This is a genomic window from Pseudoalteromonas sp. (assembly GCF_036960685.1).
GTDB lineage: Bacteria > Pseudomonadota > Gammaproteobacteria > Enterobacterales > Alteromonadaceae > Pseudoalteromonas.
The window spans coordinates 173,015-230,685 of sequence record NZ_JBALXK010000004.1 but is presented as its reverse complement, the minus strand read 5'-3'; the positions used below and the strand labels follow the sequence as shown (position 1 = coordinate 230,685).

General features: G+C 41.5%; 51 protein-coding genes (2 of these 51 running past the window's edge). 25 read left to right on the top strand and 26 right to left on the bottom strand.

The genetic code is table 11. The features are described 5' to 3' along the window. Positions 1-5 carry the end of an ethanolamine permease gene (gene eat, locus V7783_RS06035; protein ID WP_335677946.1) on the top strand. 1,393 nt of this gene lie to the left of the window's left edge, so 5 of the gene's 1,398 nt are visible here — the last part of the coding sequence; the start codon falls outside the window, past its left edge; the stop codon is at positions 3-5. A 298-nt stretch (positions 6-303) separates the two neighbouring features. Here eat and V7783_RS06030 read toward each other — a convergent pair whose 3' ends face one another. Next, positions 304-1,809 (bottom strand): DUF2235 domain-containing protein, encoded by a 1,506-nt coding sequence (locus V7783_RS06030; RefSeq protein WP_335677945.1) that lies wholly within the window; start codon positions 1,807-1,809, stop codon positions 304-306. A 218-nt stretch (positions 1,810-2,027) separates the two neighbouring features. On the opposite strand from V7783_RS06030, the gene V7783_RS06025 reads away from it, so the two are divergent. Next, positions 2,028-3,002 (top strand): transposase, encoded by a 975-nt coding sequence (locus tag V7783_RS06025; RefSeq protein WP_335677944.1) that lies wholly within the window; start codon positions 2,028-2,030, stop codon positions 3,000-3,002. Positions 3,003-3,282: 280 nt separating this feature from the next. Here the strand turns inward: V7783_RS06025 and V7783_RS06020 are convergent, their stop codons facing one another. After that, positions 3,283-4,587: an NAD(P)/FAD-dependent oxidoreductase gene (locus V7783_RS06020; RefSeq protein ID WP_335677943.1), complete on the bottom strand. Its 1,305-nt coding sequence runs from the start codon at positions 4,585-4,587 to the stop codon at positions 3,283-3,285. A gap of 255 nt (positions 4,588-4,842) precedes the next feature. Here V7783_RS06020 and V7783_RS06015 point away from each other — a divergent pair, with 255 nt between their 5' ends. From V7783_RS06015 to V7783_RS05995, 5 genes are all read left to right on the top strand, one after another. Then, positions 4,843-6,780, top strand: a complete 1,938-nt coding sequence (locus V7783_RS06015) for a RecQ family ATP-dependent DNA helicase (RefSeq protein WP_335677942.1) — start codon at positions 4,843-4,845, stop codon at positions 6,778-6,780. 45 nt (positions 6,781-6,825) lie between these two features. Next, positions 6,826-7,152 (top strand): YkgJ family cysteine cluster protein, encoded by a 327-nt coding sequence (locus V7783_RS06010; RefSeq protein ID WP_301562808.1) that lies wholly within the window; start codon positions 6,826-6,828, stop codon positions 7,150-7,152. 142 nt (positions 7,153-7,294) lie between these two features. Then, complete coding sequence (locus V7783_RS06005; protein ID WP_335677941.1) at positions 7,295-7,675, top strand: VanZ family protein; 381 nt, start codon at positions 7,295-7,297, stop codon at positions 7,673-7,675. A 266-nt stretch (positions 7,676-7,941) separates the two neighbouring features. After that, positions 7,942-8,466 (top strand): polymorphic toxin type 44 domain-containing protein, encoded by a 525-nt coding sequence (locus V7783_RS06000; protein ID WP_335677940.1) that lies wholly within the window; start codon positions 7,942-7,944, stop codon positions 8,464-8,466. A 192-nt stretch (positions 8,467-8,658) separates the two neighbouring features. Continuing rightward, a complete protein-coding gene (locus V7783_RS05995; RefSeq protein WP_335677939.1) occupies positions 8,659-8,943 on the top strand; it encodes a hypothetical protein in 285 nt (94 codons plus the stop codon). A 957-nt stretch (positions 8,944-9,900) separates the two neighbouring features. Here the strand turns inward: V7783_RS05995 and V7783_RS05990 are convergent. The 5 genes from V7783_RS05990 to V7783_RS05970 all read right to left on the bottom strand — a co-directional run bounded on the left by V7783_RS05990 (position 9,901) and on the right by V7783_RS05970 (position 14,374). Continuing rightward, complete coding sequence (locus V7783_RS05990; protein WP_335677938.1) at positions 9,901-10,329, bottom strand: transposase; 429 nt, start codon at positions 10,327-10,329, stop codon at positions 9,901-9,903. 2 nt (positions 10,330-10,331) lie between these two features. Next, the gene (locus V7783_RS05985) at positions 10,332-10,547 is read right to left on the bottom strand and encodes a hypothetical protein (protein WP_335677937.1); all 216 of its coding nucleotides are present in this window, start codon (positions 10,545-10,547) and stop codon (positions 10,332-10,334) included. Between the two features lie 338 nt (positions 10,548-10,885). After that, on the bottom strand, positions 10,886-12,250 hold the full coding sequence (locus V7783_RS05980; protein ID WP_335677936.1) for a TrkH family potassium uptake protein: 1,365 nt from the start codon (positions 12,248-12,250) through the stop codon (positions 10,886-10,888). Positions 12,251-12,253: 3 nt separating this feature from the next. Beyond that, positions 12,254-12,907: a potassium channel family protein gene (locus tag V7783_RS05975; protein ID WP_064664681.1), complete on the bottom strand. Its 654-nt coding sequence runs from the start codon at positions 12,905-12,907 to the stop codon at positions 12,254-12,256. 12 nt (positions 12,908-12,919) lie between these two features. Continuing rightward, positions 12,920-14,374, bottom strand: coding sequence for a TrkH family potassium uptake protein (locus V7783_RS05970; RefSeq protein ID WP_335677935.1), 1,455 nt, complete (start codon positions 14,372-14,374; stop codon positions 12,920-12,922). A 192-nt stretch (positions 14,375-14,566) separates the two neighbouring features. Between V7783_RS05970 and V7783_RS05965 the strand changes: the two genes are divergently transcribed. Both V7783_RS05965 and V7783_RS05960 read left to right on the top strand, forming a co-directional pair. Then, positions 14,567-15,904, top strand: coding sequence for a DUF4118 domain-containing protein (locus tag V7783_RS05965; RefSeq protein ID WP_335677934.1), 1,338 nt, complete (start codon positions 14,567-14,569; stop codon positions 15,902-15,904). Then, on the top strand, positions 15,897-16,565 hold the full coding sequence (locus tag V7783_RS05960; protein WP_335677933.1) for a response regulator transcription factor: 669 nt from the start codon (positions 15,897-15,899) through the stop codon (positions 16,563-16,565). The genes V7783_RS05965 and V7783_RS05960 overlap by 8 nt, the downstream gene beginning before the upstream one ends. A gap of 65 nt (positions 16,566-16,630) precedes the next feature. Here V7783_RS05960 and V7783_RS05955 read toward each other — a convergent pair whose 3' ends face one another. The 3 genes from V7783_RS05955 to V7783_RS05945 form a co-directional block, all read right to left on the bottom strand. Next, a complete protein-coding gene (locus V7783_RS05955; RefSeq protein ID WP_335677932.1) occupies positions 16,631-17,248 on the bottom strand; it encodes a glutathione S-transferase family protein in 618 nt (205 codons plus the stop codon). Between the two features lie 41 nt (positions 17,249-17,289). Then, positions 17,290-18,321 carry an NADP-dependent oxidoreductase gene (locus V7783_RS05950; protein WP_335677931.1) on the bottom strand — a complete coding sequence of 344 codons (1,032 nt, stop codon included), beginning with the start codon at positions 18,319-18,321 and terminating at the stop codon, positions 17,290-17,292. A gap of 301 nt (positions 18,322-18,622) precedes the next feature. Continuing rightward, on the bottom strand, positions 18,623-19,750 hold the full coding sequence (locus tag V7783_RS05945; RefSeq protein ID WP_335677930.1) for a zinc-binding dehydrogenase: 1,128 nt from the start codon (positions 19,748-19,750) through the stop codon (positions 18,623-18,625). Between the two features lie 241 nt (positions 19,751-19,991). Here V7783_RS05945 and V7783_RS05940 point away from each other — a divergent pair, with 241 nt between their 5' ends. The 6 genes from V7783_RS05940 to V7783_RS05915 all read left to right on the top strand — a co-directional run bounded on the left by V7783_RS05940 (position 19,992) and on the right by V7783_RS05915 (position 27,538). Continuing rightward, on the top strand, positions 19,992-20,900 hold the full coding sequence (locus V7783_RS05940) for a LysR family transcriptional regulator (RefSeq protein ID WP_335677929.1): 909 nt from the start codon (positions 19,992-19,994) through the stop codon (positions 20,898-20,900). Between the two features lie 145 nt (positions 20,901-21,045). Further along, positions 21,046-21,471, top strand: a complete 426-nt coding sequence (locus V7783_RS05935) for a hypothetical protein (protein WP_335677928.1) — start codon at positions 21,046-21,048, stop codon at positions 21,469-21,471. A gap of 13 nt (positions 21,472-21,484) precedes the next feature. Then, a complete protein-coding gene (locus tag V7783_RS05930) occupies positions 21,485-22,357 on the top strand; it encodes an SMP-30/gluconolactonase/LRE family protein (RefSeq protein WP_335677927.1) in 873 nt (290 codons plus the stop codon). 2 nt (positions 22,358-22,359) lie between these two features. Beyond that, on the top strand, positions 22,360-22,938 hold the full coding sequence (locus V7783_RS05925) for a YdeI/OmpD-associated family protein (RefSeq protein ID WP_335677926.1): 579 nt from the start codon (positions 22,360-22,362) through the stop codon (positions 22,936-22,938). A gap of 369 nt (positions 22,939-23,307) precedes the next feature. Continuing rightward, positions 23,308-25,947 (top strand): TonB-dependent receptor, encoded by a 2,640-nt coding sequence (locus V7783_RS05920; RefSeq protein ID WP_335677925.1) that lies wholly within the window; start codon positions 23,308-23,310, stop codon positions 25,945-25,947. 73 nt (positions 25,948-26,020) lie between these two features. After that, on the top strand, positions 26,021-27,538 hold the full coding sequence (locus tag V7783_RS05915; RefSeq protein ID WP_335677924.1) for a glycoside hydrolase family 10 protein: 1,518 nt from the start codon (positions 26,021-26,023) through the stop codon (positions 27,536-27,538). A 154-nt stretch (positions 27,539-27,692) separates the two neighbouring features. Here the strand turns inward: V7783_RS05915 and V7783_RS05910 are convergent, their stop codons facing one another. Beyond that, positions 27,693-30,434, bottom strand: coding sequence for a TonB-dependent receptor domain-containing protein (locus V7783_RS05910; RefSeq protein ID WP_335677923.1), 2,742 nt, complete (start codon positions 30,432-30,434; stop codon positions 27,693-27,695). A gap of 196 nt (positions 30,435-30,630) precedes the next feature. Between V7783_RS05910 and V7783_RS05905 the strand changes: the two genes are divergently transcribed. Further along, positions 30,631-31,836, top strand: a complete 1,206-nt coding sequence (locus V7783_RS05905) for an anhydro-N-acetylmuramic acid kinase (RefSeq protein WP_335677922.1) — start codon at positions 30,631-30,633, stop codon at positions 31,834-31,836. Here V7783_RS05905 and V7783_RS05900 read toward each other — a convergent pair. Continuing rightward, the gene (locus tag V7783_RS05900) at positions 31,833-32,327 is read right to left on the bottom strand and encodes a hypothetical protein (RefSeq protein ID WP_335677921.1); all 495 of its coding nucleotides are present in this window, start codon (positions 32,325-32,327) and stop codon (positions 31,833-31,835) included. The genes V7783_RS05905 and V7783_RS05900 overlap by 4 nt on opposite strands. A 298-nt stretch (positions 32,328-32,625) precedes the next feature. Here V7783_RS05900 and V7783_RS05895 point away from each other — a divergent pair, with 298 nt between their 5' ends. Continuing rightward, positions 32,626-33,090: a TlpA family protein disulfide reductase gene (locus V7783_RS05895; RefSeq protein ID WP_335677920.1), complete on the top strand. Its 465-nt coding sequence runs from the start codon at positions 32,626-32,628 to the stop codon at positions 33,088-33,090. 69 nt (positions 33,091-33,159) lie between these two features. Then, positions 33,160-33,753 carry a DUF4202 domain-containing protein gene (locus tag V7783_RS05890; protein WP_335677919.1) on the top strand — a complete coding sequence of 198 codons (594 nt, stop codon included), beginning with the start codon at positions 33,160-33,162 and terminating at the stop codon, positions 33,751-33,753. Between the two features lie 34 nt (positions 33,754-33,787). On the opposite strand, the gene V7783_RS05885 is transcribed toward V7783_RS05890, so the two are convergent. From V7783_RS05885 to ndk, 11 genes are all read right to left on the bottom strand, one after another. Further along, positions 33,788-34,024, bottom strand: coding sequence for a hypothetical protein (locus tag V7783_RS05885; RefSeq protein WP_335677918.1), 237 nt, complete (start codon positions 34,022-34,024; stop codon positions 33,788-33,790). 106 nt (positions 34,025-34,130) lie between these two features. After that, positions 34,131-34,511 (bottom strand): VOC family protein, encoded by a 381-nt coding sequence (locus V7783_RS05880; protein ID WP_335677917.1) that lies wholly within the window; start codon positions 34,509-34,511, stop codon positions 34,131-34,133. A 173-nt stretch (positions 34,512-34,684) separates the two neighbouring features. After that, entirely contained in the window at positions 34,685-36,151 is a 1,467-nt protein-coding gene (der, locus tag V7783_RS05875; protein ID WP_064664664.1) for a ribosome biogenesis GTPase Der, read from the bottom strand. 94 nt (positions 36,152-36,245) lie between these two features. After that, positions 36,246-37,421 carry an outer membrane protein assembly factor BamB gene (gene bamB, locus V7783_RS05870; protein ID WP_192541995.1) on the bottom strand — a complete coding sequence of 392 codons (1,176 nt, stop codon included), beginning with the start codon at positions 37,419-37,421 and terminating at the stop codon, positions 36,246-36,248. Positions 37,422-37,430: 9 nt separating this feature from the next. Next, the gene (locus V7783_RS05865) at positions 37,431-38,051 is read right to left on the bottom strand and encodes a YfgM family protein (RefSeq protein WP_192541994.1); all 621 of its coding nucleotides are present in this window, start codon (positions 38,049-38,051) and stop codon (positions 37,431-37,433) included. 16 nt (positions 38,052-38,067) lie between these two features. After that, positions 38,068-39,348 carry a histidine--tRNA ligase gene (gene hisS, locus V7783_RS05860; RefSeq protein ID WP_064664661.1) on the bottom strand — a complete coding sequence of 427 codons (1,281 nt, stop codon included), beginning with the start codon at positions 39,346-39,348 and terminating at the stop codon, positions 38,068-38,070. 125 nt (positions 39,349-39,473) lie between these two features. Beyond that, the gene (gene ispG / locus V7783_RS05855) at positions 39,474-40,592 is read right to left on the bottom strand and encodes a flavodoxin-dependent (E)-4-hydroxy-3-methylbut-2-enyl-diphosphate synthase (RefSeq protein WP_064664660.1); all 1,119 of its coding nucleotides are present in this window, start codon (positions 40,590-40,592) and stop codon (positions 39,474-39,476) included. Between the two features lie 5 nt (positions 40,593-40,597). Further along, positions 40,598-41,488: a RodZ domain-containing protein gene (locus V7783_RS05850; protein ID WP_192541992.1), complete on the bottom strand. Its 891-nt coding sequence runs from the start codon at positions 41,486-41,488 to the stop codon at positions 40,598-40,600. Further along, positions 41,485-43,419, bottom strand: coding sequence for a type IV pilus biogenesis/stability protein PilW (pilW, locus tag V7783_RS05845; protein WP_335677916.1), 1,935 nt, complete (start codon positions 43,417-43,419; stop codon positions 41,485-41,487). The genes V7783_RS05850 and pilW overlap by 4 nt, the downstream gene beginning before the upstream one ends. Positions 43,420-43,530: 111 nt before the next feature. After that, a complete protein-coding gene (locus tag V7783_RS05840; RefSeq protein ID WP_064664657.1) occupies positions 43,531-44,664 on the bottom strand; it encodes a bifunctional tRNA (adenosine(37)-C2)-methyltransferase TrmG/ribosomal RNA large subunit methyltransferase RlmN in 1,134 nt (377 codons plus the stop codon). A 174-nt stretch (positions 44,665-44,838) separates the two neighbouring features. Beyond that, entirely contained in the window at positions 44,839-45,270 is a 432-nt protein-coding gene (gene ndk / locus V7783_RS05835; RefSeq protein WP_008111339.1) for a nucleoside-diphosphate kinase, read from the bottom strand. Positions 45,271-45,698: 428 nt separating this feature from the next. Here ndk and V7783_RS05830 point away from each other — a divergent pair, with 428 nt between their 5' ends. The 3 genes from V7783_RS05830 (at position 45,699) to V7783_RS05820 (ending at position 48,799) form a co-directional block, all read left to right on the top strand. Beyond that, the gene (locus V7783_RS05830; RefSeq protein WP_283708907.1) at positions 45,699-47,015 is read left to right on the top strand and encodes a methyl-accepting chemotaxis protein; all 1,317 of its coding nucleotides are present in this window, start codon (positions 45,699-45,701) and stop codon (positions 47,013-47,015) included. 103 nt (positions 47,016-47,118) lie between these two features. Next, on the top strand, positions 47,119-48,498 hold the full coding sequence (gene trhP / locus V7783_RS05825) for a prephenate-dependent tRNA uridine(34) hydroxylase TrhP (protein WP_335677915.1): 1,380 nt from the start codon (positions 47,119-47,121) through the stop codon (positions 48,496-48,498). Positions 48,499-48,508: 10 nt separating this feature from the next. Next, the gene (locus tag V7783_RS05820; protein ID WP_335677914.1) at positions 48,509-48,799 is read left to right on the top strand and encodes a YfhL family 4Fe-4S dicluster ferredoxin; all 291 of its coding nucleotides are present in this window, start codon (positions 48,509-48,511) and stop codon (positions 48,797-48,799) included. 104 nt (positions 48,800-48,903) lie between these two features. Here V7783_RS05820 and V7783_RS05815 read toward each other — a convergent pair whose 3' ends face one another. Beyond that, on the bottom strand, positions 48,904-49,791 hold the full coding sequence (locus V7783_RS05815) for a LysR family transcriptional regulator (RefSeq protein WP_335677913.1): 888 nt from the start codon (positions 49,789-49,791) through the stop codon (positions 48,904-48,906). A gap of 103 nt (positions 49,792-49,894) precedes the next feature. On the opposite strand from V7783_RS05815, the gene V7783_RS05810 reads away from it, so the two are divergent. Together V7783_RS05810 and V7783_RS05805 are read left to right on the top strand one after the other, a co-directional pair. Continuing rightward, the gene (locus tag V7783_RS05810; protein ID WP_335677912.1) at positions 49,895-51,010 is read left to right on the top strand and encodes an FAD-dependent monooxygenase; all 1,116 of its coding nucleotides are present in this window, start codon (positions 49,895-49,897) and stop codon (positions 51,008-51,010) included. Between the two features lie 161 nt (positions 51,011-51,171). After that, on the top strand, positions 51,172-54,093 hold the full coding sequence (locus V7783_RS05805; RefSeq protein ID WP_335677911.1) for a TonB-dependent receptor: 2,922 nt from the start codon (positions 51,172-51,174) through the stop codon (positions 54,091-54,093). A gap of 29 nt (positions 54,094-54,122) precedes the next feature. Here the strand turns inward: V7783_RS05805 and V7783_RS05800 are convergent, their stop codons facing one another. Both V7783_RS05800 and V7783_RS05795 read right to left on the bottom strand, forming a co-directional pair. Beyond that, a complete protein-coding gene (locus V7783_RS05800) occupies positions 54,123-54,521 on the bottom strand; it encodes a ribbon-helix-helix domain-containing protein (protein WP_335677910.1) in 399 nt (132 codons plus the stop codon). A gap of 30 nt (positions 54,522-54,551) precedes the next feature. Further along, positions 54,552-55,109, bottom strand: coding sequence for a DJ-1/PfpI family protein (locus tag V7783_RS05795; RefSeq protein ID WP_335677909.1), 558 nt, complete (start codon positions 55,107-55,109; stop codon positions 54,552-54,554). Positions 55,110-55,651: 542 nt separating this feature from the next. Between V7783_RS05795 and V7783_RS05790 the strand changes: the two genes are divergently transcribed. Together V7783_RS05790 and V7783_RS05785 are read left to right on the top strand one after the other, a co-directional pair. Continuing rightward, entirely contained in the window at positions 55,652-57,136 is a 1,485-nt protein-coding gene (locus V7783_RS05790) for a SulP family inorganic anion transporter (RefSeq protein WP_335677907.1), read from the top strand. Positions 57,137-57,146: 10 nt separating this feature from the next. Next, positions 57,147-57,671: the 5' portion of a universal stress protein gene (locus V7783_RS05785; RefSeq protein WP_335677906.1), read on the top strand. Its footprint extends 327 nt past the window's final position; 525 of the gene's 852 nt are visible here — the first part of the coding sequence; its start codon is at positions 57,147-57,149; its stop codon lies beyond the right edge, outside the window.

Here is a 57,671-nt window from a genome sequence, read left to right as displayed (position 1 = left end):
AATAGTCCGCTTATATACCCAAACCACCTCAAGGTGCAAGTTTCAGTTGGAATTAAAAGCGATTTAGGCAAGGCATTGATTGCAAATAATAGTGGTTCTATTGTTAAAATCAATAACGCAGTATAAATCGCTTTTAAACCAACCCATTGGGCGTTTCACAGGCACTTACTCTCATCGTTGTTACTTCTTAAAAGGGACTGCCATTGTTGCAAAGTAACGCCTTGATATTAAGCCCCTGTGAAACGCTGAATTCTGCATCTTGAGGTAGCTTGGGTATAATAGGCCGTTTACACGGCCTATTAATTACCCAAGGCGAGTTACATTAACTTTTATCCGCCCTGCGTTAGCGCCGTAAAAACGCATTAAATCATTGGCAAATGGTGTGAACTCACCTGAATGAGCCATTTTAAAGTCGCCGCCATCAGCAATTTCAAATGCATCATTATCACTATGAGCGATGGCACCAATTAATGCGAACCAGTTGGCATGAGGTAGGCGCCTAAACGGTTCAAGTAAAGCCATGGGGATCTCTTTAACCCCTAGTTGCAGGTTGTCTCGGTGCCAGCCTTGCGGCCCACATTTTACACCATCGTCATACCAAAGTTGCTCGGGATAAGGGCTAAACCTATAAGTTGCGCCTTGCTCAAGCATTAGCCCCGTTGCATTGTATTGCTCTGAGGCATAGACCAATACGTCTTGGCTTTGGCCAATTTGCAGCACCGACATATTTTGGTTCTGCAGCGCAATATGCGCAGATAAACCATTAAAATTTAGCGTGCTTTGATCGGCATACAACAGTTTATAGGTGAGATTCTTTATAGATTCTGGGCGATAACTGGTCAACATATTTATACGATTAGCAACGCTGTGATGAATAGTCGGTAGTAACTCACTTTGCTCATCATCGACTAATACCGTGCATTCGCGATCAATTAATTTAAACAAAGGATTAAACCAAAAGTAATTTTGTTGATGACTTAATGCTAATGGATCTGGGGTGATGGTCATATCATCTTGCGCAATTACGCTGTTGTGACCTGCAGGAAATAGCGATGAATAATCAATTGCTTGGCTTGTTAAAAAAGCAAGAGAGAGGGGCTGTTCCAGTAACCATTCCATTGCAAAACGTAAGCAGATATCGGCTAAGCCATCTCGATAATAACCACCGCCGATATCAGAGTGAGCCCCTGCAAACCACACTTCTTGTGCATTGGTTTGGTGGTTGATAAGTGTAGGTTCAAAGGCCCGACGTTTCTCATCAAGCGCGACACAATGCAAGGCTTGGTCGATATTAGTGGCTAAAGTATGGTTTTCAAAAATAACATGCTCAGCGCCACGAGTGGCTTTGGTAACCTTGGATAAACCAATGGATGCAACGGTATCAAATACACACAAATAGATACTATTGCTTATTAGTGGCTCTAAGCACTTTGCAAAACGCCTCGCAAGTGCTGCTCCGCGGCTAAAACCAGTAAGTAATACCGTATCGCCTACTTGGTAGTGTTGCTTAAAATCGTTGATCGCATGCTTTAAAATACTGGCTACGTCATCATCACGTGGTGCTAAGGTTTGATTAAGTAACCGCTTTAAACGACTTCCTTTAGTACCAATCCCTTGATAATAAAAGCTAAGTTGAGAACTAAACACGGTTGTGGGTGCTAAATTTAAGCTACCGCCAAATAGTAAGTGTAGCTTGAGAATATTAGAGATACTGGCGTCTTCTTTAAAATGTGCAGAACTGAACTGCTCAGCATCACGGGGCTCACTGCCGGTACCATCAAAGTTGAAAATCAGCGTTTTAGCCGTCATAGCATCATTCCTTTCAGTTGGTTTATCCTAATTTACAGAGGAAATATTAAAATTTGAAGACAATATTTAGTTTAAAAGACACCCACTAATATAAACTTGCTTTAAGCTTCAAAAAAGTATAAAAGACATCCATGCTACTCCAGCAAAGCAATAACTGAATTTGCATCATTAGCGCAATGGTCTAGTATTGATAAGGGAACATGGTTTTTGAGGTCTTTATGGCAACTGCACGACATAGGCAGATAAGTTTAGTAGACACCCGTTATTATCATTGCGTATCACGCTGCGTGAGAAGAGCGTATTTGTGTGGCGTTGATAAATATACTGGTCAATCCTACGAGCATAGAAGACAATGGGTTGAAGATAAATTAATGCGTTTAGCTTCCATCTTTTTTATTGATATTTGTGCTTATGCAGTAATGAGTAATCATACACACTTAGTGTTGCATGTTGATAGCAAAAAGGCTGAACGTATAAATGATAGAGCCATTGCTATACGGTGGCATAAAGCGTTTAAAGGTTCTGATCTCACAAGACGTTTTGCTAAGGGAGATACGTTGTCTTCTACCGAGGCAGCGACTGTTTCAGATAATATTAAGCAATATCGTAAAAGGTTGATGGATATCAGCTGGTTTATGCGTTCACTAAACGAATATATTGCGCGTCGGGCAAATAAAGGAGATAACTGTAAAGGGCGGTTTTGGGAGGGGCGATTCAAGTCACAAGCTTTGCTTGATGAATCTGCGTTACTTGCATGCATGGCATATGTAGATTTGAATCCAGTTCGCGCGGGTATTGCTGGTACTCCAGAAGGCTCAGATTTCACAGGTGTTCAAAAACGGATTGCTGCTGCCACTGTAGGTAAGCAACCTCAATATTTATTACGCTTTTCAGGAATGACTACTGAACATATAGCAAAAGGCCTACCTTTTGAGCTGACTTCTTATTTAACTTTGATTGATGCAACTGGGCGTTGTATACGTGCAGATAAAACGGGCCATATATCTAATGATTTAGCCCCTTTACTCGAAAGAGTGAATATATCCACTGAAAATTGGCTAAAACTAACAAGTAAATTTACGACTGTTTTTCATGGTGCAGTTGGAAGGCCTGAGTCACTAAAATTATTTTGCCACCATCAGCATTTTAAACGGCGTGCAAACCTTACTAACTGTGAAAAGCTATTAGCGTGACTTTTAGCCTGATGTACAACTAAACTTGCTTCAATTAATATTGTGATGATTAATGCTGTCAGACAGTCACTATCTCTTTTGTTAATGCTATTTAGGTCGTTATTTCTATTAAATTATAGAGTTCACTTACCTTAAATTCTTTAGTGTGGATTAGTTACTAGCATTTTTATTTTAAATGGGTGTCATTGTAATGCTAGCAATGGGGGTTGTTAACTTAAGTGGGTGTCTAGTAATGGAGTTAGTGGCGGTATATTTATCCGCCACCAATCTTTTTGAGCGTTTAATGCAGTTTCATTTTCGGTCTTACCACCCGTAGCACTTTCTCGCTGATCCACAACGCAAAGGTTTTTGCGCTGCCATGAATAGCGCGTTGGTGCATTCTATACAGTGAAATATACATAAACCGAGCGATCCGTCCTTCGATGAAAAAACTATTGCTGGTGAGGTTACCCATTAAACTGCCTACGGTACTGTAGCGCGATAAGTTAACTAATGAGCCATGGTCGTTATATTCAAATCCGCGCAGTGGCTGTTGGCGTAACGTCGCGATTAGGTTTTTTTCAACACATTGTGCCATTTGGTGAGCTGATTGCGCGCGCGGTGGCACGAGCTTGCCGTCTTGTTGGGTAAAGGCGCAGCAATCACCGAGAACATAAATTCGCTCGTCACAGTTACTTTGTAAGTAATCATTGACCATTATTTGGTTATTACGAGTGAGTTCAAAAATTCCTAGCTCCTTAACAAAGTCGGGGGCTTTAACACCCGCGGCCCAGACCATGATATCGGCATTAATGTGTTCATCATCTTTGGTGATAAAACCTTGTTCAGTGGCTTGTTTAACTTGGGTATTTTCACGCACGGTTACACCTAACTTTAATAGCTCGCGCTTTGCTGAATTAGCAATTCTATCTGGTAGGGCGGGCAGTATTCGTGGGCCTGCTTCAATTAAGTGAATATGTAAGCGTTTAGCCGACATATTGGTAAGGCCGTATAGTTTTAATAGGTCAGAAACATGGTAAAGCTCAGCCGAAAGCTCGACTCCCGTTGCACCACCGCCAACAATGGCAATATTTAATGCATGCTGTGGGTCGTCGTCTTGATGTAGACGAGTAAAGTTATCGAGTAGCGCGTGTTGAAAACGTTCGGCCTGTTGGTTTGAATCAAGGTAAAAGCAATGCTCTTTAATACCAGGAGTGTTGAAGTCGTTACTTACGCTACCAATGGCAATGACTAGGTAGTCATAGTGAACGGTACGTTCTGGCAAAATTTGATGACCAAGCTCGTCATTTAATGCACTTAACGTAATGGTTTTATTAATGTTATCGAGGTTACAAAAAGTACCAAGTTGAAAGTGGTAATGGTGTTTTGCAGCATGGGCTGAGTAAACTACACCGTCTAAATCGGCATCAATAGATCCCGTAGCTACTTCATGAAGTAACGGTTTCCAAATATGTGTGCGGTTTTTATCTATGAGTAGAATATCAGCTTGTTTTTTCTTTCCTAGTTTATGTCCTAATTGCGTTGCTAGCTCCAACCCGCCAGCCCCACCACCGATGATCACGATTTTAGGATGTGTAGTTATCATTACGTTGCCCTCAAAAGAATTATACTTAAATGCTCTTGTGATGGCTAAAAGGCTGAGAACACTTAGGTATTAAGCAGAAAAAAACATTAAAATACCTTTTCAAGCAACGCTTTAATAGTGCGCCTTTTTAATTGATTTGTCAGTAAAATTAATGGGAACAGCCAAGAAACTAAACTAAAAAAAAGTTACCATGGCGAATATTGAATTTTCAAACTATGATTTCCTTTATTAGGGAATTTTAATAAAGGGAATATTATGAGCGCAACGCTACTTTCCTCGCTTGAGCAGCACTTTGGTTTTAAACAATTTCGTCAAGGCCAACAACAGACCATTGAGCAGCTGTTAAATAACCAATCATCACTCGCTATCTTTCCTACTGGCTCTGGTAAGTCGTTATGTTATCAGCTGACTGCCTTACATTTACCTAATTTAACTTTAGTCGTTTCGCCATTATTGGCTTTGATGAAAGATCAAATCAGCTTTTTAAATGACAAAGGGATTTATGCGGCAAGTTTAGATTCAAGTCAAACAGCAGAGCAAAGTCATACAGTGATGGGCGATGTGCGTACTGGTAAAGTGAAAATTCTAATGGTGTCGGTTGAGCGCTTTAAAAACGAACGGTTTCGTGAATTTATTAATCAAATTGCTATTTCTATGTTGGTGATTGATGAAGCGCACTGTATTTCTGAATGGGGTCATAACTTTAGGCCTGATTATTTAAAGCTGCCCCGCTACCGAGAAGAACTTAATATTCCATTAGTGTTGCTGTTAACTGCAACCGCGACTAAAAAAGTTAAACGCGATATGAGCGAACGTTTTGCAATTGCCCCAGAGTGTATTGTGCAAACTGGGTTTTATCGGGCTAACTTAGATTTATCGGTATTGAGTTTAAAAACAACGGATAAGAGCAATACCTTAGCTAATATTGTACGCGAGCAACAAGGGCCTGGTATTGTTTATGTGACCTTACAGCATACAGCTGAGCAAGTTGCTGAAGCTCTTAGCCGCCAAGGCTTACACGCTGTTGCTTATCATGCTGGGCTTGAAGACACCTTGCGTTATGGTATTCAAGATGACTTTATGGCGGGTAAAATTAATGTAGTTGTTGCCACTATTGCGTTTGGAATGGGGATTGATAAATCAGATATTCGCTTTGTTATTCACTATGATTTACCAAAATCGATTGAAAACTACAGCCAAGAAATTGGCCGTGCAGGGCGAGACGGGCAACCTTCACAATGTTTTACCTTAGCTAATTTAGATGGCTTAAACACGGTTGAAAACTTTGTTTACGGCGATACTCCAGAACTTAGCGGTATTGAGCATGTTATAAATGACATTCGCCAACATCAAGATCAGCAGCAGCGCTGGGAGATGCAAGAATACAGTCTCTCGAGCGACAGTAATATCCGCCAATTAGCGCTTAAAACCTTACTCGTACAATTGGAAATGCAAGGTGCAATAACGCCGCTATATGCTTATTACGCTGATTTTAAATATAAATTTTTAGAAGATAAAGCCACGCTGCTAAATCACTTTGATGCTGCTCGCCAAGAGTTTTTAAACTTAATCTTCAGCCATACGCAATTTAAAAAAGTATGGGGTACATTAAATTTTGATAGTCTAACGCAAGGTGCTCAAGTGGATCGCAAACGGGTTGTTGCAGCCCTTGATTATTTAGCTGAGAAAAACCTGATAGCCCTTGAAACCAAACGTATTACTCAAGTTTATCAAGTCCATAGCGATGTAATTAATAATCCTGAATTAGCACCGCAATTACACGATTACTTTGTTGATAAAGAGCAAGCTGAAATTAAGCGTATTGCGGCACTAATTCGCTTTTTCGAGCTTAAAACATGTTTGAGCTATAACCTTGCTCGTTATTTTGATGACAACCAAGCACCGCAGCAATGCGGCCATTGCTCGGTATGTAGAGGCCAAGCCGTAACACTTGAGTATTCGTTGGAGCATCGCTTTGTTGACGATGCTGTAATTTATCAAAAGGTTGATGAGTTACTTACTCACCTAGCCAGTAAAGGCATAAGTAATGTAGGTATTGAAACCCAATGTCGCTTTTTAGCGGGTATGAGCGTACCGTTATTTGCACGTAACAAAGTGCGTCAACTCAGTGGCTTTGGCTTATGTGAGCAGCAGCGTTACAGCGAAATAAAAACGAAATTACTGGCGCGTTAAATTCACTCAGGTATGCTAGAGGCTTATTCTTAAAAGTAAGCCTTTATGCCCCAGATTGTTCACCCCGATGAAACCATCATTGCAATAAAAAATGTTACATCAGCCCCTGAGCCTGTTACTTGCGCTAATTGCCAAGCATGCTGTTGTCAGTTAGAAGTGCGTATTGTGACCGACACTGGTGTGCCATTTCATTATATTGAGTATGATAAATGGGGCAGTGAAGTGATGAAACGCGCAGATGATGGCTGGTGCCAAGCACTCGACCGCAATACCTTAATGTGTTCAATCTACGAAAACCGCCCGTTGGTATGCCGCGAATTTGAAATGGCATCGGATGAGTGCATCACCGAGCGTGACCTTGCAGGGATCTGAGTTGCCATTTAATTGGTAGTTTCACGTTACACAATTATAAGTGGGTGTCTACGTTATTGCTTTCAACAGCATATCACTAAGTTATTGAATCATAATCGCTATTCGGCTATGGTTGGTAACTCAATAAAAACATTAAAAAATCATGCATAAATTAATCACTATTATGTCAGTTACTTTTCTTGGCTTTATTATATGGGTCATATATCAAGCTAATACGGGGCAACATAGTATTTTCTTTGAGCTTGTTAGAAGTATCCCTTATGGCGATAAAGTAGGGCACTTTTGTTTATTTGGTTTGCTTGCTTTAGGTGCTAATTTTGCGTTTAAGCTAAAATCATATTCAGTATTGTCATACAATTTGTATATTGGTTCGAGCGTCGTGTTTCTATTCGTTTTATTGGAAGAACTAAGCCAATACTTCATACCTAGCAGAACGTTAGACATCGCTGATCTACTTGCTGATGCTTTAGGTATCCTCACTTTTAGTTTGATAACCAAGCTGATAAATAAAGCTTCGCGATGACGAGTTTTGTTAGCTTACATTGGTTGATTACTGCAAATGAACAGCTTTTCCCTCCGTAGCAAGCGCTTAAACTATCATGGTTAATTTTTGGCTGTGTGCCGTAAGTTAATAGTGGGTGTCTGTGTAAGTAGTTTCAACATAAATACTCACCTCCAAAGAATAGAAAAGATGAAACAAGCAGCTCAACTTGCTGGACTTTCAAGAGGGGCGCCTTCGGGTACTTAACTACTATGCTGATGTCAGTAGAGATTAGTAAAGCGTTTCTTATGAGTGATATGTTTGCACCTGGGCAACCATATGATTTAAAGCATAATAATGCGATGAAAGGGTCGGCTGAATTTGGAAATTGGTTTTATGGAGCGGCAGCAAATGTATTCGGTTACTCAGAATCCGAGACTCTGAAGGCCGCTGCAATTGTCCAGCAGTATCAAAACTTCGGAGACAGTAATCAGGAACTAGTTGACGTTGGTGAGATGATAGCCAAAATGATGTGGGCAGCAATGACGGGCCAAGGAGATAACCCCGATGATCCAGCGCCGATTAGTGGAGGTCACGCTTATAATGATGTCCGTAAGAATGATCCTGATGCGGCAAAGAAAAATAACTCTTGTGAAGATACCGAACATAGCGATAATAATAAAAGTTCACCAAGCCCTAGTTTTGGTGGTGCTGGTATATCAGGAGATATTGATGGTGGTTGGGGTCAAGGTGGATATCAATATATAGGTCCGGGTACATGTTATGCATGTTTATCTACACATATTGTTGATTTGCCAAGACGTATGAACTAATTAATAAAATAGAGACTATATAATGTTCAGTATATAGTCTTTTTGCATGAGGTTTTTATTTTGATAAAAAAAATTTATCACATAACGTCCATTTTATTATGGATATTTTTTGTTGTATGGATTGGTACATGGCTTATTTTAAAATTTACATCTGATGGATGCAATGAAGACATATATAATAAGAGTGATTCTATGGATGGATCATTAACAGCAGAAATTATAGTTAAAGATTGCGGTGGCGCTACTACAGATTTTTTTAGTTTCGTTCGAGTGCTTGATAATACAAATAATGATGTCATTGATAGAGTTTTTAACCTAAGAGGTAAGATAAGTGAGTCAGATATCGAATTAAAGTGGATAGAAAATAAGAAATTAGAAATTTCTATTAATGACTTAAACTCGATCGCTTCTTATGAACCAAAGAAGCTAAAAAGTAAGGGTTTAGAAGTTCAGCTTACATACTTAAAATCTATGTAGTGTTATAGCTTTCTAATAATTGTTCGTATTTTAATATGAATAAGCAGTTCTTAAGTCACTTTTCTACTTAATTTTATCTAGCTTAGAGGTTTGTATGTCTAGTGGTAAGCGCTAATCATAAATTTGTAAAGATGCTCAGCAATGGAGAAGTAAGTTTCAACTTAAACCCTTTAGATGAAGTTGAATGCCTGATACCACTTAATATCTTGGTTGTCTCAGCTAAGCAAAATACCCGATGCATTTCAAAAAGTTTAGGTACCCTTTATATCTAAATCTTTGAAAGTCGGGTATACAAATTGATCACCATAAATATTTAATTTAAGTTTAAGGTCAATATTTAAACTTGGTTTGTTAATCACGAAAGATCCTCATGCTCATTAATAACCGAAACCATAACCAGATCTAAAAAGCAAACAGCATGTATCGATGCCTTGCTTCGGTTTATAAAGTTCAGGTATCGCCAAGTTGTTTTCTCATCTTTATGTCCCATCCAGCCTATTATTAATGACATAGCACCGAATGGTGACAATCCAACTTTTTCGTCTAAAAGGGACGCAAGGCGAAATGTATCGTAAGTTGCACGTAAATCGTGAGTTCTATGCTGATTAGCCTAAGGGATCCCCAAAAATAATTATTAAATTTCAATTGCATCGCTCACATCCATATTTTTCCAATTGAGTTTCACTACCACCTGTACGAAGTAGGCGAGTCCTTCTAAATAATCTCGTCGCCGCAGTTTAAAGGACTGTTTTTTGAAGTATCTCAGCCCAACAAATGCCCATGACACGACTCGTCTGTTTTTGGTTGAGTTAGCTTGGAAAGCGCCAGTCTTTCCTGCTTTGTCTATCACTGCCCCCAGTATCATTGAGAACCAATGGGCCAGTGTGGCAAGCAGTAAAAGTATGTCTAATCGATTGAGTTTGTTCGTTCTGTGCAGATCTGAGCCTAAGCCGAACCTTACACTTTTTGGTCTCGAAACCCTGCCTCTATCTGCATTTTCATACCATATAGCTTGAGCACTTTGTCGAGAAATTGGTGCCTTTTTGGAAGTGAAAAAACGAGTAGCCAAGGCTCCTTATAACCACGTTCTTTATCTCTTTTTAATAACTTATGCCCCTTGCCAACTAACACTGCATGAGTTTGATATTTTGCACTTTTGGTCAGCTCGGTCACGCCAAGGTGCTGACTTTTAAGGTGATTATTTTTGAATAGCGATTGGCAGGATATGAACGTATTACTTTGCTCTGTTTTCAAGTGTACAGTGCCACGAACCCGGCTGATATAGTGCCAGCCATTGTTCCGCACGGCTTTGAGCCAGGGGACTTTAAAGCCCGCATCCGTCACAATTACGGGGCGGCAATCACTCGGCAAGATCAGTTTGTGCATCTTTAAGAACCGCTTTTAACTTTAGGGCAATGATATTGAAAGCGGAATGTACTTTCCTGATATAAGGTCAAAGAGCGACCTTCACAGGCAATGCTGGCACGCAGAATACAGTATTTGGTTTGTGTATCTGCATGACTCCAATCACCCAAAATGACGGGATGCTTTTCACTGACCACAAAACGGCTTAAGCGAACATAAACCGATGTCGATTCACGCAAAAGCTCGTGGTTACTGAGTAGTCGATCAATACGTTTAATATCATGTTTTCAGTTGTTTTTGAATCCAAATTGCGGCCGATAGAAGTCAAGGTGCATTGCTGACAGCGCAAAAGAGATTTAACGGCAGCAACTAAAGTATTAAATCTGGCTTTATGAATAGAGTTAGGGGTGACGGCGCGGAGCATATTGTGCAAAATAGTAGAAGCATTCATGGTGTTTAGTTCTGTTGTTTTTGGCGATTCATAAGATCACAAAACACCATAAATGTTCCCTCACTACCCACATTTTTTAATACTATTAGTTCATTGATATATAAAGGGTAATTACCCGAGTTTTAGTTAACCAATAGACAGTTTGGTGCTTGGATAGCGAAGTTTTTTGCTTCTTGGACTTGCTAAAAAGTAAGCAATAGTGAGCGGGCCAATGCGGCCTATAAACATTAAAAACATAATAATGAATTCACCTATCGGCGATAACGAACCGGTAAGCCCACGCGATAAACCTACCGTGCCGATTGCCGATACCGCTTCAAACGCAATATCAACAAATGGTGCATCTTCTACCAAGAGTAAAGTAAATATAGCTAACCAAGTGACTCCCGCTGAAATAATAGTTAATGCCAATGCTTTGTAAATGGTTTCTTTATCAATTTCTCTGCGCAGCACTGTCACGCCTTTATCGCGGCGTAAGTAGCTGTAGGTAGCTAAAATTAATACCACAAAGGTTACCACTTTGATACCACTGGCGGTGCTGAGCGAGCCACCACCAATAAACATTAACATCATAGTCAGTGCAGTGCTGGCATTGCGTAGCTCTTCGATTGCGAGGGTATTAAAACCAGCGGTACGGGGGGTTACTGCCTGAAACCATGCCGCTAACCATTTTCCAAGCTCACTTAGCGGTTGTAAGGTATTGGGATTGTTGTATTCAATGGTATAAATAAGCAACAGCGCCACCACGTTAATAACCACGGTGCTGATGATCATTAACTTACTGTAAGTACACAGCCCTGCCCAGCGCTTTGATTTGTATAAATCCATCCACACCGTGAAACCAAGGCCACCGACAATAAATAAGCCAGTAATGGTGAGGTTGACGACTGGATCTGCAACATAGTCCATCAGGCTGTTAGGGCTGAGGGCAAAACCAGCATTATTAAAGGCACTGATAGTATAAAATATCGCATGTAACAAGGCTTTTAACCAGCCCAATTCTTGACCCCAATACAAGGTTAGAATAAGAATACCTAAGGTTTCGACTAATAATGAAAACAGCAATACGGACTTGGCGGTGCTGACTAAGGTTGATGTATCTGTTTGATTAAAAGCGGCTTTAGTCACGGTTCTTTGAATAAACCCAACTTTGTTACCTAACGCAATTAAGGTCACTACAGCAAAGGTCATTAATCCTAGCCCGCCAAGTTGTATAAGTAGGGCAATAATTGCTTGCCCAAATACCGTAAAAGCTGAACCAGTATCAACAACGACGAGTCCAGTTACAGTAACCGCAGAAGTTGCTGTAAATAAGCTTTGCTGCCAACTGATCGGAATATGTGCTGCAAAGGGGAGTTTGAGCAGTATTGCACCGAGTATTATTAAAATAATAAAACCAGCGCTTAAAATAACCGGCGGTGCGGCATTTAGTTTTCTATTGCCCCGTGGTTTTCGCTCAATTGGGGCTGTTAAGGGGTGCCATTGGACCATATTTTATACCAGCCTTGGAGCAATGTATTTTAACTCCGCCCGATTACCAGCTAATAGTAAACTATCGTGCTCCTGCAATCTAAAGTCGTGCTCGAGTTTAATGAATGTTTGTTTACCCCGTTTTACCAGCACCGGATCGATTTCGCCTTTAGTATCTTTTAGTAATTGCCCTAACGTTACATCCTGTAAGTTCGATTTTATATGAACTTCGACTACATATAAGCCATTACCCAGAGCAATATAATCGTTTACCATTGGATAGTTTAGCGCTTGCGCAACACGGACCCCCATTTCTTCCTCTGGATGAATAATGCGGCTAACCCCTAATTTTGAAATAATTGTGTGATGTGCTTTAGTGCCTGCTTTTACCCATATTTGTGCAACGGCTAAGTTCTTTAATGCTAAAGTACACAAAATACTTGATTGCATGTCTTCGCCAATCGCTACCAGTACTGCTTCACTATTTGCTAAATCTAGCTCCTTTAACGCCGCTTCATCCGTTGAGTCACACACCACTGTTTCAGATAAGTGCTCAACATATTTTTCGGCGAGTTTTGGGTTGCTATCAACGCCAGTCACCGTGTGTCCTAAATGGATCAACTCCAAGCTTGCTGCAATGCCAAAACGGCCTAAACCGATAACTGTAAAATGTGCCATAGTATTCCTTCGTTACTTTTTCCAAAAGCTGTGAGTAAAAAGTGCAAAAACAGTAAAATATTCTAACCGACCCACGATCATAGCGACCGAGAGTATCCAAATACCTGTATCTGAAACAGGTTGAAAGTTAGCGCCAACTTCACCAAATCCAGGGCCAAGCACATTGACGCATGCTGCTACCGCAGTAAATGCACTCCAAAAATCAAGGCCAGTTGCCATAAGCATTAATGTAAATAATAAGCTTGAACCAGCGGCAAAGGTCATAAATGCCATAATTGCATGACGTACATCTTCTTTAACGGGCGAGCCTTGATATTTAAGTGTAAATATTGCTCTTGGGTGAAGTAACTGCTTAATATTGTTATTAATCATTTTGCCAACAATAATGTTGCGGATTATTTTATTTCCGCCAGCGGTTGAACCTGCACAACCCCCAAGGTAGCCTGCAATAACCAGTAAAAAACCGGCCTCAGTTGGCCAGTTAGTAAAGCTTGCTGCGCCATAACCTGTGCTGGTAATAAAAGAAATAATATGAAAAGTAGAAAAACTAAATGCTTCAAGCACATTTGAGTAGCTGTCTTTAAGCAGTAGCATAGCGGCTAAAATAACCGCTAAAAGCACCACTATATAAATAAAATAACGTGTTTCTTCATCATGATAATAACTAGCAATGGCTCTTTTATGCGCCACTTTGAAGTGCAAGGCAAAGTTAATAGCTCCTGCAAGCATAAACAAATTAGCTATCCACAACAGTAAATGGCTTTGGTAATACCACATACTGGCATCGTGGGTTGAAAACCCCCCAGTTGAAACCGTGGTAAAGGCATGTGCAATTGCATCGTAAAAACTCATTCCGCCAGCATAATAAGCTAAACTACAAAGTACGGTGATAGCTAAATAAACACCCCATAAGTAATGAGCGGTACTGGCAACACGCGGAGTTAGTTTTTCGTTTTTAATTGGTCCGGGGGTTTCTGCTTTTAATAATTTCATGCCACCAATATTCAACATAGGTAAAATAGCCACTACAAAAATTACAATGCCTAACCCGCCCATCCATTGTAGAAATTGTCTATACAATAAAAAGCTTGGAGGCATGTTGTCTAGCCCCGATAACACAGTTGCGCCAGTCGTCGTTAAAGCGCTGATCGATTCAAATAACGCATCACTAAAGTTAACGCCAGTGACGACTAAAATAGGAATGGCGCCCAGCAAACCTACTATAATCCAGGTTACTGTGGCGTATATGAGTGCATCTCTGAATGTTGCTGTGGTTAAATCCGTTTTTCGTAAATTGATCAGTAGCACTAAAGCAACGCAGATCATTGTTGCAGCAGGAATAAGAAAAGCCCCAATAACCCGATCTTTAAAAATAAACAATGAAAGGGCGGCAAATACCAATTGTACAACCCCCATCCAAATAATTGGAAAGGCGAGTAGTCTTAAGGTGATTTTCCAATTTATCATCAATACGCCTTATCAAATACCTACACTAGGTAAGCAGCAATTACTACTAAAGTGGCGCTAAATATACGGTAGGAAATAGTAAAGTCAGCGTTGCAAAGCAAAGCTTTATAAAGATTTAATATCTAGAGCAAAAAACTTTATAAAAACTTTATAGTCCCTGCCTAGTAATCACAGTAAGCTAAGAGGAAGTCTATGAAGAGCGATAAAATGAAGATAAAACAATACCTCAGTGCAATTGCTGCGAGTGTACTAATGCCAATACTGATTGTGTTGGCTATTTTTCCGGTGCGAGATTGGTTTACCACCACAGATATTGTGATGCTGCAATTATTGTGGGTTACTTTGGTGGCGCTGCGCAGTAATCGTCGTGTAGCGGCAATTACCACTTTAGTCAGTGTGGCCTGCACAGACTGGTTTTTTGTTACCCCGTATTTCACTTTTCATATTGAAAATATTGAGTATATGGTGACCTTTGCGGTCATGCTGATCGTGGGATTGGTGATAAGCCAATTAGCAGGTCAACTTACAAGTAAAATTAGTGATATTAAACGCCATGCCAGTAACACCAGTTGTTTGTATGAGCTTGCCAAAGGTTTAAATGGCCTCGATGAAGTAGACAGTCAGCGCGACTATTTCCAAGCGGTAGTTGAGCAACACTTACAGATAGAACTTGATTGGCAACAAGCTAGAATGACTCAAAATGCACAATCAACACATTACTTTGCGATCGGTGAAGTTGATAGTCGTTGGGGCGGTTTTACTGCATCGCAGCAACTTGATGAGGAACAAAGTGCATTTTTAAACACTGCAATCTCAGTGTTATATCAGGCTCATGAGAACACTCAGCTACGCCAGCAATCGGCTGCTATTTCTGTGCAAGCAGAACTCGAGAGAGCTAAAAACGCTTTATTGCGCAGTTTGTCGCATGATTTACGAACCCCACTTGCAACGATCATGGGCGCATCGAGCATGCTCGCGGATGAAAACATTGTACTCACAGAGGCAATGGCCGCAGAGCAAGCGCGTAATATTTATGAGCAAAGTAAAATTCTTAACGAACATTTTGATAAAGTGATGGAGCTTAGTCGGGTCAATAAAATGGGCGAAGACTTAAAGTGGCAAGCCATTAGCTTGCAAACCTTGATCAGCGAAGCGCAAGCGCGTCGTCAGCAGCTGTTATTTGATTTTCAGCTCGTCACTCAAGTAAGTGAACAAGACAGCTGCGAAGGGGATATCACCTTGCTTGAAATTGCTTTAGCGAATATGTTTGAGAATGCCAGCCGCTATGGTGATGGTCACGCGGATCTCAGCTTTCATTATCGGCAACATGCGCAGCAAGTTGACTATCAACTGTGCATTACTAATCGCTTAGCAAGCTCACTGCAATCAAGCACTGACCAAGGTGTTGGCTTAGGCAGTGTCATTTGTGATGTGGTGGCTAAATTTCACCACGGAAGTTTTACTTTAGATATTAATGAGCAGCAACAAAGTGCTACTGCCTGTTTAGTATGGAGTAAGTTAAATGATTAATATTTTAGCTTTAGAAGATTCACCACCACTGCAGAGCTTTTTAAAAACGTTATTAGCAGCCAGTGGTTATCAAGTGAGTGTGAGTGCTAAAGGGCTTGATGGTTTTGCGCTTTTAAGCGAACAAAGTTTTGATTTAGTGTTACTTGACTTAGGCTTACAAGATATGGACGGGCAAGATTGGCTAGTGGAACTTAGGCAGTGGAGCCAGTTGCCAGTGCTGGTACTCTCAGCACGCGATGGTGAAGTTGAAAAAGTCACCGCCCTTGATAATGGCGCTAATGATTATCTCACCAAGCCTTTTAGTGCTAATGAATTACTGGCGCGAATTCGCGTGTTATTACGCACTAATACGCAAACGAGTTTAGCTTTAACCTGCGGCAATATTACCATTGATCCACATAAACACACTGTTACACTCGCGCAGCAAGAAGTTAAACTTACCAAAAAAGAATATGCAATTTTACTGTTAATGCTGCAAAACAAAGACAAAGTGCTTACTCACAATGCGATATTAAGTCATGTATGGGGGGAGCAGTATATTAACCGCCCTGAATATGTCCGTGTGCATATGGCTCAACTAAGGCAAAAGCTTGAAGCGAATCCCGCAACTCCAAAGCATTTACTTACAGAGCCGGCGGTAGGCTACAGGTTAGTTGATTGAGGAGGTTTGGGTATATAAAGCGTAAAGGGGCTTTACACCCCTTTTAAGCTAGCGCTGGTAAGGGCTTAACCGTATTTTGCTTCTAGCTCATCTGCTGTATGGTACTTTTCATGGCTTTTTAATTGCTCTAAGTAGCGGGCAATTTCAGGGAAGTGGCTAATAGCGCCAGTTTCGGCTACTTTTTCAACCACAAAAGACAGCATAAAGTCGGCGCCAGTTAACTGCTCGCCTACTAGATAGTTTTTGCCAGTTAGTTTTAGGTTGATATAACTTAAAATTTTGCCAATTTCGTGATCAGCGTAGTCGGCAATAAAATTAGTTTTACAGCCATCTTTGGTAATAAATAACTTCAACAAAAATGGCACCATGGCAGAGCTTTCTGCAAAATGTAGCCACTGCTGATAATCAATATAGTCTTTGCTATCACGGCTTGGCGCAAACTTGCCGTTACCATATTGCGTAATTAAATAGTCAGTGATAGCACCTGACTCAGTAATAATTTGGCCATTGTCCTCAATCACTGGGGATTTGCCTAGTGGATGAATCGCTTTGAGCTCATCAGGAGCTAAAAATGTTTCGCTATTGCGTTGATAGGCAACAATTTCGTAGTCAACTTCTAGCTCTTCAAGAAGCCAAATAATACGTTTAGAGCGTGATTTATTTAAATGATGTAATTTGATCATGGTTGTCCTTAAAAGCGCAGCCGTAGCTGCGCAGGGTAAATTTAAAGTGATTTATTTACTTGTACTACCGTTTTGCCAAAGTTTTTGCCGTCAATCATATCGTTAAATGCAGAAACGGTATTTTCAAAGCCTGTTACTAAGTGTTCACGATAATGAATCTTACCTTCACTAAGCCATTTTTGCATATCTGCGGCGAATTCATCATAACGATGGCCGTAATCATCAAAAATTATAAAACCTTGCATTTTTATACGTTTAGAGAGAATCTGTCCCATTAAAGCACCCATGCGATCTGGGCCTTGTGGTTGTTCAGTGGCATTATATTGCGATACTAAGCCACACAATGGCACGCGTGCAGCGGTATTAAGTAAAGGTAATACGGCATCAAACACTTTTCCGCCCACATTTTCATAATAAACATCAATACCTGCATCACAGGCTGCTGCTAGTTGCTCTGCAAAATCATCAGCTCGGTGATCAATACAGGCATCAAAACCAAGCTTTTCAACGGCGTATTGGCACTTTTCACTACCGCCTGCCACACCGACAACTTTACAACCTTTGAGTTTTGCAATTTGCCCAACAGTTGCGCCTACTGGGCCCGTTGCTGCGGCTACCACCACGGTTTCACCTGCTTTTGGTGCGCCGATATCTAGTAGACCCATATAAGCAGTAAAGCCAGGCATACCCATAATACCTAATGCATACGATGGGTTACTTGGCTCTTTACCTAATGGCATTAAGCCTTCACCATTTGAAATCGCATATTTCTGCCAGCCTGTATACGCTAATACCCAATCGCCTTTTGCAAACTTGTCGTTATTTGATTGTTCAATTTGGCACACGGTTGCACCCACCATTACATCGCCAATCTCAACAGGGTCAGCATATGATTTTGCATCACTCATACGGCCACGCATGTAAGGGTCGAGTGATAAATAAATAGTCCGCAGTAATACTTCACCTTGCTGTAGTTCCGGCAGTTGTTCGCTTTTAAGTTCAAAGTTATCAATTGTTGGCGCGCCATGCGGGCGAGATTTAAGAGTAAATTGTTTGTTTGAGATAGCTTGCATAATTGTTTTCCGTATCGAGTTAAGAAAATGCTGCATAACGACTGTAAATCTAAATGCTCAGCCGTCATGGTATTTGCAGCGAGTTAAATGCTTAAGTAATGAACTTAGGGCTGTGCTTAGTAAATTCAACACTTAGCATAGATTAGTTTATCGCTATACGGAGAATCACTTTTGCAGCAATGCAACGCCAAATTTGTTAGCGGCCAAACATTTTTTATTACGAGAATATAAAAAGCAGACACCACAATCAGTGTCTACTCTTGTATTTTAAATCCCTGCAATAAAAAAAGGGGATGCTTAATTACGCGTGCGGTTTAATTAAGTATTTTTCACCTGTGGCTTGTTTTGAATAAGCCTCAATAGAGTGTAACTGTAATACTTCAGCAAGCGACACTTCATGGGTGTAATTACTGGCAAAAGTGGTCGTGATTTCATCTGCTATACGTTTGCGCATTGCTTTTACTGTACTAGGGTTCAGTTTGCCTAGTGCATTAAATAGTAAGAACCCGTTAACACCCCATGCAAAACCAAAGTTGCGATTTAGCGTAATTGGGCCGCGGTTTAAGGCACCATAAATATAAACTTGTTTGAAAGTGTCTGAGCCATAAACACTGTATTCAGTGATATCACGTGTTGCAGCAACTTCCATACAGTTAAGAATATCACTGGTGAGTTGGCCGCCACCAATTGGATCAAACGCAATCGTGGCACCGGTTTCGATAATAGCGGCTGTTAAATCAGCAAGGAACGTATCATTACTTGAGTTAACAACGTATTTTGCACCCATATCATGTAGTAACTTTTCTTGCTCCGGCTTACGTACAATATTGATTAAATCAACACCATCGGCAATACAAATTCGGTTTAAAATTTGACCAAGGTTAGAGGCAGCTGCGGCATGAATAATTGCTTTATGGCCTTCTGCACGCATTGTTTCAACCATAGCTAATGCGGTAAGAGGGTTAACAAAAGAAGAGGCACCTTCTTTTGCTGTTGTTCCTTCTTTTAATTCTAAGCAGCTTTGCACATTTGCGCATATAAATTGACGATACGTACCACCACCAATTACAGCTACGGTCTTACCTATTAATGCTTGTGCAGCGGGCGATGATCCTGCAGCAACAACAGTACCGGCTCCTTCATTACCAACCGGGGTCGCCTTACCAACACGTGTTTTAAGCGATGACATAAATTGCGCCGGAACATCAGCAGTAATAACGGGGTTTTGCTCAGTACCGGTTTGTTTTGCACTGGACATATCAGCGGCACTGAATAACACACCTAAGTCAGATGGATTTAATGGCGCAGCTTCAATTCGAATAACGACTTCATCAGCACCGGGTTGTGGCATATCAATGTTTTTTAAGGCAAGCGTTAGTTTGTTATCTTCACTGATAGTTGAAGTAAGTTGGATATTTTTATCTGTCATAATGTTCGCTCCTGATAATGTGTATTAATTAGTGCAATAGCTAAGTGTTATTTAGCATGTGTTATCTGAATATGAGCTTGCGTAAGCTGGCTCGACTCAACAACACATAAAAATGTAATGTAAACGCATGCGTTTAGGTTAAGTACATTATTACTTGTTTAAATTTGCTTATATATAGGGGAAAATGCGAATAACTTTTGTCTTTAAGACAATAATGTTATTTATTGAAAGGAGAGCTTAGATGGATCAACTACGGGCAATACGCTACTTCATTAAAGTTGTTGAAACGGGTAGCTTTACCAAAGCGGCAAGCACGTTTAATGTGCCGCCGTCCTCTTTGTCTAGACGCGTCGTTGATTTAGAAAAAAGCTTAGGGGCAACACTTTTAAAACGCTCAACCCGTCTTGTGAAACTGACAGAAGTTGGACAAATTTACTATAACGACGTTCAGCAAATAGTAAATCAGCTAGAGCAAAGTCACGAAACTGTGCGTAGTTACCAAACAACTCCAATGGGGCGTTTATCAATAAGTTCGATGGTGAGTTTTGGTGACAAAATATTACTGCCATTATTAGAGGAATTTAACGTCTTATACCCTGAAATTATACTTGATGTTAGTTTAAGTGATGAGCTATCGACACTGGGGCGTGACGATGTTGATATTGCTATTCGTGGCGGTTATGCACCTAATGAGCGTGTGTTAGCTATAAATTTGATGAATAATGAGTTTATTCCCGTAGCATCGCCAGGTTATTTAAAAAAGCACGGTGTGCCTAAAAATGCCATGGAGTTAAAGCATCACAATGGCCTTTATTTTAAAACGCCACTTGGGCCAACACCATGGTTATGTAAAGTAGATGAGCAATGGCATGATGTGTCAGGACCGGCTGTAGTTATTTCGAATAACGGAGCATGGTTGAGTAAAAAAGCCTGTAATGGGGAAGGCATTTTAATGTCAACTCGCTGGGCACTTGCTTCATACCTCGAATCCGGCGAACTGCAAGAACTTAAGTTTGAACATCAGCTGGCAGTAACGCAAAATTCTAATATGGCTATTTATTTACTGTATCAAAAGCAGCGATATTTAGTGCCAAAAGTGAAAGCCGCCGTCGATTTTTTGGTACAAAAAATAAAAGTAAAAGCCGATTGAGCACAAAGTTTTAAAGCAAACTGTAAGTTTCACTAAAGCATCACTGATATCTTTAGTTCTCAAAGCAATTGCAAAATTACATGATTAAACGCATTAGTTGTGTTAAAAACAACCTGTAAATTGATTTTATTGACGAGGGAATGACATGAAAATACAACCATTTATATTAGTAGCCTTGATGAGTAGTGGCTTAAGTTGTTTTGCCACGCAAGCTAATGACGAAGTATTGTCAGTTGACCAGGTTGCGTTGCAAGGAATGCCGTTCAGTTTTGAAAATGATGCCAAAGTAAGGCCGAAAAACAGTGACTTTAGTGTGGTTAACTCGGTACTGATGAGCAGTGAGCAAGGCCGCCGAGTTGCCGTGGTAACAATTCGTAATGACGCGTCAGGTTCACGCATTTTACAGGCTGAGCACATTATGGCGTTATTTGCCGATGGCAGACGGGTTTCACCCTTGGCATTGGCCGATAATATTAAATTAGAAGATGGCGAGCAGCGCTCATTAACGCTGTCATTCGGCGAAGATAATTACCCGATCTTAACTATCTTCACCAGTAATAATTTAAATTAGGAATAATAATAAAATGAAAGCGATGATCTGTGGATTAAGCTGTGCGGCAGTTTTGCTAAGTACCGCCTGTTTAGCAACGAATACAGTAACTAATACAACTGCTAATAGCAGTCGTGACTTTGTTGCTGATAATACCTTTACGCAAGGTGTAGAAGGGCCGGTATTTTATAAGCAGCATTTATATGCGGTTAACTTTGCTGAACAAGGCACGATTGGCAAGGTCGATAGTAATGGTAAAGCTGAGCTATTTATTAAACTGCCAAATGACAGCGTTGGTAATGGTTTGCAATTTGATAGCCAAGGCAATTTATACATAGCTGATTATGTTAATCATAATATTTTAAAAGTGCCTACTAATAGTCAAAGCGTTGAGGTTTTTGCTCATAATAAAACCATGAACCAACCGAACGATATTGCTATAACTAAACGCGGCGCGTTGTTTGCCAGCGACCCAAGTTGGGCAAACAGTACCGGTAAATTGTGGCTTATAAATGCTGATGGTAGCACGCAATTACTTGAAGACAATATGGGCACTACCAATGGCGTGGCGGTCAATAACGATAATAGTAAGCTCTACGTGAACGAGAGTGTGCAGCGGGTTATTTGGCAATACGATCTTGATAGTGATTTAAACATCAGTAATAAACAGCCGTTAATTAAGTTTGCTGATCATGGTATGGACGGCATGCGTGTAGATAACCAAGGCAACTTGTTTGTGGCACGTTATGGCGCAGGTGTAATATTAAAAATTAGTCCCGCAGGTACAATATTGCAAACTTTTATCTTAAAAGGGCAGCACCCAACTAATGTGGCGTTTAATGACGAGCAAACAAAGCTGTTTGTCACTATGCAAAAACGTGGTGCGATAGAGGTGATTGAGCTGTAAAAATGGCAAACATTAAACCCTCTAATATTAAGTGCTTTGTAACCCCAGAGAGCTTTTATAGTTGGCTTGAAGAAAATCACCTTCATTGCAGCGAATTATGGATGCGAATTTATAAAAAAGGTTCAGGCCATCAGTCTATAAACTGGCAAGAGTCGGTAAAGGTAGCGCTTTGTTGGGGCTGGATCGATGGCTTAAAAAAATCGTTAGATGATGACTCATACCTACAGCGTTTTACTCCTCGTAAAGCAAAAAGTGTTTGGTCAAAACGTAATACTGAATATGTAGCGCAGCTGATTGAAAGTGGTTTAATGCAAGAAGCCGGAATGATCCCAGTCCGTTTGGCAAAAGCCGATGGTCGCTGGGATGCAGCTTATGCAATATCAGCAGACATGCAATTCCCTGATGATTTTTTACAGGCATTAGTTGCCAAGCCAGACACACAAGCGTTTTTTGACTCATTAAGCAAATCAAACAAACATATTATCTACCATGCGTTGAGTTCAGCTAAAAAAGCAGATACCCGCGAGCGCAGGCTTGCCAAGTATTTACTGATGCTCGACAACCAGCAAAAACCATCGTAGCAAAAGCAGCTGAGACTGCCTTATTCTTTTCAATACAAACTTAGTTCGTTAAGTCCTGCAACGCTATTGCGCGCCAGTGGTGGAGTAATGCGCTGCTATTGCTAACCGCAGGTGATTGTTTTGCCTATTTTAAATGATTTTATACTTTATTTTTACTTCACGTACGTGCAAAAAAACAGCAGTTTTAGGGAATTATAAATTTCAAAAATAAAGTGTATTTGGAATAATTTATATTGACTTGATATGTTTTTATGACTAAGTTAACACTCTGTAAAGATAAACGATAACTTAGGTCTTAGTTTAACAACTTTAAATCAGTCGTCGCTGTACAAGTAATTTGAAATATAAAAAAGGTTAAATGCTTATACTATGAATAATAAATTCCACACAATTACAACTCAATTCAAAAAATCATTACTCGCCACTTTAGTTATTTCAGCTTCTAGTACGGCTTTTGCTAATGATGCCGAGCAGCTAGATCAAGAGAAATTAACGAAAGAAGATATCGAACGCATTGAAGTAAAAGGCTACGCAGCGTCTGTTGAAAAGAGTCTTAATATGAAACGATTTGCAAACAGTGTTGTTGATGCTGTATCTGCAGAAGATATCGGTAAATTTCCGGATCAAACCGTAGCCGACGCATTGCAGCGCATTCCGGGTGTACAAGTTGAAAAAGATTTAGGCGGAGAGAGTGACCGAGTAAGTATTCGTGGTACAGCGCCTCATTTAAACATTACCTTATTAAATGGCCAAAGTGTTGCTTCAGCGACAGCATCGGCATCTATTACTCGTCCATCACGTGGTTTTAACTATTCACTTTTGCCTGCAGAATTAGTTGATACTTTAGAAGTGTTTAAGTCAGCTGAGGCTGATGTTGATGAAGGTTCTATTGGTGGCACTGTCGTGGTCAGAACACGTAAGCCGTTAGACAGTGAATCTAACTATGCCGCATTGTCAGTGAAAGCATTTCATTTTAAAAATGCCGATGAAACTAAACCCTATATTTCAGGTTTATATTCTTGGAAAAATGAAGCAGAAGACTTTGGTTTTAATGTGGGCTTTGTGCGCAAAGAACTCGCAACCCAAAGAGACAGTAAAGAGGTAAGATTTGGTTACCGTAGTACAGATGCCAATGGTGATGGCAATAATGAGTATTATCCTGGGGCTGTCGGTTATAACCGCTATGCCAGTGATTCGGATTTAAATACCCTTACGGCTACCTTGCAATACGCGCCTTCAGCAAACTTAGATATCGTATTTAATAACTTGTATTCAAAATCTGAGCATGAGTCATACGGTACTTATTCCAGTGGCTTTATATTACAAAATATTGGCAATATTGAGCAAGCCGATATTGTCGATGGTACTGTGGTTGCTGGGACTTTACCTGCCCATAATAATTTAGGCTATTACGGAAATGCCGGATACCAAGGTGAATTTAAAACTCAAGCTCACGATATTAAAGTTACCTATGCAAAAGATAACTACACTCTGACAACACAGTTTGGCTATAGTAAAGCTGAAGGTGCTGTAAGTGATGTATATTCAGAGTACTACGCAAACACTGACGCTTCGTACAGCATCGAAAATGGTATGCCTGAAGTTGTATTATCAGATTCTCTTACGCCTGCCGATTATCGCTTAGACTACAATCATAAAAATGATATAGCGAATGATTCCGATGAGAAATATGTGCAATTTGATTTTGAGTACCAACTCGATAATGATTACTTTACGGCGATAAAAACCGGGGTTAAATACCGTGAACACAGTAAAGCCGCAAACTTAATTAAAGCAAATTATCCTAAAAAGGGAGCTGACGGCAGTACCAATAATTTAGGGCAGTTTGCAACTACCACCGTTAATGATTTTATGGGCGGTGAGAATGCCATTCTATGGCAATTTGATAATGCTGCTTATAGTAATTGGATTGCTTCTACCGAGCCATCAACAGCGCCGTATGAGCACCTAGATTACACCTACGACCTACAAGAAAGCATTACTGCAGGTTACGTTAAAGCATTGTTTTCATTTAGTGATTTTCGCGGTAACTTAGGTGTTCGAGCTGTCAAAACCGATGTTGATTCGCAGTCTATGCAATACACTGGACGTAGTTTTGATCCGCAAAATATCGAAGAAGTTGACTTTTCTACTAGTTATAACGACTTCTTACCGAGTTTAAATATCGCTTATGATTACAGTGATGAAATCATCTTGCGTTTTGCAGCAGCAAAAGTGATGTCACGTCCAGATTATGACTTTTTATCAGCGCGTAAAAGTGGTTACTGTACCGAGGCAACGGGTTGTAAGGGCAATGAAGGAAATCCTGATTTAAAACCATATCGCGCTTCGCAATATGATTTATCAGCGGAATGGTATTTTAATGAATCATCTATTTTATCGTTAGCTTATTTTTATAAAGATATCGATTCATACATTACAAATAGCACCGTTGATAAAGAGTGGCTGTGGACAGATCCAGATACCGGCGTTGAAGAGCTAAGGACTTTCTTAATCACTCAGCCATTAAATGGTTTAGGCGGCGAAAACTCAGGCTTTGAAGTTAATTATACGCAAAAGCTAGGTTATGGTTTTGGCATTCAAACTAATTATACTTACTCTGATGCAGAGCTTGAGCAAACTGCAGAGCAAGTTGCTGCTGGCGAAGAAGCCGTTCTGCCTAATAATTCAGAAGATACCTTCAATGCCACAGTGTATTACGAGAATATGGGCTTTAGTGCAAGGGTTTCATATACTTATCGTTCTGAATACTTTTATACAACTTATTTAGGACTCAACCAGTACATTGATGACTTTGGTCAATATGATTTGAACCTTAGCTACAATGTTACTGATAATCTGAATGTGGTATTTCAAGCCATTAATTTAACCGATGAAGACCAGCGTTCAATGTCAAGTAACAGCACTGGCATGTCAGATAGCAATCGTCCACTTGCTATTCATAATTATGGTCGTAGATTCTTACTCGGCGCCCAGTATAAATTTTAATTCCCTCCATATACGATATAAATAGCCGATAGTTCTCACTATCGGCTATATTTTTTCACTTGTTAGGAAATCAATGATGATCCGAGTAATTTTCTCTGTGCTCATATCTGTTACTTTAATCGCTTGTCAGTCCGCTCCTTTAACACCTACTACTAAACAACAACCTAACCCGCTGCTTGCAACTATTCATACCGAAGATGTTGTTCGTGAATTTCGCGCCGCATGGGTTGCGACTGTTGCGAATATTAACTGGCCGCAGCAACCAGGCTTGCCTGTTGAAGAGCAAAAACGTCAAGCAATAAAAATATTAGATACGCTGCAAACGAATAATTTTAATACAGTTATCTTTCAAGTTCGGCCACAAGCAGATGCACTTTACCAAAGCTCTACTGAGCCATGGTCTTACTACTTAACGGGTAAGCAAGGGCAAGCGCCGGAACCTTTTTATGATCCGTTGCAATTTTGGATTGAACAAGCGCACAAACGGGGTTTAAAGCTGCATGCGTGGTTCAACCCTTATCGCGTTCATCACCCATCGGGTGGAAGTGTCAGTGAGCAGTCAATGAGTGTGCAAATGGCTGAAGATGTCGTACAGCTTAAAAATGGTATGCACTGGTTTATTCCAACTAATCAGTCTGTTATTGATTATAGTATTGCGACGTTATTAGAATTGGTAGAAAACTATGACATTGACGGCCTTCATTATGATGATTATTTTTATCCGTATCCGTCGTACAACGAAGGTGAAGACTTTCCTGATCAAAGCCAATACTTAGATTACCAAAAGCAAGGTGGCAAATTAAGTAAAGGTGATTGGCGCCGAGCAGCGGTAAATCAATTTACTAAAACGCTCTACGAGCAGGTAAAACAACTCAAGGCACATGTACAAGTGGGTATTAGCCCTTTTGGTATCTATCGTCCTAAACAACCGGCCACTATCCGTGGTTTAGATCAGTATGAAAAGCTCTATGCCGATGCCAAGCTGTGGCTAAATGAAGGCTGGCTTGATTATTTTACCCCGCAATTATATTGGTCAATTAATCAATATTCACAGAGCTACCCTGTGTTACTTGCATGGTGGCAATCACAAAATAGTAAAAACCGTCATCTGTGGCCGGGTATTAATACCTTAAAAGCAGATGATGATGCTGGAATAGACGAAGTCGTTAACCAAATTATGATCAATCGGGGCATGCTTAGCCAATCTCCTGGAGTGGTGTTTTGGAATGTAAAATCACTCGATAACGCTGATTTCTCACAGGTGATAGAAAAAGGCGTGTTTCAACACCAAGCATTATTGCCACTATCAAATTGGCTGCCAGCTAAGGAAATTAGTAAACCGACAGTGAGCTATAATCAGTATGCACAGGACACAAAATTGAGTTGGCATCACGCACAACCTAAGCTGGTATTTAAAACACTTGTCTACCTTAAATATGGTGATGATTGGCAATATAAAATTTACCCATCAATGATGCGCTCAATCACAGTGGCAAATAATAACAACGGACATCCACTTAGCCATATCCGAGTTGTTGCAGTAAGCCGTGATGAAGTGCTTAGTGAAGCAATGGAAATACAACTTGAGTAAAGTCGTGTTTAGCAAGCGAAGTGACAGACAGCAATGACAAGTGTAAACCTTGCCCCAGTACAAGCTTAATAAAAATTAAACTAAGAAAAAGCGCACCGGGCAGGGGGCGCTTTAAGGGTTTAATCCTGTGTTGCTATAGGCAATTGGGGATTAACTAAAAACTCGGTGAATAACGTACGGCAACGCCAATGGTACGGCCTATAACGCTGTAATCACTGACGGTATTGAAATGGTTTGCACCAATGTCAGGTGTTGGTGGTGCTTTATCAAACAGGTTATCAATACCAAAATTAACCGCGATGCTGTCGGTTGCTTGCCACGATGCGGCAAAGTCCATGTAATCTTGCGCATCGATTGTTTCTGATCTATCTACAGCATAGTCGACTTCGCCAATTCTGCGCCAGCCTAATTGGAAATTCATGGTATCTAGCTGCCAATCAAAGGTCGCTCGGTGTTTATAGTCAGCTTGTAAAATGCTGGCAAAATCCCCTGAACACGCGCTACCGTATGTACCTTTACAATCAACTTCGGCAACCGTGCTGTTATTTTGGCGAGTTTGTTTGGTTACAAAGTTACCTTGATATGAGAATCGAAAACGACCGCCTAACGCCATTGGTGCATCAAACACATAGTTAGCAGCGACATCAATACCTTCTTGCTCAATTGCAGCAAGGTTAAAGTCGTTTACAATCGCAGTGCTGATAAAGCCCGTGTTTGGATCGCGAAGCACAGCACCACATAATGGGTTGTTTGGATTTGGATCGTCGATATAACAGCTTTGTAATGCCGCAGCAGGTTGAATTTGACTTACCGCATCGGTTACACGAATGCTGTAGTAATCAAGTGATAGGTCAAAGCCCTCAATGTAACTTGGGGTATAAACCACTCCTAAAGTATCTGATTCTGCTTGTTCAGGCTTGATATTTGGGTTACCGCCGTAAGTATATTCGGCTGTTGTTGAGTCATACTCAGTGCCTACTGGCGGCGCGCCAAATGCCGCACATTGCGCTGCGTCCCCCGTACCTAGCAAGCATGGATCGCCATTAAAGCGACCTGCAAAGCGTGGTACAAATTGGTCACTATTTTGGTGAAATAAAGCCAATGATAACCCAGTGATCGGACTGGCGAATTCGCCTAAATTTGGTGCTCTAAATGCAGTGAGCTTATTAGCACGAATACGAATATCGTCATTAATTGCCCAGTTAATGCCAAGCTTATATGTGTCTTCGGCTTCGGTATTTGAGTAATCAGAAATACGATAAGCACCTTCAAAACTGAGCTCTTTGGCAAATGGCATATCAACTAAGATAGGCACTAAAATTTCCGCATAAAACTCGCTACTGTCAAAGCTGGCGTCCATATCAAACGCGCTAACTGACGCAAAGCTAGTGCCGTTTCTAAACGCATCCCCTGGGGTTTGTTTGCCGGTTTCTTTGCGGTATTCATAACCAATCGCAAAGTCTACATAACCTGCTGGTAGTTCAAAAAGGGCACTTGAATCGCCGGATAAGGTAGCCGCAAACACGCTCTGCGTACGCTCGCGTGTGGTATAAAGTAATGGGTCGCTAAATTCGCTTAAATCTAAATTAGGATCAAAAATATCCATGCTATTGGCAATACTGGCAAAGCGACTATTGCCACTGTTATCGATTTTATAGCCATTATTGTAAATTGTAGCGACTTCGTCAGTTTGTCCGTATTGACCATAAAGGTCATAGCGTAAGTAATCGGTAATATCGCCTTTTAAACCTAATTGAAATTGCAGTGAATCACGCACTGCTTCGGTGTTTTGTACACCTAAACCTAAGTTACGCTCAACATTAACCAGTGCATTGCCATCAGCATCAAAACTTAGTTGTTGCCGTAATTGATCAGGAATATATTGATTATCTTCAGTAAGCGTCACTTGTTCGTTAACTAGGATAGGCGTTTGGCCGCTAGCACCCGCGCCATTGACGGTCACTTTTGAATACATAGCGCGGCCATAAATGATGGCGCTATCGCTGGCATCTACATCAAATAATAATCCAGCAGAAAATCTATCCATTGGCTGAGTTAGGTAACGGTCGCCAGTAAAGTCACTGGTTTGACGATCGCTCACGACTTGCCCTGCGTCATTAATTGCTAAACTATTGCCGCTGGCAACATCGGTGTAAAACCCGCCGCTATTGATCATCGTTGCGCCGTTTTCTAAGGCATAATCACGTTCACCAGCAAGTAACTCTTTTCGCTGTGAATAGCCTAGGTAGCCTGTAATATGGCCACGGCCATCGGCAATATCGCCACCAAAAATGGCTTCAAAGTTAAGTTTTTCATTGCCGCCGTCGGCAGTTTCATAACTAGTTGAAAACTCAGCGCCGCTAAAATCATCATCCAGTACAAAATTGACCACTCCGGCAACGGCATCGGCGCCGTACACCGCAGCGGCGCCGCCCGTTAGTACATCAACGCGCTTTATTAGCCCAGCAGGGATAGTATTAACATCGACCGAGTTACGAAAACTAAATGGCACAGCGCGCGTACCGTCAATAAGTACCAGCGTACGGTTTTGACCAAGGCCACGTAAATCAATAGTTGATGAGCCAAATGAATCACCCACTGTCGCACCGGTACTATTTGCACCTGCCGCCGCTTGCGGCAATTTAGCTGTAATATCTTCAACATTTACCGCACGATCTAGGTGTATTTGCGTCTCGTCAACACTCACCACAGGGCTGCTAGAGACTAATTCTGTACGCTGAATACGCGAACCTGTGACTGTGATCACTTCAGGTTTCTTTTGTTCAACAGTTTGTTCCGCGGCTAATAATACAGGGCTGGTTGTGGAGATAATTGCCAATGCAATAGGAGACAGTAAATGCAGTGGCCGGATTGAGTTTTGTTTGCAGTATTTCATTGTCGATTCCCGTGGTTATGTATTTATTGCTATTATGGGTGTTGTTGTCGGTACACTCAGCGTGTTGATTAGTTTTAAAGCATTCTTAATGTGTTTGCAATAATTATTCTTTCAATATTTAATCTTAAGGTATAAAGTATTCCTTGTGGTTTTACTCGATTCTAAAAATAATAGTTTGATTTAAAAGGTAAATATTATGCATCAGCATATATTGAAGCTATATAGTAGTGCAAAAAAACAACAAAGATTGATAATTGGTCTGATGAGTGGCACATCACTTGATGGCCTTGATGTCGCGTTGTGTCAGATTTCAGGCCAAGGTATGGAGACTCAAATTGAAGTTCTGGCTTTTGAAACCGTTGATTATGATGATGACTACAAACAAAAAATAAAAAAGGTGTTTGCTAAGCGTGAATGTGATCTTGAGCTGGTCACTTTATTGCATCCTTGGGTAGGCACATTGCACGCTAAGATGGTGAACCAGTGTTTAGCTAAATGGGATGTAGCAGCGGCTGACATTGATGTAATTGCCAGCCACGGGCAAACTATTTACCACTGTCCTAAAAGCCAACATAGCCAAACTGACTTTAATCACGGTACTTTGCAAATAGGTGATAGCGATCATTTGGCGGTAACAACGGGTATAACAACTATTGGCGATTTTCGCCAAAAACACATTGCTGCAGGCGGCGAGGGCGCTCCTTTAGCGGTGTATGGCGATTACTTGTTTTTTACAAGCGGCGATGAAAACCGAATCTTGCTGAATATGGGGGGGATTGCTAATTTAACTTACCTGCCAAAATCTGCCGATGCCAATGCGGTGTTTAGTTCCGATATTGGCCCTGGTAATACCATTATGGACGCGTATATTCAGCGTTACTTTGCGCCACTGCATTATGATAAAGACAGTCAAGTCGCATCTCAAGGCACGGTTAATCAAGCCTTGCTAACTGAGCTTTGCGATAATGAATTTTTTAGTTTGGCGTTTCCAAAAACTACCGGTCCTGAAGTATTTAATTTGCAATATCTAGCGAGTGCGCAAGCAGCAACCAATACTACTGAGCTCACCCATCCAGATATTATGGCTACACTCAATCGCTTTTCAGCTCTGGTAATTGCAAATGCGATTAATGATTGCAGTGCAAAGCTTGATAGTGTTGCGGTTTATGCAAGTGGTGGTGGAATTCATAACCCATTACTTATGCAGCATATTTTATCTTTATGCCCACAGTTACAAACGATCAAAAACACGCACGCATTAGGTATTGATCCCGATGCTAAAGAAGCGGTGTTATTTGCCATTTTAGCAAATGAATGTTTAGCAGGAGGGCAGCAACGTTTTGGTAATCAAGCACAAGGCATTCCCACTATCACAATGGGTAAAATAAGTTTTTCTGATTAAAAAAGTGACAAAAATGAGCTACTAAAGCTGGTCATTAATTGGCGCAGAGGCTGGCTTTTTGCTGCCAATTTAGGGTTGTATTGCTCAATATAGCCTGGGCCAAACGCATTAATAATAACATCAAACTCGGCGCTGTCTTTGAGTGTTGCATGTAAACCATGCAGCATAATTTTTAATACATACTCGTCACTTTCATCACTTTGACCGATGTGGGTGAGTGTGAGTTGCACTGTGCCCGTTTCAATATCCGTCTGTGTGAGTTTATATTGCATAAAATAGCGGGCATCACGCTCCTCGATATGAGAGGCGCTAAGTGAGACAACGTCACCTTCATGGGCATCGTCAGGCAACACACATATTAGTGTGATTTCATGCTGCGCATTGGCACTTAGCTGCAAGGTATCGTACTCCATAGTGTGTGCCATGGCAGCCGAGAGTGGATCTTCAAAAGATTGCAGTGCAAAGCTCAAACGCACTAATGGGGTTGTCATTAAAGTCAGCTATCTTTTCTAAATAAATTAAATTGAATATAAATTATCCATTATTTTAATTGCAGATTTATGACTAAATTGAATAAATACTCATCGATTTTCACATGTTGAGCTAAAACAATGCGGTATCGTTTGTTTATAAGTAAGATCAAACTGCTAATTTTTAGAACTATAAATTTAATAACCATTTTTAGCATGGCATTAATCGTTAAGCGGACTTATGTGCCTGCGGTTAAAAGCACTCGTAATATACGTAAATTTGGGTATAGTCAGTTTAAAATCAATCGTTGAGATCATTATGTTTAAACGAATAGCGTTACTATTATCATTTTGTGTTGTTTCATTTTTGTCAGTTGCAGCAGATAACAAACCGTTTGCAGGCCAGATCAGCGCCGCGGATTTACTCAGCGAATACCCAAAATTTGCTAGCGAATATGAAAACTTCAGCCCAACAACGGCAGATAAAAAAGCGATGCAAGCTCTTGCTGGAAAAGATATTTTAGTATTGTTTGGGGCGTGGTGTCACGATAGTCAGCGTGAAGTGCCACGTTTACTGAAGCTACTCGATAGCAGCAATGTTGCATTAGCAAGTTTGCAACTGGTTGCACTGGGTTATGATAAACAAGACCCTGAAGGCATCGCTGGGCGCTATCAGCTAAAATATACGCCGACAATAATAGTTTCAACAGCGGGGGTTGAACTCGGCCGCTTAGTTGAAAAACCAAATGAGTCGATTGCCAGTGATTTAAGCCAATTTAATTAACTGGCTAGCTAATTAGCAACGTGCTGATTAGAATAGAGCTATTAGTTAAATAACAATAACGAGTCCCCGATGTTGCAACACGTAACCGCATTAATTGATGAGGCAAACAGTCAAGATCCTAATCACGAACTAGTAGATGGTAAAAATTGGCCTAAAGAGCAAATATATGCAGAGCGTATGACCGATATGCTAAAGCGGTTTAAACCTGACGCTGATGAACTAATGCATATTGCTGTTAGAGCGCAGCACATCAAACGCTGGTGTTCACCACGTAGTGATTTTCCGATGAATAAGCAGGGTTATCATCAGTGGCGCAGTGCGTTATATATTTTTCATGCTGATACTGTGGTTGAATTAATGCAACAAGCAGGCTGCTCTGAAGCCCAGCAACAGCGTGTTTATAACGCGGTGGCAAAAAAGCATATTAAACGTAATCCTGATAGCCAATTAGTTGAAGACATCGCAAGTTTAGTGTTTATTGAACATTACATGTTGGCGTTTGCCCAAACCAAACCAGATTACGATGAGCAAAAGTGGATTGGTATTTTACAGCGTACTTGGCAAAAAATGTCACCTCAGGCACATGACTTTGTTTTAGCAGGTAATATAACCCTACCAGCGCCGTTAGTTCCACTAATTGAAAAAGCCTTGTCTGGTGCTTAGGCTTTTGCTTAGTTTGAAAGCGCTAAGTTGCAACTTAGTCTTCACTAAGTTGCTTCGGTAACGTTTGGTTTTTTGCCAGTGTTTGTTTATCGATTATGATAGGTAATGTCATCTCCATTTTCTCAAGCGTGAGTGTAATTTGCTTTTTCAAATGTGCTTGATTTTCTAGCTGAATAACATTTACAGCATGAGCCGTTTGCAGTTTTACTTCGTTATCGATTGTTGCTTGATTTGGGCTTAATAACATCAGTGTTAGCAGTAACGTGTTCATAATCATCTCCTTATTTAAATTACCGCTAAGATAAGGAAGCTTGATGACAAAACTGTGTTTCTAATATTTCTACTAAATTAAAGTTTAATGTTGTTTTGATGAAGGACTAGGCTTGTACTAAGCAAATTAAGGTGCCTTCAATGGCACGCACATAGGCATAGTGCTGTGTTTCACGCCAGCTAGGTGGACAAAGTGGCTCAGCACCTGCGAGGACTGCTTTGTCATAGCTGGCACTGAGGTTATTGCAGATAAAGCGTAACTCAAACCCTAATGCGGGCTGTTTCGGATGAGCACGAATATAGCCTTGCTTAAAGTGGGCTTGTGCGTAGGGGTGATTTGCAAATGCTATTTTTACCGCGCCCGACCTAAGTTCACCATACTCAGCATTATCACTGACTGATGATGTGCTCAAACCAAATGCTTGATAATAAAAGTCTAAGGTTTCTTCAACGTTATCTACGTAGATAACCTGATTCACTAACTCCATTAATTACTCTCTGCCGTTCTTCATTCTATAAATAAAGCACATTTTGAACGCCTTCGCGAGCTAACCCATAAGTAAACTACTTAATTTAGACATAAAAAAGCCTTGTAAAGGACAACTCTACAAGGCTTAATTTTTTACAGCTTACAGCTTACAGCTTACAGCTTACAGCTCGATCATTTATTGCGGTTTTCTTTACTAAATGCGCGGATCTTACGTTTTTGCGAAAGAGTCACTTTATTAGTACGTCCTGCAAATGGGTTATCACCTTCTCTAAATTCGATTTTGATAGGTGTGCCCATAATTTTTAACGCTTTACGGTAGTAGTTCATTAGGTAGCGTTTATAGCTGTCTGGTAAATCGTGAACTTGGTTACCGTGAATTACGATACGTGGTGGGTTATAACCGCCAGCGTGCGCGTATTTAAGCTTAACACGACGACCACGAACCAGCGGTGGCTGGTGATCAGCTTGTGCCATATCCATGATACGGCGTAGCATTGCAGTGCTAATACGTTTAGTTGCTGATTCGTATGCTTCGTCAATCGACTCAAATAAGTGACCAACACCTGTACCATGCAGTGCTGAGATAAAGTGCAGGCGAGCAAAGTCGATAAAGCCTAGGCGGCGATCAAGCTCTGATTTAATACGATCTTTCACGTAGTCATCAAGGCCATCCCATTTATTTACCGCGATAACCAGTGAACGGCCTGAATTCAGCGCAAAACCAAGTAAACTGAGGTCTTGATCTGAAATACCATCACGGGCATCAACAACCAACAGCACTACGTTACAATCTTCGATTGCTTGTAGGGTTTTGATCACTGAGAATTTCTCAACCACGTCACTGACTTTCTTACGTTTACGAACACCTGCGGTGTCGATCAGTACGTATTCTTTCTCGTTACGAGTCATTGGGATATAAATCGAGTCACGCGTTGTGCCTGGCATATCGTAAACAATAACGCGTTCTTCACCTAATATACGATTAGTTAGCGTTGACTTACCTACGTTAGGACGGCCGATAATAGCGAGCTTTACTGGCTTATCCGCAAATGCTTCATGCGCAGTTGAGTCTTCATCATCTTCAGAATATAAATCGATTAACTCGTCGTCATCGCCTTTACCATCATCATTTTGTGCACTCAGCTCTGCTAGCAAAGGCTGTAAAGTGTGCTCAAGTAATAAGGTAATACCACGACCATGAGCGGCTGCAATATGGTGTACTTCGCCTAATGACAATTGATAGAACTCAGCACAGTTCGAATCGGCATCAATACCATCGGTTTTATTGGCAACAACAAAGCTTTTCTTTTCTTGTTTACGTAAATGATTGGCAATAGCTTGATCGGCTACAGTCATACCTACGCGGGCATCAACTAAGAATAATACGATGTCAGCTTCTTCAATCGCCAGTAGCGATTGATCAGCCATTTCGATTTCGATGCCTTCTTCAGAACCATCAATACCGCCCGTGTCTACCACGATAAATTCATAGCCATCGTAATTAGCTTGGCCGTATTTTCGATCTCGAGTTAAGCCAGGGAAATCGGCAACGAGTGCATCACGAGTACGTGTTAAACGGTTAAATAATGTGGATTTGCCCACATTGGGTCGCCCAACTAGAGCGATCACGGGAAGCATAAACTACCTCTTAAAAAAACAACAAAAGGCTTCGCATAGCGAAGCCTTACAAAAAATAAATTAGCTATTAATAAATTATAGCTATTTTAGCAAATTAGTTTGGTATTTTTACCGCGCTAATTTCACCGTCTCGGGTGTATAAAATCAGTTTATCGTCTGCAACAACTGGCTCAATAAAAAAGCCTGAGCTGTCGAAGTCTTCACGCGATACCAGCTCGCCTGATTCTTTATTTAGCCAATGTAAGTTACCTTCTTGATCGCCCATGGCTAAATAATTTCCTGCTACCGCAGGCCCTGTTAAGTACCAACCACGAAGGGCCGGTTGGCTCCAGCGTTCAATGCCAGAGGTTTTATCTAGTGCGTAAACAACGCCGTCACTATCTACAACATAGATAGTCTGTGCGTCCATGGCAATTTCACGGTAACTGCTGTACTCACGTTTCCACACGACGTTACCAGAGCGAATGTCTACCGCTGCTAAGTTACCATTATAGGCAATAGCATAGGCATATGGGCCGCTGATCAAAGGCTGGGTATCAACATCTACTAAACGTTCGAATTCCGACGCGCCTTTGGGTGTTGCAATTTCAGCACTCCATGCAGAGTAACCGCTATCAGAAATGAGTACGCTTAACTTGCCGGTTTCAAGGCCAATTAATACTCCGCCATTAGCGACGATAGGTGAGCTTTGACCACGTAGTGTTAACGGCGGTACTTCTTGCTCATGGCTCCAACGCTCTTCACCGGTATCTGGGTGCAGGGCGAGTAATTTACCAGAACCTAAGTTAACGAATATAAGGCCATCGCCCGCAGCTGGTTTTGCGAGTACTTCACCTGGCACTTTTTTGCGCCAAACAATTTCACCTGTTTCGCGGTCAAGGGCGAGTAAATAACCATGCTCTGAACCGATAAAAATTTTACCATAGGCTTGCAAAATACCGCCTGATAATTTGGCACTGATATCGCTTTCCCAAGGCCAGAAGCTTGAGTTTTCGCGGATGTCGGTTTCCCAAATCGTGTCGCCATTTTCAAGCGACAGGGCTTCTACTTCACCATCACGACTTGCTACAAAAACACGGTCTTTATATACCGCTGGTGTTAAGCGTGAAAAATAGTGCTCAACACCATCGCCAATGCTTTCTTGCCAGACAACGTTGGTTTCAAACTGATTAACGATTTCTGGCAAGACGAGTTCTTCTTCATCGCTTGATGAACAACCTACTAAGGTGGCCATACATAACGCTATACTTGCCGCTGTTAATTTTTTCATGGTAACCCCTTACGCCGCTGGGCTAGTTACTGCTAAGTCATCAAGTTTGATTTGCAATAATGGGTTATTTTCAAGACCACCCGCATCTGCGGCCGCTTGATATGCTGTACGCGCTTGGTTTACATCGCCTTGAGCGGTGTAAATATCACCCTTAAGCTCAGCAACAGTCGCTGTAAATGACTCAGCAAACTCGCCATTTAGCGTCGTTAATGCTTGGTCGTATTGCTGTTGGGCAATTTGCACACGTGCTAAGCGAGTAGTCGCGGTTGCTTTTAAATCAGCGTTGTTTACGTTTTCTACAACCCAGCTAAGTTTTTCACTCGCTACATCAAGTTGGTCTTTTTCTACAGCTTCTTTTGCTGCAACAAAAGCTGCAAGTACGCTGTAATTAGTGTCTTTGTGCTCGGCGATAAACGTATCGGCTGCACCTAACACGGCACCACCTTCAACAAGCTGAGTGTACGCATCAGAGGCGTTTTCAGCAGTTGTGATTTGACTTTGGTTATAAGCTTTCCAGCCATACAGGCCGCCTAAACCAATGGCGACACCCAATGCTAGTGATAAACCATTTTCACGGAAAAAACGTTTGATCGCTTCTGCTTGTTGTTCTTCTGTTGAATAAATATCCATTCTTACCTCGTCTTTTTTAGCTGTTCACAAGCTCAGCTAAAAGCGTTTTAATTTGTTCTAATTCTAAGGTGACTTGTTCTTTACGCTCACGTAAATACTTAACTGTCACTACGCCTTGTTCTAATTCATCTTCGCCGATAATCAGTGCAACTAGCGCATCACTTTTATCTGCGCGTTTAAGTTGTTTCTTAAAGTTGCCACCGCCAGCATGTACCATAATACGCAAGCCAGGTACTTCAGCGCGTAATTTAGCGGCAATAATAGGTGCTTGAATACTGGCTTTATCACCCATCGCAGCCAAATATACATCAGCGCTGCGGCGAATGTCACCCACGCATTCTAATGCTTGTAACATTAACACTAAACGTTCCAGGCCCATAGCAAAGCCAACCGCAGGCGTTGTTTTGCCACCAAGCTGCTCAACTAAACCATCGTAGCGGCCACCGGCACATACAGTACCTTGTGCGCCAAGGCTATCTGTTACCCACTCAAAAACAGTGCGGTTATAGTAATCAAGACCACGGACTAACTTTTCGTTAACCGTGTATATGACGCCCGCTGCGTCTAAACGTTCACATAAATTTTCGAAATGTTCTTTTGATTCAGCATCTAAGTGCTCAGACAGTTTAGGAGCATCAGTTAAAATAGCTTGTACATCAGGGTTTTTGCTATCTAGTACGCGCAGTGGATTGGTATGCATACGACGTTTTGAGTCTTCATCGAGGGCATCAACGTGCTGTTCTAAATAAACAACCAGTGCATCGCGATACTGAGCGCGCGCTTCATTCGAGCCTAAAGAATTCAACTCTAAACGAACGTGCTCGCTGATGCCAAACTGCTTCCATAACTGAGCCGTTAATAAAATAACTTCAGCATCAATATCTGCACTGGCAATACCAAAGGTCTCAAGACCAAATTGGTGGAACTGGCGGTAACGACCTTTTTGTGGACGTTCATGGCGAAACATTGGGCCCATATACCAAAGGCGTTGCTCTTGGTTATACAGTAAACCATTTTGATTACCAGCACGAACGCACACTGCGGTGCCTTCTGGACGCAGTGTTAAACTGTCGCCATTGTGATCAGCAAAGGTGTACATTTCTTTTTCAACGATATCGGTAACTTCACCAATTGAGCGTTTAAAAAGATCGGTTGATTCTACAATTGGAAAACGAATTTCTTGATAACCGAATGAGGCTACAGTCTCGCGTAAGATGTTTTCTACTTTCTGCCAAACTTGAGTATCGCCCGGCAGACAATCGTTCATTCCACGTATTGCCTGAATTTGTTTTGCCACTGCTAAATCCTAAAAACTGTGTTTGTGTAATAAACAAGACTACACAATAAGAATGCTAAAAATTGACCCGCTATTATAGCTGGCATGCGTGCGGCAAACCACCCAGTTTGCCGACTATATTAACTTTATTCGACGATTTTAATGTCGATTGGGGTCTGTTTTTCTTTTTGAGCGATAAAGTCGCGTACATAACCTTCCAGTTGATCAACAATATTGTTGTTATCAATTCGGGCTTTTTGACGTTCACCATTAATATAAAGGCCAGAACGACGGTTTGCACCAGCTAAACCAATATCGCTTACTAACGCTTCGCCTGGACCATTGACCACACAGCCAATCACCGAAACTGACACTGGTTCGATGATATCTTCCAAGCGCTCTTCAAGCTGGTTCATGGTACTGACTACATCAAACTCTTGACGAGAACAACTTGGGCAAGCAATAAAGTTAATCCCACGCGAACGAATGCGTAATGATTTTAAAATATCAAAACCGACTTTGATCTCTTGCACAGGATCTGCTGCTAGTGATACACGTAAAGTATCACCTATCCCTTCAGCTAACAGCATACCTAAACCAACAGCTGATTTTACTGAGCCTGAGCGCATGCCGCCTGCTTCAGTAATACCTAAGTGCAAAGGTTGGTCGATTTCTTTAGCGAGTAGACGATAGGCGCCCACGGCTAAAAATACGTCGGATGCTTTCACTGAAATCTTAAACTGATCAAAGTCTAAACGACGCAGTATATCAACATGGCGCATGGCTGATTCAAGTAAGGCTTCAGGTGTTGGTTCGCCATATTTCTCTTGCAAATCGCGCTCTAATGAGCCGCCATTGACACCAATACGAATTGGAATATTGTGCTCACGAGCTGCATCGACTACCGCACGAATACGTTCTTCGCTACCAATATTACCTGGGTTGATGCGCAAACAATCAACCCCGTATTTTGCTACTTTTAACGCAATACGGTAATCAAAGTGAATGTCTGCAACCAATGGAATAGTCACTTGCTCTTTAATACTTTTAAATGCTTCTGCAGCATCCATAGTTGGTACAGAAACGCGTACTATATCGGCGCCGGCATCTTGGATTGCTTGAATTTGTGCAACGGTGGCATCAACATCCATAGTGTCGGTGTTGGTCATTGATTGCACAGCGATTGGTGCACCATCTCCGATAGGGACATTGCCGACGTTAATACGCGTTGATTTTCTGCGTTTAATTGGAGATTCTGAAAACATAACGACTACTCTGCTAACGGTAAATTAAATTTTGCTAAACGGTTTTTTGGAAAATTTGAAATATCAACTTTTTCACCATTGAGGGTGATATCAACAGCTTGGTGTTTTCCCAGTACGACAGAAAAAGGTAGATGTCCAGTGACAGTCATCTCATAGCCTGCTTTTTTGACACCAAACGCCACTTTATCTCCTTTACCATCATGGATCTCAACCCAGCTTTCTTCATTGAAATGCATAACAATCGTGCCGAGTCCATCCGCTTTCGGCTGGCTCGCTGTTATTGCTGGTTCAGTTGTATCGGCTTGAGTTGCTTGCTGCTCATCTAGCTGCTCATCGAGTTGTTCATCAGCTGGGGTTGCAAAGTCATCAATGGCCTCATCGGGACCCGCTTGCTCAAGTTGTGAAACAAGCACTGTATCAGGCTTCTGCTCGGGCAAAGTGATTGTACTTTCAGGCGTATTATTTATTGACGGTGTCACAACTTGCTTATCAATAGGAGCCGAGTTTTGCCACCACCATACTGCTGAAGAGCCAATAACAATCGCTAAAATAGCGTAACTTACTAGCATTAAGCGATTATCGTGCGCTTCTTTTTCTGTTCGCTTAGAAAAGCTTTGCATATTGGTTTTTTTAAAGGTTTCCTGCGGCTCTGGAAACAAGGCCATGATGACCGCTGTATCTAGATTAAACTCACGACAATAACTTTTAGTATAGCCTTTAATAAAAGTCGCAGGGCCGATTAAGTGGTGTTCGTCATTTTCAAGACGTTGTAATTGCAACACCGATAATTTTAAATTTTTAGCCAGCTCTTCAAGACTGACATCCGCTTGCTCTCGACTACTTTTTAAAGTTTGGCCAAGGGTTAAGCTGGTTGTTTCCGTATTTTCATCATTCATAATGCGTATGATTCAGGGTCCACTAGTAATAGTCTATGCCCAGGTTTAAGTGCAACATCTGGGCTTAATTTATTCCATCGCATTAACTGATCAATTAACAAACGACGCTTGGTGGCAATACTGTATAAGGTATCGCCGGTGTTAATCTCGTAATATATATTTGGATCATTGAGATAAATTTTTGTCCCATTGATCACCCGATCAGATTCTTTCAACGCATTCCATTGCAGTAATTTTTGTAGTTTAACATTGTATCGCACTGAAATGCTAAATAGGTTTTCACCATCTTGTAAAACATGGTAAGGCGTTGTCAATTGCGGGATCTGCGAGTTTAGCAACGGCGCTTGGGTATTTTGTTGTGGATCTTGAAAGCGGACCTCAGGTTGAGAGCTGCTGTTTGAACCAGAAAACACGGCCGCATCTCGTTGTGGCTGATAAAAAACAACTTTTTCACCGTCGCTTAAATCATTGCCAAACTGGGATTGATTTGTTGCTATCGGTTGGCTGTTTTTTGCTATGCTTAGATTGTCGGCAGCCGCACCAAAAGACACTATTTTAACCCCGTCTTGTGACTTATTTACGCGAGTTGACGTCTGCGATGACGGCGTTGTTGCTAAATGCACGGTTGGAACGGCTAATGCTTTTTCAACCTGTTCATCAGATGAGAGTGACGCAATATCTATCATTTGCGCATCGTTTGTGGTCGTTTTAGCAGGTACTTGCACAATTTCCAGCGCAGACATCACCGCTGCCGCGTCATTGCTTTGTACCGTTTGCTTGGTTGTTGTGTCAGCGCTGCTTGGCAGTGCTACAGCGACAGTCGCCGTATTTAAAGCGGCTACGACAGAGCCGGTATCCACAGGGGGTGCAAATGTTTGCATAGCCGTACTTTGCACTGTGCTGTTTTGAACCTCTGCAATCACAGGTGTTACTAAGCTGGCGTTTAACTCAGCACTGTTTGCATTAGCTGTGCTCTGAGTTGTGGCTGTTGTTTGAGCCGCTATTTCTTGCGCCGTCGTACTAGTTGTTGGCGCTTTTTTCTTTTTTATAATGCGTATTTGCGGTGCTGAGTTCACCTCTCCCGCAGGGCTATTTGCTTGTAATTCATCTAATTTCGCTTGGCGATATTGCGAGCGCAGCATTTCAAACTCACTGCGTTTAGTTTGTTGTTCACGAATAAGCCTTGCTTCACTTGAGGTCGGGTAAGTTTGTAATATGGTGGCGGCTGTGGTTTCTGCTTTTTCAATATGGCCCATGCGTTGTTCAACTAAATAGCTGAGTAATAATGAGCGAGAGGATACTTGGCCACTGTTTTCATAACGCAGCAGCACTTCTTTTGCTTTGTGTAAGTCACTTTTTGCGTAATACAAGGCGGCTAAGCTGATCAGTGATGAGGCACGCATTGAGCTGTGGTTAATCGCTGATTTAAAATAGTTTTCTGCATTATCAAAGTCATCAAATTCAATAGCGCACAACGCTAAGTTTTCATAACTTTCAGCAACACGAATATAGCTGGGGATTTCAATGGCTTTTAGCAATTGTTCAGTGGCACGGTCATACTCGCCAATACCGCATAAAAATACCCCATAGTTATTGCGTGTGTTCGGATCGTTGGGATCAATTTTTATCGCTTTTTGATAGGCTTTGTCTGCCAGTACGTTTTCGCCGACTTGTTGATAATAATATGCAAACGAGTAGTGGACTTCAGGAAGATCGGGAGAGAATGCGGCGGCTCGTTCTAGGTTATACTTTGCTTGTGAGCTGTTCCCTGTACTCAAATACTCTAGTGCTAAGGCAATACGGGTGCGAGCTGCGCCGGTATTATTGATTTTATTTTCAACAACGGGTTTGTCATTGCCATCATAACTATTTTCAGTTACACATCCTGTTAAAGCTAATGCACTGATAGTTATAGCAAGTAAAGATCGCATTACTTCGTCTCTTTATTAGTGTCCATGGCGCTATATTACCGAAAAGCCCTTATGTTGCATCCTTTATTTCAAAAATAAATAGGCATAAAGGGCTTTAGACAGTTTTAAAAACTAGGCTTGCTGAATATTTACGGCAATCGCATTATCTGCACGCATTTTCTTTTTCGCTAAACGCTTAGTACGGTCAACAACATCACCCGCTAATTGCCCACAGGCTGCGTCAATATCGTCCCCTCGTGTACGGCGTACAATACAGGTAATGCCAGCAGCTTGTAATACTTTAGAAAAACGGTCGATGCGGCTGTTGCTCGAACGTGTGTACTCATTACCCGGGAACGGGTTAAACGGAATAAGGTTTACTTTAGAAGGAGTACCTTTTAATGTTTTAACAAGTTCATGTGCTTGATCAGTGCTGTCGTTAACACCATTAAGCATCACGTATTCAATGGTCACGTCTTTATTTGCTTTAGAGCCATCAATATAACGACGACACGCCGCTAAAAATTCTTCAATCGGGTATTTTTTATTAATGGGTACTAAAATATCACGTAACGCGTTATCAGGAGCGTGCAAAGAAATCGCCAGTGCTACATCGATTTTTTCTTTCAATAAATCAAGTGCAGGCACCACCCCAGAAGTACTTAAAGTAACGCGGCGTTTCGATAAACCAAAACCCCAATCGTCCATCATCAGTTCCATTGCTGGAACAACGTTTTTAAGGTTAAGCAGCGGCTCGCCCATACCCATCATTACCACGTTGGTGACAGGGCGTTTCTCACTATTGCCGTCAAGGCCAATGTCTTTTGCTACGCGCCATACTTGGCCGATGATTTCAGATACTTTTAAGTTACGGTTAAAGCCTTGTTGTGCGGTCGAGCAAAAAGTACACTCTAATGCACAGCCTACTTGTGAAGATACACATAAGGTTGCACGTTCTTTTTCTGGGATCCATACAGCTTCAACTTCTTGGCCGCCATCAAGTACTAATGCGTACTTGATGGTACCGTCACTTGCTTGCTGACGAACTGAAATTTCCGGTGCTACAATCTCACATTCTGCTTTAAGTTTCTCTTTAAGCTTTTTATTAACGTTGCTCATATCGTCAAAGTTATCAACGCCAAAATGATAAATCCATTTCATCACCTGATCGCCACGAAATGGCTTCTCACCGAACGATACAAATAGTTCGCGCATTGCATCTCGGTTTAAATCTAATAAATTAATCTTTTTTTGCTCAGTGGTCATGAAACAACCTTAATCAGTGACGGTGGTGATAAAAATTTACGGGGATGAATTGTACACAATTCGACCAGCTTAGTCATTAGCTAAACAGTTGTTTAATTGCTTAGCTAATGACTAAAAAAGGGCCCGAAAGCCCTTTTCTTACTTTGCATCACAGGGTTAGCTGTGAAACTCGAATTAACGAGTACGTGGGCAAAGCTCTTCGTCAGCGAAGAAATACGCGATTTCGCGAGCAGCAGATTCAACAGCGTCAGAGCCGTGAACAGCATTTTCGTCGATGCTATCAGCGTAGTCAGCACGTAAAGTGCCAGCTAGTGCTTCTGCAGGGTTAGTCGCACCCATGATTTCGCGGTTTTTAAGAACAGCGTTTTCGCCTTCAAGAACGGTAACCATTACTGGGCCAGACGTCATGAAAGATACTAAAGCACCAAAGAAAGGACGCTCGCTGTGCTCTGCGTAGAAACCTTCAGCTTTCTCTTGTGAAAGGTGAACCATTTTAGCTGCAACGATTTTAAGGCCAGCAGTTTCGAAACGGTTGTAGATAGCGCCAATGTGGTTTTTAGCTACTGCATCAGGTTTTACGATTGAGAAAGTACGCTCTAAAGCCATCTTTATGCTCCAATAATTTTTAAGTAAAAGTGTGAATATTAACGGGCGCGAATTATACGCGTTTTAAACAAAAATGCCTAATTTTATTCATGAGGCGTGTGCTGTATTTTAATGGATGAGGGGAAAAGCGCGCCTCGTTACTTTAATTTAAAACTCAATCAGGCACCAGAATTTGAAAGTAGCCATATATTTTATATAGAGATAGGCATTGATGAGCAGCAAATCTTGCTTGAAACGACGGAACTATTAATCTCTCAACATTAAAGGTGTTGGGATAGAGCAAAATAAGCGGTTATTATTTTTTGGTTTAATTATCAATTACCTAAAACGAGTATCAAAGTGAACAACTTAGACTACACTAACGTATATTTAGGTTGTATGGCGGCTGTTCTGGCTCAAGTGATCAATGTTTATATCAGGAAGTGAGTATGTTTTTTAATAAAACGCTAAAAAGTGAGAATGCTGAATTAAAAAGTAAGCTTTTTAAGCAAGAGCAGGTTAAAAAAAGCTTAGACGAAGAGATGCTGGTTTTAATCATTGATAAAACAGGGCTAGTCACAGCACAAAATAAGAACTTTGCAGACGAGCTAGGTTACTCTGATCAGCAACTTATTGGAAAAAAGCTACTAGATTTTGTGCCAAGTAACGCCAGAGATACTGGGCATTTTAAAAGCTTAAAAAAAGCAATAGAGCAGCGTGAACATTGGGTTGGTGCATTGCAGTTTGTTAATGTCAATGGCGAACAAGAGTGGTTAAGAAGTATTTTGCAACCAGTTGTGGACGAACAAGGCAAGCCTATTGAGTTTACTTTGCATTCAAATGTGTTAACGCGCACGATTGAAACCTCTCGCGAGCATCAAGATTTAATCAAAGCCTTGCATCGGGCCATGGCGGTTATTGAGTTTGATACCAATGGCATTGTATTAACTGCAAACGAAAACTTTTTAGCTGGCATGGGGTATTCACTTAAAGAGATTGTTGGTCAACATCACCGTATTTTTTGTGAGCCTGAAGAGGCAAACTCTGCTGAATATGACGCCTTTTGGAAAAAGCTCAAAAGAGGCGAGTACGTTTCAAGCCGTTTTAAACGCATAGATAGTTATGGGAGAACGGTTTGGCTTGAAGCTTCTTATAACCCGATTTTCAATGAGCAAAACGAACTGTATAAAGTGGTTAAATTCGCGACTGTTATTACTGAGCAAGTTGAGCGCGAGCTCGCTATAGCTGAAGCTGCTGATATTGCGTATAGCACTTCAATTGAAACTGATCACCTTGCCGACCAAGGGGCTGCGGTTATTGAGCAAGCAGTCAAAGTGATGAACGAACTTGCGGTGCAAATGTCGCAAGCAGGGGATGAAATATCAGCATTGGATAAACAATCACAGTTAATAGCAAGCATAGTACAAAGCATTAGTAGCATTGCCGATCAAACTAATTTGTTAGCATTGAATGCTGCGATTGAAGCCGCAAGAGCAGGTGAGCAAGGGCGAGGTTTTGCGGTAGTCGCCGATGAAGTGCGTCAATTAGCATCTAGAACCAGTAAAGCCACAGAGGAAATTGTTGAAGTGGTACAAAAAAATCAATCCTTAACGCAGTCAAGTGTGAAAGCCATTAAGCAAGGTGAAGATAAAGCACAAGAAGGGTTAGAGCTGTCAAACGAGTCTGGCATTGTGATGACCAATATTAAAAAAGGTGCCCAGCAAGTGGTTGATGCAGTGAGTCAATTTGCCAATCAATTAAAGTGAGTTTTATGATTTCGATCAAAACATCCCTATTTAACTAACTTTATACTCCCGCGCTTTATTATCATGCCACTGGCTTGACCCCAGTTCTATGTGTGGAGCGCGCATGTCGTCAATTATCACCCCGTTTACCCCAGAGTTACTTTCACCTGCTGGCAGTTTAAAAAATATGCGTTACGCCTTTGCCTATGGTGCCGATGCTGTTTATGCCGGGCAACCTCGTTATAGCCTAAGAGTGCGTAATAATGAGTTTGATCTGGAAACATTAAAAATAGGCATTGATGAAGCACACGCACTGAATAAAAAGTTTTATGTAGTATCAAACATCGCGCCACATAACGCTAAAGTCAACTCATACTTACGTGATATTGAACCGGTAATTGCGATGGGGCCCGATGCGCTGATCATGTCAGATCCGGGTTTAATTATGCTAGTGCGTGAAAAGTGGCTTGATATGCCTATTCACCTATCTGTGCAAGCCAATGCGGTAAACTATGCAACTGTTAAGTTTTGGGCAAAACAAGGTATTGAACGAGTAATATTATCGCGCGAGTTATCGCTTGAAGAAATCGCTGAAATTCGTCAGCTATGCCCAGAAACAGAGTTAGAGGTATTTGTGCACGGCGCATTATGTATGGCGTATTCAGGGCGTTGCTTACTTTCAGGCTATATAAATAAGCGCGATCCTAACCAAGGCACTTGCACCAATGCGTGCCGCTGGAACTACGACGTAAAACTGGGCATTGAGAACGAAACCGGTGAAATGGTGCATAAATTTGATCCCAAAGATGTGATCCCAACACTTGGCGACGGCGCACCAAGTAATGACATTGTGATGCTTGAAGAGCAAGGTCGCCCTGGTGAATATATGCCCGCGTTTGAAGATGAACACGGCACTTATATCATGAATTCAAAAGATTTACGCGCCGTACAATACGTAGAGCAGCTAACAAAAATGGGCGTACACAGCTTAAAAATAGAAGGCCGCACTAAGTCGTTTTATTATGTAGCGCGCACTGCGCAAGTGTACCGTAAAGCCATTGATGATGCGGTAGCGGGGCGCCCATTTGATGCCAACTTATTTAAAACGCTGGAAAACTTAGCGCATCGCGGTTATACCGAAGGCTTTTTAAAACGCCACGCCCATCAAGATTATCAAAACTACGAATACGGTCATTCGGTATCGACTAAACAGCAATTTGTAGGTGAGGTACTAGGGCGAAATGCCACTGGTTTAGTTGAGATTGATGTTAAAAACAAATTCTGTGTAGGTCATTCATTAGAGCTGATGACCCCGCTTGGTAATTTTAACTTTACACTGCAAGCGATGCAGAATAAAAAAGGTGAGGCTATTACTGATGCAAAAGGGTCAGGCCACATTGTGAAAATTCGGCTGCCTGAAAGTATTGATTTAGAACACGCCATTTTAATGCGCAATCTAGATGAAAACCAAGATACCCGCAACCCGTTTAAAAAAGCGGTTTAACAGGTAAATCATGGCTTTACTAATAAATAACAAATGCATTAACTGTGATATGTGTGATCCAGAGTGCCCAAATGAAGCGATTTACATGGGTGCTAAAATCTACCAAATAGATTCAAGTAAATGTACCGAATGCGTAGGTCATTATGACAAGCCGACTTGCGTAAGCGTCTGCCCAATTGACTGCATCAAGCCCGATCCGAATCATCGTGAAAGTATAGATGAACTGGCAGAGAAGTATGTGAGGCTAATGGGGAAGGAAGTACTGCCAATTATTACGGATAAGTTTAAACGCTTTGTTTAAATGTTTGCGGCTGGGTTGAAATTTTGCAGACAGTGTCTGCAAAATTTAGCTGGTTAACTCTTACCTTTCTATTTTAACCATATACGTCTAACTGCATTGATACCTTACTGAATTGTAGCGCATTTAGACTTTAAGAATTCTAAAAAAACTTTCACTTTTTCTAGCGGGTATTTTCTGCCTGCATAAAATGCGTATAACACCAGATCTTCTGGTTCATGGTCGAGTTTAATATTGATCAATGAGCCGTTGTCTATATCTTCTTGGCATGCGTGAATGGGTAAAATGGCATAGCCGAGCCCTTTTAGTGCAGCGGCTTTGGCCATGTTGCCACTGTTTACTTTAAAATTAGATTTTACTTGCACTGCTTGTTGCTGTTTAAAACGCCAAGGCATACCTTGCAGTACTGATAAGCTAGTAATACAAGGAACTTTACTTAACTCATCTAGCGAGCGAGGCGGTGGCGCATTGTTGAACAGTTGTGGCGCGCCAACAATGCAACTAGGCCAGCGCAGCAGTTCTTTAGCAACCCAACCTGAATCGTCCAATAGACCACGGCCAAAGCGTAGCACCAAATCAAATCCCTCTAACAAGCCTTCGGTTGGATTTAGTTGCGTATCGCAACTTAGTTGTATTTGTGGATGCACAGAGCAAAACTCTGCGCTTATTTCGGCTAAAAAAGGCAGATCAGGCATGATGATTTTAAGATGCCCAGTAAGAGACTCACCATACACAGACACCTCTTCTAGCGAGTCATTCATTGCTTGTATCAGTGGGGTTATAGATTGATAAAGTTGTTTACCTGCAGCCGTTGCAATCATTTTTCGGGTGGTACGTTGTAATAACCTTAAATTAAGTTGCTTCTCTAATAACGCGACATGGCGGCTAACATTAGATGTAGGCAATTGCAGTTGTTCGGCTGCGAGTTTAAAGCTCAGTTGTTCATATACGCACTGAAAGCTGAGTAACCACTGAAGTTCGATTTTATCAATCATTAATTAACTCAAAATATGGGATTAATAACGCAATTATTACTAATTTATCTTAAAAAATGACTTTGTGATAATGGTTATTCAGTTAATTATTGAGGTAAAGAGTATGAACAGCAAGCGAGTTGCCATTGTGGGTGCGGGCATCGGGGGAATATCGTTGGCCATTCTTGCAGCACGAAAAGGTTATCAGGTGAGCATATTTGAGCGCGATAGTGAGATTTCTTCTATTGGTGCTGGGGTAACGTTATGGCCGAATGCAATGTTTGTGTTACAGCAAATGGGCTTGGATAAACAGATCCAAGCGCTGGGCGGTATACCTTTGTTTATGCGTCTGTGTGATCAGCATGGCACGGTGCAAAGTGAATTTGATATTGCAAAAGTAAATACACTCAGTGGTTTTTCTAGTATCAGTATATTGCGCCGTGACCTTATGAGTGTGCTGGGCCGCACATTAGCTGATTTAGGGGTAAACATACATTTTAACAGCGCAATAACCGTATCAGAGATTGCTCAACTAAAACAAGATTTTGATTTAGTTGTGGGTGCCGATGGGCGGATGAACTCTGTGGTAAGGCAATTCTTATATGCTGAAAAAATCACTCCTCAGTATCAGGGGTTTATTAATATTATTGCTATTAGTCAGTTAAAACCAGGCACTTTAGATAACGTGATCCATGATTTTCGCGGCAGTGGCGAGCGCTTTGGTATTGTGCCTGTTAAAGCTGACCTTTGTTACTGGGCAGCTGGATGGAATGCAAATATCGATAAAACACGGCCGCTATCTGCTTGGTATGAAGAAATGCACCAACGCTTTTTAACTTGGCCAGATGCGGTACAACAGGTGCTTAAGTCTTATGATAAAAACTCACTCAAACGAATATTTGTGCACGATATTGACCGTTTACCTTATTGGCATCAAGGTAATGTACTGATTATGGGCGATGCGGCTCATGCTCCTTTACCTACTTCGGGACAGGGGGCATGTCAGGCGCTTGAAGATGCTTGGCATCTTGTACGGGTGTTAGAAAAGTATGATGATTTAGAGCTCGCATTAACGGCTTTTTATCAACAACGCATAGATAAAACCTCAACCTCTCAACGTGTTGGTCGCCAAGTCGCGCAGAAAATTTTCACCACAACAGCTGACACTAATGAGACCCCAGCGCTAGGCATCTCTGCTCAGCAGTTAGTAACGTTATGGATGCAAGGCTTGAATAATTAACCTATCGAGCTGTGTTATTTGGTGCGAGCAAGGTTACTTATGAGGTGGTTATTTGTTCGCTTATTCAGTTACTTGCAAGTTATGGTTAACAATCCATTAAGTCTGGCTGTGTACAATTGCCGCCTTTACAATTGTTAACCAGTAATGGACCCGCACATTCAATGGCAACCTCAACGTGTTACTCACCTTTAGCAGTATCGCTGCGTTTTTCTGTTCTTAGTTTATCGGTTTTTAGTGCTATGAATGTGGCGGCTGCCGAGCAGTTAGCAAATACGCCAACTGAAAAAGATATGGAAGTGATTGAGGTGCGAGGTATTCGCTCAAGTATGGCTGAAAATTTAGCTGTTAAGCGTTTATCTAGTTCTGTTGTGGATGCCATTACCGCTGAAGACATTGGTAAATTCCCTGATAAAAACGTGGCTGATTCATTAGCACGAGTGCCGGGTGTGGTGATTGACCGCGAAGGCGGTGAAGGGTCAACGGTGAGTATTCGCGGTTTATCGTCTGATCTTACTTACACACAGTTAAATGGTAATTTTATTGCCTCGTCACCGGGGGAGCCATCGCGTTCGTTTGATTATGCTTTATTGCCATCGGCGATGATCGCAAGTGTTGAGGTATTTAAATCACCTGAAGCGCGCCTTGACGAAGGAGGCGTGGGCGGTACGGTATTAATGCATAGCCGCAAACCTCTGGATATGGAGGCTAATTCGGGGGTTTTTAATGTTGAAAGTACCTATGCCGATGTAACAGAAGATTATGAGCCACAGTTTACTGGTTTGTATTCATGGAAAAACGATAGTGATAGCGTTGGTTTTTTACTTGGCTATACGCGCCAAGAGCGTACCAATCGTACGCTCTCTGGTGGTACTGATGCCAATGTATGGCGCTACAATGGCGCGCAGCCCAGTGATGTGAATGGCAATGCAGTTGATAATAATAACGACTGGGGCGCGGTGAAGGATGCCAGCGGGAAAGATTATGATGATATATGGTTTCCTCAAGTGGTGCGCAGCTCAGTAGTAAATGAAAAGCGTGAGCGTGAAGGCGTGCAGTTTTCAACTCAGTGGCGACCAACTAATCGCATTGAACTGGGTTTTAATTACTTTGGTTTTAGTTTAAAACAACAGCGCAGCGAATCGCACGTTGATATGCCTGAATGGGCGCTAAATCCCGACTTTTTAACAGGTGTTACACTTGATGAAAGTGGCACAATTGTCAATGGCATGGACTATAGCGCCATGGCCAGTGGTGTTGAAAAAGATATGCAATTGCCTTGGTTACGTGGCAGTTATGTAGATGAAGAGTCTAGCTCTGATACTTTTGATTTTAACCTAAGCTACGAAGGCGATAATTTTAAAGCACGTTTTGTGGCGGGTAAAACTAAAGCCAAAGGCGGGCCAAAAGAAAGCTGGCAAGCAGCGTATAAAAGCTCGAACGCGGGTGAAGGGCAAAGTAACATTGAGAACGCAGCGCAAAGTGCTGCTTGGTCAATCAGTGATGACCGTATTTCGATGCAGATTGACCCTAACACGCTGAATAACTTACTCGCAGGTGTGGGCGGTGGTCGTGATGCCGGCTCATCGAATTCAAGTTTTGTACGTAGCACCTTAGCAGAAAACTACTACCAAGCTGACGTTGATTTTTATGTTGATTGGGGCATATTAACCACTATTCGCACTGGCGCAAAATACCGTGATGCATCACTGCACCGCGAAACGGGCAACAACTTTTTCCTTGATCCGAGTTTTGATATTGCTGCAGGTGAGGCAAGCGCCGGCGGCATTACGCAATTTGATAGTTACCAATGGAATAACGGTATGCCAGCAGCGCAAGATGTGTTTAACAGCACGGGAGAGGGCAATATTGCTGGTGGCTTTAATATCAATTTAATGCCAACGATTAATTGGCATAAATATCGCGATTATATTTACAGTAACTATGTACCGTATACCCGTATTGAAGATAATTTTGTATACGATATTGCCGAGCAAATTAGCGCGTTTTATTTACAAGGTGATTTTGAATACAGTGATGTACGCGGTAACTTAGGCGTGCGGGTAGTGCAAACTAAAACCACCAGCGCCTCAACTGATTTATATACCTTTTTACTTGATGAAACCGACGATGAAACGGGCGAGCCGATCACAGGTGATGATCGCTTAATTGAGCAATACCAATTGATCACTCAACAAACGATAGACACCCATGTATTACCCAGTTTAAATATTGCGTGGGATGCCAGTGATGATGTGGTGGTCCGTGGCGCGCTTGCGAAAGTGATGTCGCGCCCTGACTATGGTGATTTAGGCAGCCAACAGCGTATTACTTTTGTGTCGCAGGAATGGGCTGATGACCGTGCTGCATTTAACGAGCAAGCAGGGTTTAGCGGCAGTGGGGGTAATAAAAATTTAAAAGCGTTTGAGTCTGTACAAGCCGATTTATCTGTTGAGTATTACTATGCGCCAGGCTCTGCATTAGGTGTGGCGTTATTTCATAAAAAAGTTGATAACTTTGTTGTGCCATTAGTGATTGATTCGCAGCATGAATTTGCAGGGCAAGTCGGCGTTGTTGATGCTGGTACTATCACTATTTCACCTTATAGCACGGTAGGTAATGGCAGTGATGCCGTCTCTAAAGGGGTAGAAGTGTTTATTCAACATGCCTTTGAGAGCGGCTTTGGTATTTATGCCAACTACACATATAACAATACCAATCAGGCTGATGTAACGGTTGCAGGTGAAAAGTATGGGGAATCGCCATTAATAGGCAGCGCTGACTATCAATATAACACTTCGGTTTATTATGAAGGGGATAGCTTTAATATTCGCGCGTCATACAATAAACGAGGCGAAACCGTGCTTGGTATTAATAGCGGTTTAAACGTGTATCAAGACCCTTACCAGCAAGTAGATGTAAATGCCGCGTATAACTTTACCGATAGCTTTAGCTTTACCGCAGCGGTAATTAATTTAACGCAATCAGAGTCGGTAACCCGTTTGGGTAAAGATACCGATGCTCGTTTGTTGAATACCAGTTACTCAGGTCGTCGCTATTACGCTGGGTTTAATTACAGTTTTTAAAGCAGGAATGAGTGATGACTGCAACAAAATTAATTGAGTGAAGACTTAATTGATACATCGGTATATTGGCTTTTACGCACACGGGTACGCAGTTTTTCTTGTTCTAAAACGTGACTAGCGTCGATATCATTTAACGGTATGGTATCTTCGCGGCTGAGATTGCCATCGGCCACTAGCGATAAGTAACGAGAACAACACACTCGCAAAAATGAGGTGAAGTTACCGATATCATGATCAGCATCAAGAGACTCAAGGTAGAGCTTAGTGATCATTTGATTTACGGTCATTTGATCGCGAAAAGCCACCTCTTCTAAAATATCCCAAAAAAATTCTTCGAGACGAATTGAGGTAACCACGCCATCAATGCGTAAAGACTTGGTACGGCAGGTCCACAATCGACTGTCGGCATTAATAAAAAGTTGGCACATAGGTTACCTCGTGATGCTGCTAAATTACGATTATAGCAAGGCTACAAACTGTTTTAACATAGCAGGGTGAGCAGGCCAAGCAGGGGCTGTGACTAATTTGCCATCGGTAATTGCGCCATCCATAGGTAACTCAACGTACTCGGCACCCGCCATTTTTACTTCAGGTTGGCACGCAGGGTAGGCAGATACTTTTTTACCTGTGATCACACCTGCAGCAGTGAGCATTTGCGGGCCGTGGCAAATAGAGGCAATTGGTTTATCCGCTGTAGCAAAGTGTTGAATTATTTCGATTACTTTCGCGTTCAAACGTAAATACTCAGGGGCACGGCCACCGGGTAAATACAAGGCATCGTAATCAGCGGCATTAATCTTGGCAAATGTTGCGTTGAGTGCAAAATTATGGCCGCGTTTTTCAGTATAGGTTTGGTCGCCTTCAAAATCATGAATCGACGTTGCGATAGTGTCACCCGCTTTTTTATCAGGGCATACAGCATCAACCTGATGACCCATTGCCAATAATGCTTGAAAAGGTACCATGTTTTCATAGTCTTCAACAAAGTCACCGGTGATCATAAGTACTTTAGCCATGTTTTGCTCCTTGTATTGAGTGTGCAAATGTATTTTCGTGCTGCTTTGTAACGCGCTTTAATGCACTGAGTATTTAGTAGAGCATAGCTAATTATTGAGCGGGTAATATAGGAATACTACAAGCCATTTTAGGTTATTAAAATCGAGATTGATTGTTTAGTGCGATTGATTTTAATAAAAAACTAGCCTACTATCTCAGCAACTATTACTGATAAGGCTCGTTATTTTGCGCATTACGCCGCCCTAGGTTTTCCCCTCTCTAAATTGCCATAATTTAAATGGCTATCAATTGCTGCCTTGCAGCAGGTGCTTTTATGCACCATCAAAAATACTTAAACAACATTGTTCAACTTACTAGACACTTTACTTAGGTATTGTTGTGTGACTGTGTGGTTTATCAGATTTTATCAATCTCAATTGTGTTTTTAGTTAAAGCTAAATGATTTTCTTATCAAAGCGGATATGACTTTGTAGGTGATCTTTTAATTGGCATGAGCCTCACATAATGAAGTTGATAACACATAAAAAAAACAAGGTTTTTTATGTTCGAAAAATTTAAACTCGAGTGGTTCGCCAACATTCGTGGCGATCTGCTTGCGGGTATTGTGGTTGCATTAGCGTTAATTCCTGAGGCTATCGCGTTTTCTATTATTGCAGGGGTTGACCCTAAAGTGGGCTTGTATGCGTCGTTTTGTATTGCTGTGATCATTGCTATTGTGGGCGGCCGCCCTGGGATGATTTCTGCAGCAACCGGTGCGATGGCTTTATTAATGGTGACTTTAGTAAAAGATTATGGCCTTGAGTATTTACTGGCTGCAACTTTACTGACCGGTGTAATTCAAATAATTGCAGGCTTTATAAAGCTTGGTAGCTTAATGCGTTTTGTATCGCGCTCTGTGGTTACTGGCTTTGTGAATGCCTTGGCTATCCTCATTTTTATGGCGCAATTACCTGAGCTTACCAATGTAACTTGGCACGTATACGCGATGACTGCCGCTGGTTTAGGCATCATTTATTTATTCCCGTATTTGCCGGTAATTGGTAAATCAATTCCATCACCACTGGTGTGCATTGTGACGCTTACCATATTTGCTATGTTTATGGGCATGGATATTCGTACCGTCGGTGATATGGGTGAACTGCCTGACACATTACCGATCTTCCTATGGCCGGATGTGCCGCTAAACCTTGAAACGCTAATGATTATACTGCCTTATTCAATTGGCTTAGCTGTGGTTGGTTTATTAGAGTCAATGATGACGGCAACTATTGTTGATGATTTAACTGATACATCAAGTGATAAAAACCAAGAGTGTAAAGGCCAAGGTATCGCTAATATTGGCGCAGGTTTAATGGGTGGAATGGCAGGCTGTGCCATGATTGGCCAATCTATCATAAACGTTAAATCTGGCGGGCGAGGACGTTTATCTTGCTTTATTGCCGGGGTGTTTTTGTTATTTATGGTGGTGTTTTTAGATCAATGGTTAAAACAAATTCCGATGGCTGCATTGGTTGCTGTGATGATCATGGTCTCAATTGGTACCTTTTCATGGAGCTCAATACGGGATCTGAAAACAAATCCATTGTCGAGTAACTTGGTGATGATAGTGACTGTTGCGGTCGTGGTGGCAACACATAACTTAGCCATCGGTGTGTTTGTTGGGGTATTAATGTCGGCATTATTTTTTGCTAATAAAATTGGCCGCTTTATGGTGGTGCAAACCCAGCAAAGTAATAACCAGCGTAGCTATAACGTGATAGGACAAGTGTTTTTTGCATCGAGCGAGCAGTTTATCGCGTCGTTTGATTTTAAAGAGGTGGTTGATAAAGTTGTGATAGATTTAAGCCATGCGCATTTTTGGGATATCACGGCGGTTACTTCATTAGATAAAGTAGTGATCAAGTTCAGGCGTGAAGGTGCAGAGGTTGAAATCATTGGTATGAGTGAGGCGACTGCGACGATGGTTGACAAATTTGCAATTCATAACGATCCACAACAAGTTGAAAAGCTAATGGCTGGCCATTAAGGAGTGACACATGAATAAAGTAATTACGTGTATTGATGGCTCAAATTTCACAGATGCCGTGTGTAACGCAGGCATTTGGGCTGCAGATAAATTAAGTGCCCCTTTGGTATTTTTACATGCCATTGAAAAAGACCGCAAAGTACATAATGAAAACCTCAGTGGTGCAATAGGGTTTGGCGCAAAATCAGCATTGTTAGAACAAATGACCGAACTCGATGAACAGCATAGCAAGCTGGCTTTGCAACTAGGTAAAGAATTGCTTGAACATGCACAGCAACGCGCTATTACTAAGGGCCATGATCAGGTCGAAAGTACGCAGCGCCATGGCACGATCACCGATGCCATTTGTGACCTTGAAACGGATGCTCGATTAATTGTGCTCGGCCGTTGTGGGCAAGGGGATAGCGCATCGTTTAAAGCGCTTGGTTCTCATATTGAACATGTTATTCGACAAGTTCATACGCCGGTGTTAATTGCTAATCAAGATTTTACTCAGCCAAAAAGCTTTTTACTTTGCTACGATGGCAGAGAAACT

What these genes read in the sequence shown, in the direction of transcription:
- V7783_RS05950 (WP_335677931.1), bottom strand. Translation starts at nt 18,321, where the DNA reads ATGCAAGCTATCTCAAACAAACAATTTACTCTTAAATCTCGCCCGCAT.
- V7783_RS05955 (WP_335677932.1), bottom strand. Translation starts at nt 17,248, where the DNA reads ATGATCAAATTACATCATTTAAATAAATCACGCTCTAAACGTATTATT.
- V7783_RS05940 (WP_335677929.1), top strand. Translation starts at nt 19,992, where the DNA reads ATGGATCAACTACGGGCAATACGCTACTTCATTAAAGTTGTTGAAACG.
- V7783_RS05820 (WP_335677914.1), top strand. Translation starts at nt 48,509, where the DNA reads ATGGCTTTACTAATAAATAACAAATGCATTAACTGTGATATGTGTGAT.
- V7783_RS06010 (WP_301562808.1), top strand. Translation starts at nt 6,826, where the DNA reads ATGCCCCAGATTGTTCACCCCGATGAAACCATCATTGCAATAAAAAAT.
- V7783_RS05815 (WP_335677913.1), bottom strand. Translation starts at nt 49,791, where the DNA reads ATGATTGATAAAATCGAACTTCAGTGGTTACTCAGCTTTCAGTGCGTA.
- V7783_RS05890 (WP_335677919.1), top strand. Translation starts at nt 33,160, where the DNA reads ATGTTGCAACACGTAACCGCATTAATTGATGAGGCAAACAGTCAAGAT.
- V7783_RS06005 (WP_335677941.1), top strand. Translation starts at nt 7,295, where the DNA reads ATGCATAAATTAATCACTATTATGTCAGTTACTTTTCTTGGCTTTATT.
- V7783_RS05915 (WP_335677924.1), top strand. Translation starts at nt 26,021, where the DNA reads ATGATGATCCGAGTAATTTTCTCTGTGCTCATATCTGTTACTTTAATC.
- V7783_RS05945 (WP_335677930.1), bottom strand. Translation starts at nt 19,750, where the DNA reads ATGACAGATAAAAATATCCAACTTACTTCAACTATCAGTGAAGATAAC.
- V7783_RS05905 (WP_335677922.1), top strand. Translation starts at nt 30,631, where the DNA reads ATGCATCAGCATATATTGAAGCTATATAGTAGTGCAAAAAAACAACAA.
- der (WP_064664664.1), bottom strand. Translation starts at nt 36,151, where the DNA reads ATGCTTCCCGTGATCGCTCTAGTTGGGCGACCCAATGTGGGCAAATCC.
- V7783_RS05800 (WP_335677910.1), bottom strand. Translation starts at nt 54,521, where the DNA reads ATGTGCCAACTTTTTATTAATGCCGACAGTCGATTGTGGACCTGCCGT.
- V7783_RS05900 (WP_335677921.1), bottom strand. Translation starts at nt 32,327, where the DNA reads ATGACAACCCCATTAGTGCGTTTGAGCTTTGCACTGCAATCTTTTGAA.
- V7783_RS05910 (WP_335677923.1), bottom strand. Translation starts at nt 30,434, where the DNA reads ATGAAATACTGCAAACAAAACTCAATCCGGCCACTGCATTTACTGTCT.
- V7783_RS05830 (WP_283708907.1), top strand. Translation starts at nt 45,699, where the DNA reads ATGTTTTTTAATAAAACGCTAAAAAGTGAGAATGCTGAATTAAAAAGT.
- V7783_RS05865 (WP_192541994.1), bottom strand. Translation starts at nt 38,051, where the DNA reads ATGGATATTTATTCAACAGAAGAACAACAAGCAGAAGCGATCAAACGT.
- V7783_RS05850 (WP_192541992.1), bottom strand. Translation starts at nt 41,488, where the DNA reads ATGAATGATGAAAATACGGAAACAACCAGCTTAACCCTTGGCCAAACT.
- V7783_RS06020 (WP_335677943.1), bottom strand. Translation starts at nt 4,587, where the DNA reads ATGATAACTACACATCCTAAAATCGTGATCATCGGTGGTGGGGCTGGC.
- V7783_RS05880 (WP_335677917.1), bottom strand. Translation starts at nt 34,511, where the DNA reads ATGGAGTTAGTGAATCAGGTTATCTACGTAGATAACGTTGAAGAAACC.
- V7783_RS06030 (WP_335677945.1), bottom strand. Translation starts at nt 1,809, where the DNA reads ATGACGGCTAAAACGCTGATTTTCAACTTTGATGGTACCGGCAGTGAG.
- V7783_RS06000 (WP_335677940.1), top strand. Translation starts at nt 7,942, where the DNA reads ATGAGTGATATGTTTGCACCTGGGCAACCATATGATTTAAAGCATAAT.
- V7783_RS05975 (WP_064664681.1), bottom strand. Translation starts at nt 12,907, where the DNA reads ATGGCACATTTTACAGTTATCGGTTTAGGCCGTTTTGGCATTGCAGCA.
- V7783_RS05795 (WP_335677909.1), bottom strand. Translation starts at nt 55,109, where the DNA reads ATGGCTAAAGTACTTATGATCACCGGTGACTTTGTTGAAGACTATGAA.
- V7783_RS05885 (WP_335677918.1), bottom strand. Translation starts at nt 34,024, where the DNA reads ATGAACACGTTACTGCTAACACTGATGTTATTAAGCCCAAATCAAGCA.
- ndk (WP_008111339.1), bottom strand. Translation starts at nt 45,270, where the DNA reads ATGGCTTTAGAGCGTACTTTCTCAATCGTAAAACCTGATGCAGTAGCT.
- ispG (WP_064664660.1), bottom strand. Translation starts at nt 40,592, where the DNA reads ATGTTTTCAGAATCTCCAATTAAACGCAGAAAATCAACGCGTATTAAC.
- V7783_RS05895 (WP_335677920.1), top strand. Translation starts at nt 32,626, where the DNA reads ATGTTTAAACGAATAGCGTTACTATTATCATTTTGTGTTGTTTCATTT.
- V7783_RS05965 (WP_335677934.1), top strand. Translation starts at nt 14,567, where the DNA reads ATGAAGAGCGATAAAATGAAGATAAAACAATACCTCAGTGCAATTGCT.
- bamB (WP_192541995.1), bottom strand. Translation starts at nt 37,421, where the DNA reads ATGAAAAAATTAACAGCGGCAAGTATAGCGTTATGTATGGCCACCTTA.
- V7783_RS05805 (WP_335677911.1), top strand. Translation starts at nt 51,172, where the DNA reads ATGGCAACCTCAACGTGTTACTCACCTTTAGCAGTATCGCTGCGTTTT.
- V7783_RS05840 (WP_064664657.1), bottom strand. Translation starts at nt 44,664, where the DNA reads ATGACCACTGAGCAAAAAAAGATTAATTTATTAGATTTAAACCGAGAT.
- trhP (WP_335677915.1), top strand. Translation starts at nt 47,119, where the DNA reads ATGTCGTCAATTATCACCCCGTTTACCCCAGAGTTACTTTCACCTGCT.
- V7783_RS05790 (WP_335677907.1), top strand. Translation starts at nt 55,652, where the DNA reads ATGTTCGAAAAATTTAAACTCGAGTGGTTCGCCAACATTCGTGGCGAT.
- V7783_RS05995 (WP_335677939.1), top strand. Translation starts at nt 8,659, where the DNA reads ATGGATGGATCATTAACAGCAGAAATTATAGTTAAAGATTGCGGTGGC.
- V7783_RS05810 (WP_335677912.1), top strand. Translation starts at nt 49,895, where the DNA reads ATGAACAGCAAGCGAGTTGCCATTGTGGGTGCGGGCATCGGGGGAATA.
- V7783_RS05925 (WP_335677926.1), top strand. Translation starts at nt 22,360, where the DNA reads ATGGCAAACATTAAACCCTCTAATATTAAGTGCTTTGTAACCCCAGAG.
- V7783_RS06025 (WP_335677944.1), top strand. Translation starts at nt 2,028, where the DNA reads ATGGCAACTGCACGACATAGGCAGATAAGTTTAGTAGACACCCGTTAT.
- pilW (WP_335677916.1), bottom strand. Translation starts at nt 43,419, where the DNA reads ATGCGATCTTTACTTGCTATAACTATCAGTGCATTAGCTTTAACAGGA.
- V7783_RS05920 (WP_335677925.1), top strand. Translation starts at nt 23,308, where the DNA reads ATGAATAATAAATTCCACACAATTACAACTCAATTCAAAAAATCATTA.
- V7783_RS05990 (WP_335677938.1), bottom strand. Translation starts at nt 10,329, where the DNA reads ATGCACAAACTGATCTTGCCGAGTGATTGCCGCCCCGTAATTGTGACG.
- V7783_RS05980 (WP_335677936.1), bottom strand. Translation starts at nt 12,250, where the DNA reads ATGGTCCAATGGCACCCCTTAACAGCCCCAATTGAGCGAAAACCACGG.
- V7783_RS05930 (WP_335677927.1), top strand. Translation starts at nt 21,485, where the DNA reads ATGAAAGCGATGATCTGTGGATTAAGCTGTGCGGCAGTTTTGCTAAGT.
- V7783_RS06015 (WP_335677942.1), top strand. Translation starts at nt 4,843, where the DNA reads ATGAGCGCAACGCTACTTTCCTCGCTTGAGCAGCACTTTGGTTTTAAA.
- V7783_RS05970 (WP_335677935.1), bottom strand. Translation starts at nt 14,374, where the DNA reads ATGATAAATTGGAAAATCACCTTAAGACTACTCGCCTTTCCAATTATT.
- V7783_RS05960 (WP_335677933.1), top strand. Translation starts at nt 15,897, where the DNA reads ATGATTAATATTTTAGCTTTAGAAGATTCACCACCACTGCAGAGCTTT.
- V7783_RS05935 (WP_335677928.1), top strand. Translation starts at nt 21,046, where the DNA reads ATGAAAATACAACCATTTATATTAGTAGCCTTGATGAGTAGTGGCTTA.